Origin of the sequence: Burkholderia sp. Bp9099 (assembly GCF_003857805.1) — a bacterium.
GTDB lineage: Bacteria > Pseudomonadota > Gammaproteobacteria > Burkholderiales > Burkholderiaceae > Burkholderia.
Map to the genome: position 1 here is coordinate 1 of NZ_QTPU01000044.1, position 49,665 is coordinate 49,665.

Genomic DNA, 49,665 nt, shown 5'->3' on the forward strand with positions numbered 1-49,665 from the left:
TTTAAAGAGCATTTCTGCGAGGACCCGGAGGCTTTCTCAGCAGCGCTGCATTTTCAGCAGCAGAGAAGCGAGATTATGAACCATCTTTTTCAGTTCGTCAACAACTTTTTAACTGCTTCGTTGCGACGGCTGGGGTTCAACTTCCTGCACCGCCGAGGCCGCTACGACCCGCCCGACAGCACCGCTTCCCTTCTTCTCCCGCGCCGCGTTTGCGTTAGCGCGAAAGAGGCGTGATTCTAAGCACCTGCCGGCAATCGCGCAAGGGGTTTCGTGAAAAATATAAGGCCCCGCACGCTGCCGCGTGCGGGGCCTTATATTGCGAGGCCTTATATGGATGCAGCCGAATCGTCAGCTCACGCGCACCTGGCGCGCCACGATCTCGATATAGTGATCGAGATCCGGCGTCGCCTTGCCCTCTTCCTTGGCCGCATCGTCCCAGCGGCGCAGTCGCAGCGCGTCTTCCGCGAACGGGCGCTGCAGGAATGCCGCCGTCTCCGCTTCACTGAAGATGCCGCCCTGCAGCGCGAGGCTGCGCACCGAATCCGGCGACAGGCTCTCGAAGTAGCCGGCGTCCGTGCGGCACAGGCAACGCTTCGCGTCGACGTGCAGCCGGATCGGCTCCAGAACCGCGTCCGAAAACAGCGGCCGCAGGAACGGCAGCACGTAATACTGATGCAGGTCGTCGATTCCGCGCGCGCTCGGCGTCTCGCCCTGCCGATTCAGCAAATGCCCCAGGTCATGCAGGAACGCCGCCGCGACCAGCGCCTCGTCGGCACCCGCCTCCTCCGCCAGCAAGCCGCTCTGCAACGCATGCTCCAGCTGCGTGACCGGTTCGCCGCTGTACGCGACATGGCCGTGCTCGCGATACAGTCCGTCGATCTCTTCCACCGTCAATGCCATCCGCTCACTCCCAAGGCAGCGAAAACGTCTTCAGGTTCGTGAAGCTCTTCATCGCTTCCTGAACACCTTCCTTATAGCCGAGCCCCGAATCCTTGATCCCGCCGAACGGCGACAGCTCGATCCGGTAACCGGGCACCTCCCAGATATTCACCGTCCCGACGTTCAGCTCGTTCACGAACCGCACGACCGCGGCCGTACTGTCCGTACAGATACCCGACGACAGCCCGAACGCCGTGCCGTTGCTGATCCGGATCGCGTCGTCGATCGTGTCGAACGCGATGACGGGTGAAACGGGGCCGAAGGTCTCCTCGCGCACGAGCGTCATCGACGGATCGACGTTGTCGAGCACGGTCGGCGAATAGAGCGCACCGCGCCGCACGTTGCCGGTCAGCAGGCGCGCCCCCTGCGCGACCGCCTCGCCGACCCGGGCCTCGAACAGCCGCGCCGCGACGTCGTCGATCACCGTGCCCATTTCGTTTGCGGGATCGAACGGATCGCCGTACTTCCAGGCGCGCGTCTTCTCGACGAGCAGCTCGGTAAACGCCGGCGCGACCGAGCGCTGTACCAGGATCCGCTTGACGGCCGTGCAGCGCTGCCCCGAATTCCGGTACGAACCGAGCACGGCCAGGGATGCCGCACGTTCCAGATCGGCATCGTCGAGGACGATCAGCGGATCGTTGCCGCCCAGTTCCAGCACGATGCGCCGGTAGCCCGCCCGCGCGGCGATCGCCTTGCCGATCGACACGCCGCCCGTAAAGGTAATCAGCGATGCATGCGGATGCGTGACGAGTTCGTCCGCGATTTCGCGCGGGTCGCCGGTCAGCACCTGCAGCATCGGCTCCGGCAAACCGGCTTCATACAGCAGGTCCGCCAGATAAAACGCCGACAGCGGTACCTTCTCCGACGGCTTCACGATCACGCGGTTGTTGGTCGCGATCGCCGGCGCGATCTTGTGCGCGACCTGGTTCATCGGGTGATTGAACGGCGTGATCGCGACGATCACGCCGTCGAGCGGCTGGCGCTGCGAGAACACGCGGCGCGCCTTGCCGTGGGGCGTCAGGTCGCACGAGAAGCTCTGCGCGTCGTCGCGCAGCGCTTCGACCGACGCAAACTTCAGCACGTCGGCAACGCGACCGATCTCGTAGCGCGAATCCTGTTTCGACAATCCCGACTCGAGCGTGATCAGGTCGGACGCCTCCTCGGCACGCTCGCGCAGCAGCGCGGCCGCGCGCTCGAGGATCTGCGAACGCTCGTAGCGCGTGAGCGCGGGCCGGTATGCCATCGCGTAGTCGAACGCGGCGCGCACATCGTCGACGCTCGCCAGCGGCGCCGTACCGACGCGCGTGCCGGTGTACGGATCGCCGACGTCGAGCACACGGTCGCGCGTCGCGCGCGTGCCGCACCAGCGCAGCGCCTCGGCGCGGAACGCGGGGTGATCCTGTCGGGGGTGAGCCATCATGTCGCGACCCGATTCAGCACGAAATCGAAGACGTCGAAGTTGCGCGGACGACGTGCAGGGTCGTCCCGCTCGATCCGACGGTTGAACAGCAACGGCACCTCCTGCTCGGACACGCCGCCGTGCGAACGCAGCGGCACGGTCAACCCGGACAAGTCGTGTTCGCGCTCGCGCGTGCCGAGCGTCATGTCGCGCCGCGCGATCACGACGAGGTCGCCGATCCGGTCGGCAGGCAGTTCGAAGCGCGCGGCCGCTTCCGCGTTGTCGAGTACGAGCTCGACGCCGTCGAGCCCGCCGACGCGCCACATCGCTTCGACCCGGTCGATGCCGGGCGCCAGGTAGACGGTTGCGAACGAGCCGAGCGCGCCGTGGTGCACGACGTACGGATCGGTGATCGGCAGGATCACGCGTGCGGCCCGCGCACCGAACCAGCCGTCGAACGCATCCTGAAGATAGATCACGTTCGGGCGGCCCGTGGCCGGATCGTGCTTCGCGTTCATCCCGTGGTCGGCCGTGAGCCCGATCGCCCAGCCGAGCGCATCGAGCTGCGCGAGATAGCCGTCCATCATTGCGTAGAACGCGTTCGCGCCGGCACTGCCCGGCTCGCACTTGTGCTGCACGTAGTCGGTGGTCGACAGGTACATCAGGTCGACCTGGCGAGTCTGCGCGAGCCGCACGCCGGCCGCGAACACGAATTCGGACAATGCCGCGCTGTACACGTCCGGCGACGGCAGGCCGACCCAGTCGAGCACGTCGACGATCCCGTTTTCCGCGAGATTCGCCTGCGCGGCCTTCTCGGCGGAAAAACAGATGCCGTTCATCTGCCAGCCGAGCAGCCGGCGCAGCTTGTCCTTCGCCGTGACGACGGCCACCCGCGCGCCGGCGTCGGACGCCGCCGCGAGCAGCGTGCCGGCCCGCAGGTAGGCCGGGTCGTTCATCATCACTTCGGCGCCGCGACCGCCGTCGGCGGCCGGATCCCAGAAGTAGTTGCCGCAGATCCCATGAATCGACGGCGGCACGCCGCAGACGATCGACAGGTTGTTCGGGTTGGTGAAGGTCGGCACGACGCAGTCGGCGCGCCACGCGGTGCCTTGCGCGATCATCCGGCCGATGAACGGCGCGACGCCCGCTTCCACCGCACGCTCGAGATAGTCGTACTCGCAGCCGTCGACGCAGATGACGACGGTCGGTTCGACCGGTAGCCGGTAGCGTCGGCCGTTGACGTCGACGGAACGTCCCGCGAGATCCGCCGAACCCTTGCCCGCGGCCGATTGCTCGCCGGGCTGTCGCAATGCGAACGCGGCGTTCATGATGCCGCCCGCTTGCCGCGCGGCACGCGCGCGGCGATCAGCAGCAGCGCCGCGAGCGACGCGCCGAGCATCAGCAGCGACAGCGCCGAGGCGGGCAGGTAATAGCCGCGCTCAACCTGGCCGATCACGACGATCGGCACGGTCGCGAAACCGGGCGGATAGACGGTCAGCGTCGCGCCGAGTTCGCCGAGCGACAGCGCGAAGCCGAGCGCGAGGCTCGCGCGCAGCGCCGGCACGAGCTGCGGCAGCAGCACGCGGCGCAGCACCATCGCGGGCGGTGCACCGAGGCTCGCCGCCGCTTCGCGCAGCACGGTCAGCTCCGGACGCAGCGCGGCGGCCGCGCAGCGATAGCAGAAGGGCAGGATCAGCGCGAGCTGCACGAGCACGACGATCGCCGCGGAGCTCGACAGGTCGAGCGGCTTCTGGTGATACGCGATCAGCACCGCGAGCCCGAGCACGACGCTCGGCACACCGTTCGGCACCATCACGAGCGCGTCGACGACCGCGCCGAGACCGCGCCGGTCGCGCCCCTCGAGTGCAAGCGCAAGCCACAGCCCGAGGATCGTGCCGATCGCCGACACGCCGAAGCCGATTTCGAGGCTCGTCAGCAGCGCGTCGTATTCCGGCGACCCGAGCCGCTCGAACCAGCGCAGGCTGTAGCCGGCCGGCAGGATCGTGCCCGACCACTGCGTCGACACGCTCGACAGCGCGACGACGATGACCGGCAGCACGAACAGCCAGAAGCAGGCGAACGCGGCCAGCGCGAGCGCGGCGCGCGACGCATGCTTGAGCAGCGTGTCGCTCCAGCCGATCCGATGACGCGGCACGGCTTGCCCGATATGGAATTCAGCGGACATCGTTCCCTCCCGTCGCACGCCGGTTCACCCGGCGATAAACCGTATAGAGCGCCAGCGACAGCGCGAGCATCACGACCGCGCCGGCCGACGCGGTCGGCAGGTCGAGATCGACGGTCGCGCTGCTGTAGATCGCGACCGGCAGGGTCACGAGCCGCGCGCTGCCGAGCACGAGCAGGATCCCGAACTCGTTCAGCGTCAGCAGGAAACACAGCACCGTGCCGGCGGCGATGCCCGGCCACGCGATCGGCAGCACGACGCGGCGCGCGAGCATCCAGCCGGACGCGCCAAGGCTGCGCGCCGCTTCGATCAGGCGCAGGTCGAGCGTCGCGAACGACGCGAGCGTCGGCCGCACGACGAACGGCGTATAGAACACGGTCTGCGCGAGGATCACGCCGCCGATGCCGAACAGGAAGTCGAGCGGCGGGTTCTCGAGATGGAACAGGTGCTGCAGCGCGATGCTGATCGAGCCTTGCGAGCCGTACAGGAAGATCAAGGTGAACGCGACGAGGAACGACGGGAACGCGACGTACAGTTCCAGGAAGCGCGTGACGAGCGACGCGCCCGGGAACGGCTTGAAGAACAGCAGCGCGGCCAGCAGCACGCCGAGCACCGATGCGGTGCCGGCGCTCGCGAACAGCACGCCGACCGTCGTCAGCAGCACGTTGCGCGTATCGGGGTTGCCGAAGAAGGTCCGGTATGCGGCGAAGCTCAGCCCGTGATCGCCGGACACGCTCAGCAGCACGAGCCGCACCAGCGGATAGACGACGAGCGGGCCGAGCACGACGATCGCGAACGCGGCGAGGTGCAGGTCGCCCATGCGCTTGCGGCGCCGCGCGGCGGCGGCATGCGCGGCGGCCGACGCGAGCACGTGCGGCGGCAGGCCGGCTTCAGGGCTCGATAAGGACGACATCGTCTGCCTCGCAATGCAGGGACACGCGCGCACCGCGCTCGGGAGCCGCGCCGCGGCCGCGTTGCATCGTCACGCGCACGGGTTCGTCGGGCGCCGCGTCGATCATGACCGCGATCGACAGGTCCGCGCCCTGCCATTCGACCGACGACACCGTGCCGTGCAGGCCGCCCGCCGCGAGCGGCATCACGGTCAGCCGCTCGGGGCGCACGCACGCGACCTTGCCGCGCACGTCGTGACGCGGGTCGCCGAGCGGGAAGATCACGTGCGGCGGCAGCAGGTTGGCCGGGCCGAGATAGCGCGCGACGTAGCCGTCCTTCGGCGCGTCGTACAGCTGCTGCGGCGTGCCGAGCTGCGCGATGCGGCCGTCGCGCATCAGCAGCGCGCGGTCGGACAGCACGAGCGCGTCGTCGCGGTCGTGCGTCACGCAGACGACGGTCAGGTTCGGCAGGCGCTCGTGCAGCGCCTTCAGTTCGCTGCGCACCGACGCGCGCAGATTGGCGTCGAGCGCCGACAGCGGCTCGTCGAGCAGCAGCACGTCCGGCTCGATCACGAGCGCGCGCGCCAGCGCGACGCGCTGCTGCATCCCGCCGGACAGTTGCGCGGGCAGATGGTGGCCCGCGTCGCCGAGTTGCACGAGCTTCAGCGCGTCGGCGACGCGGCGCGTCACTTCCGGCGACGCCATGCCGCGTGCGCGCAGCCCGAATGCGACGTTCTCGAACACCGACAGGTGCGGGAACAGCGCGTAATTCTGGAACAGCAGACCGAGGTTGCGCTTGTGCGGCGGCGCATGGGTCAGGTCGCGTCCGGCCACGGTCAGCGTGCCGGTCAGGCCGTCGGCCTTCACGAACCCGGCGATGAAGCGCAGCAGCGTGGTCTTGCCGCAGCCGCTCTTGCCGAGCACGGTCAGAAATTCACCGGCGCCGATCGACAGCGACAGATCTTCCAGCACCGTGCGTGCGCCGTAGCGCACGCTGAGGTGCTCGATCTGCACGCCGCCCGGCGCGCCGGACCGCAGCGTTGCTTGCGGTTCGGCGGCGCCGAATGCGCCGGGATGGGTCAGGGTGGTTTCCACCGGGTTCATCCTCTTGCTCACTAATACAGGCAGCGTGCGCCGATCACTTCGGCTTGACGACGTCGAGCTGCTTGCCCGAGCTGCCGATCACGTCCTTCTTCCAGCGCTCGATCCACACCGGCTTCTTCGCCATCACCTGGGTCCAGTCGACCGGGATCAGCTTCACGCCCGCGATCGCCTTCTTGACCGCCTCGCCGTTCTTGCCGGCCAGCGGCACGTCCGTGCGGCCCGGGATGCCGTACATGTCCGGCACCTTCGACTGCACGTCGGTCGACATCAGGTAGTCGATCAGCTTCTTGCCGGCGTCCTGATTCGGGCCGCTCTTGATCAGGCCGATGCCGTACGGCAGCTGGAACGTGGTCGGCTGGTCGCCGTCCTTCGCGGCCAGGAAGATCGGCTTGACGGACAGCGCGCCGTGCTCGGCGTCGTCGAGGTCCATCTGCAGGTCGCCGTTCGCGACGCTGATCTCGTTACGCGACAGCAGCACATTCAGGTAGCCGGTGCCCTTCGTGTGGAACTTCACGCTCTGCGACAGCTTCGCGAGATAGTCGAACGCCTTGTCCTCGCCCATCAGCGACGTCGTCAGGATCAGCACGGCCATCCCGTCGCCGGCGGTGGCCGGGTTCGAGTACGCGACCTTGCCCGCGTAGGCCGGCGACAGCAGGTCGGCGAACGTCTTCGGCTGGTTCTTCACGACGTCCGGGTTGATCGCGAACGAGAAGTAGTTGTTCACGAACGTCGCCCAGGTGCCGTCTTCCGCCTTCGCGATCGCCGGCACGTTCTTGTAGTTCACGCTCTGGTACGGCTGCAACAGGCCCATTTGGCCGGCTTGCTGGATGAACGGCGGCAGCGTGACGATCACGTCCGCCTTCGGCGAATTCTTTTCGATGTTCGCGCGGTTGACGACCTCGCCGCTGCCCGCCGTCACGATGTTGACCTTGACGCCTTCCTTCTTCTCGAACGCCGGCAGCACATCGCGATAGAGGTTCTCGAGACCGTCCGCCGTATACAGCACGACCGCGTTCGCCGCGTGCGCGGGCATCGCGGCGCCTTGCAGCAGACCGGCGGCGCAGGCGGCCAGCGCAAGCTTGCGGAACGCGCCGGCAGCGGCGCGCGAGGAATTCTGCAGTGTCATCTCACTTCTCCGTAGGCGGAACACCAAACGGCCGGGGCACGATCCGGCTCCTTTCAGTCGGACAGACCGACAACCGGCCCGTCTCGCTGCCGCGCTGCAGGTGGTCTCGCGCGGCAACCGAAGGATCACAGCGTTCGATGACAACGCCGTGACGTGTGCCACAATTTCCAAAAAATGACACATTTTGCCAATATCATGCAAGTCATTCAGAAATGCCGCCCTGGCGTTTCATCCGACCTTTGCTGGAGAAAAATCATGTCGAACCCGATTCTGCTCACGCCCGGCCCGCTCACCACGTCCGCCACAACACGCCACGCAATGCAACACGACTGGGGCTCGTGGGACGCCGCTTTCAATCAACTGACGGCGAGCGTCTGCGCGGATCTCGTCGCGATCGCGCGCGGCGGCGACGCATACGTGTGCGTGCCGATGCAAGGCAGCGGCACGTTTTCGGTCGAAGCCGCGCTCGGCACGCTGGTGCCGCGCGACGGCGTCGTGCTGGTGCCGGACAACGGCGCGTATTGCGCGCGCATCCTGAAGATCCTCGGCCGGCTCGGCATCGAGTCGATCGCGCTGCCGTTCGGCGAGAACGCGGCGGTCGACCCCGGCGCGGTCGAAGCCGCGTTCGCGCGCGAGCCGCGCATCACGCACGTCGCGCTGGTGCACCTGGAAACAAGTGCCGGCATCCTGAATCCGCTCGACGCGATCGCGGCCGTGTGCCGGCGGCACGGCAAGCGGCTGATCGTCGATGCGATGAGTTCGTTCGGCGCGCTGCCGATCACCCTGGCGGACAGCGGGATCGACGCGCTGATCTCGGCGAGCGGCAAATGCCTGGAAGGCGTGCCGGGGATGGGGTTCGCGATCGTGCGGCGCGCTGCGCTCGACGCGTGCGAAGGCAACTCGCGGTCGCTCGCGCTCGACCTCCACGATCAGTACGCGTACCTGCGCAAGACGGGCCAGTGGCGTTTCACACCACCGACCCACGTGATCGCCGCGCTACGCGCCGCGCTCGACCAGTACCTGGCCGAAGGCGGCCAGCCCGCGCGCGGTGCGCGCTATGCGGAAAACTGCCGGACGCTGGTCGAATCGATGCGTGCGCTCGGCTTCACGCCGTTCCTCGACGCCGGTGTGCAGGCGCCCGTGATCGTCACGTTCCATGCGCCCGACCATCCGGCCTACGATTTCCGCCGCTTCTACGACGCGGTGCGCGACGCGGGCTTCATCCTGTATCCGGGCAAGCTGACGCAACTCGAGACGTTCCGCGTCGGCTGCATCGGCGCGATCGATGCCGGCGACATCCGGCGGGCGGTCGCGGCGATCGCACAGGCGGTCGAATCGCTCGGGATCACGATGCGGCACGCGTGAGCGCGGCGGCCTGAACCGCTTCGCAGTCGCGAGCGGATACAAAAAAGCCCGGCGACCCACAGGTCGCCGGGCGAACGCACCGAGAGTGCGTGGAGCCGGTGCTTACAGTTCGATCCGCTTGATGTCGCCGACGACGAAGATGTACGACAGCGCACCGATCAACGCGATCACGCCGATGAACACCAGCGCACCGACGAACGAGCCGGTCGACGCGACGATGAAGCCGACGACGAGCGGCGTAATGATGCCGGCCAGGTTCGCCGCGAAGTTGAAGATGCCGCCGGTCACGCCGAGCAGGCCGTCCGGCGCGATGTCGGACACGAGCGTCCAGCCGAGCGCGGCCATCCCCTGCGCGAAGAACGCGACCGACATGATCGCGATCACGGCTTCGTTGCTTTGCACGTAGTTCGCGAGAATGATCGTCGACGCGAGCAGCAGGCCGGCGATGATCGGCAGCTTGCGTGCGAGGTTCGCGGACTTGCCGCGGCGCAGCAACCAGTCGGAGAAGATCCCGCCGAACATCACGCCGACCGACGCGGCGATGAACGGCATGATCGCGAAGAAGCCGATCTTCAGCCAACCCATGTGGCGCTCGGTCGCGAGATAGGTCGGGAACCAGGTCAGGAAGAACACGAGCGTCGAGTTGCCGGCGAACTGGCCGAGGCAGATCCCCGCGAGCTGGCGCTTCTTCAGCAGCTGGCCGGCCATCGCCCAGCTGAACTTGGCCTGGGCGGGCTTGCCGCCCTTGTCGCCGTCCTTGCGCGCGCCGTGCACGAGACCGCCGCCCGCTTCGATGTACGCGAGTTCTTCCGAATTCGCGGCCGGATGGTTGCGCGGCTCGTGATAGAACTTCCACCAGACCAGGCCGAACACGATGCCGACCCCACCGACGACCCAGAACAGCGAACGCCAGCCGAACGCACCCATCAGCGCGAACAGCACGGGGCTGAAGAACGCGAGACCGATGTACTCGCCGACGGTGTAGGTGCCGGTCGCCATCGCACGTTCATTCTGCGGGAACCACGTCGCGACGACGCGGCTGTTGGTCGGGAAACACGGCGCTTCCGTCACGCCGAGGCCGAGCCGGCATGCGAGCAGCGTCCCGACGCCGGGCACGAAGCCCTGCAGGAGCGTGCACAGCGACCACAACGTCATCGACCAGTAATAGGTGATCTTGCTGCCGAAGCGGTCGAGGAACAGGCCGCCGGGCACCTGCATCGCGACGTACGTCCACGAGAACGCGGAGAACATGATGCCCATCACGGCCGCGTTGATGCCGAGCTCCTTGGTGAGCTGCGGCGCAGCCACCCCCAGCACGGTACGGTCGAGATAGTTGATCATCGTGCCGATCGCGAGCAGCGCGAGGATCTTGTAGCGCGCCGAGGTCCGCCGGACCGTACCGGCCGCCGCGGGCGCGGCGTTCGTGTGGGTGGTGTGCTGCATGGTTGTCTCCTGGTCTATTTTTCAGCTGGTCGCTAGAAGGGTCAGCGTGCGACGAGCGACTGAAAGTGTTCGAACATCCGTTCGTCGTCCGGCGTTCGTCCGGTGAAGATCTCGAACGCATCGACGGCCTGGTACACGGCCATCCCGCCGCCCGGCAGCGTCGCGCAGCCGGCCGCGCGCGCGGCGCGGATCAGCTCGGTTTCGAGCGGGAAATACACGATGTCGGCGACCCACATGCCCGCGCGGAGCAGCTCGGCCGGCAGCGGCAGGCCCGGATGCTTGGCCATGCCGGTCGGCGTGCAATGGATCAGGCCGGTCGCGGCCTGCATCGCGGCCGCGAGATCGCTGCCCGGCGTGACCCGGGCGGCCGGGAAGCGCTGCTGCAGTTCACCCGCGAGCGCGGTGGCGCGCGTGCCGTCGACGTCGAAGATCGTCAGGTCGGCGGCACCCATCTGCAGCGCCGCATGCGCGACGGCCGCACCCGCGCCGCCCGCGCCGAGCTGCACGACACGTTCGAGCGACGCATCGGGCAGCCCGCGGCGGAACGACTTCGCGAAACCCGACCAGTCGGTGTTGTGGCCGATCCGCTTGCCGTCCTTGAACAGCACGGTGTTGACCGCGCCGAGTGCGCGCGCGTCGTCCGACAGTGCGTCGAGGTGCTCGATCACGCGCTGCTTGCAAGGATGCGTGATGTTGAGCCCGTTGTAGCCCATCCGCTGCGCGGCATCGAGCAGTTCCGGCAGCGCGTCGGCGCTCACGCCGAGCACGTCCAGATCGATGCGCCGGTACACGTAGCCGAATCCCTGGCGGAAGCCTTCTTCCTCGTGCATCGCGGGCGACAGCGAACCGCCGATGCCCTGGCCGATCAGGCCGATCAGAAAAGACGGGCGGCTCATCGTGCGGCTCCTTGGGCAAAAATGGTCGACAGGCGCTGCAGCGCGAATACGTAGCCTTCGGTGCCGCAGCCGCAGATCACGGCTTCGGCCACCGCCGACACATAAGAGTGGTGACGGAATGCCTCGCGGCGATGCACGTTCGAGATATGCACCTCGATCACGGGTTTCGCGATCGCGGACAGCGCGTCGGCCAGCGCGACCGACGTGTGCGTGTAGGCGGCCGGATTGATCACGATGCCGTGCGTGTCGTGACGCGCGGCATGCAGCCAGTCGATCAGCTGGTGCTCGGCGTTCGACTGGCGGAAATCGATCTCCAGCCCGAGCCCGTCGGCCGCCGTGCGGCAACGCTGCTCGAGGTCGGCGAGGGTTTCCGCGCCGTAGATGTGGGGCTCGCGGGTCCCCAGCAGATTCAGGTTCGGGCCGTTCAGCACCAGCACCTTGTGCTTGCTCATGGTGTTTCTGCTCCTAAAACAGGGGCGAATCGCTAGTCGACTTCGCCCTCTGACGTCAAGATTTGGCGCTAGTGTGCGCTTGCGCAAGCGCAATGTCTTTTCGGGTTTTCGCTGATTTGTACCATCTAGTTAGTTTGTATAATTTCACTCACTCCCCTAGTAAATTCGGGATATGGCGCTCACCGGTAATTCAACGACTGGTTCATTCCGGCCCGATCCGGCCGACGCCACACCCCGCTCATCCGCAGGATTCGCCCATGCAGCGCTCGATCGCCACCGTGTCACTGTCCGGCACGCTCGCCGAGAAGCTCGCCGCCATCCAGGCCGCCGGCTTCGACGGTGTCGAAATCTTCGAGAACGACCTCGTCTACTTCGACGGATCGCCCGCCGACGTGCGGCGCATGGCCGCCGATCTCGGCCTCGACATCGTGCTGTTCCAGCCGTTTCGCGACTTCGAGGGCGTGAGCCCGGCCCAGCTCGCCCGCAATCTCGACCGCATCCGCCGCAAGTTCGACGTGATGCACGCGCTCGGCACCGACCGCATCCTGGTGTGCAGCAGCGTGTCGCCCGACACGATCGCGGACGACGCGCTGCTGGTCGACCAGCTCGGCGCGCTCGCCGAAGCCGCGCGGCAGGCGGGCGTGGTCGCCGCGTACGAGGCGCTCGCGTGGGGCCGCGTCGTGAACCGGTACGGCCATGCGTGGCAGCTCGTGAACGCGGTGAACAGCCCGCACCTCGGCCTCGCGCTCGACAGCTTCCATACGCTGTCGCTCGACGATTCGCCGGACGCGATCGCCGACATCCCGGGCGACCGGATCGCGTTCGTGCAGATCGCCGATGCGCCGAAGCTCGCGATGGACGTGCTCGAATGGAGCCGTCACTACCGCTCGTTCCCCGGCCAGGGCGACTTCGACCTCGCGCGCTTCACCGCCCGCGTGATCGAGTCCGGTTACAAGGGGCCGCTGTCGCTCGAGATCTTCAACGACGGCTTCCGCGCCGCGCCGACCGCGATCACGGCCGCCGACGGCCACCGCTCGCTGCTCTATCTGGAAGAACTGACGCGCGCGCGACTCGCGCAGGACGGCCGCGCGCCGGCCGCCGACCAGCCGCTGTTCGCGCCGCCGGCACCGCCCGCGCACGTCGGGTTCCAGTTCATCGAATTCGCGGTCGACGCGCAGGCGGCGGCCACCGTCGGCGAATGGCTCGGCCGGATGCGGTTCCGGCTCGCAGGCCGTCATCGGTCGAAGGACGTGACGCTGTTCCAGCACGGTGCCGCGTCGATCGTGCTGAACGCCGAGCGCGACTCGTTCGCCGACGCGTTCTTCCAGCAGCACGGGTTGTCGCTGTGTGCGTCGGCGTTCCGCGTCGACGATGCGAAAGTGGCATTCGAGCGCGCGGCCGGCTTCGGCTACGCGCCGTTTTCCGGGCGCGTCGGCCCGAACGAGCGCGTGCTACCGGGCGTGCAGGCGCCGGACGGCAGCCTCGAATACTTCGTCGACGAGACACCGAACGCACCGACGCTGTATGAATCGGATTTCGTGCTGACCGACATCGACGGCCCGAGCGAGGTCGGTCCGCTGACGGGCATCGACCACGTCTGCCTCGCGCTGCCGGCCGACGCGCTCGACACGTGGATCCTGTTCTTCAAGACCGCCTTCGGCTTCGAGGCCGAGCGCAGCTGGCTCGTGCCCGATCCGTACGGCCTGATGCGCAGCCGCGCGGTGCGCAGCACGGACGGTTCGGTGCGCATCGCGCTGAATGCGTCGGTCGACCGTCATACGGCCGTCGCCGAATCGCTCGACCGCTATCACGGCACAGGGCTGAACCACGTCGCGTTCCGGACCGACGACATCGTGAAGACGGTCGCCGCGTTCGCGGCCGACGGCGTGCCGTTCCTGCGGATCCCGCCGAACTACTACGACGATCTGGCCGCGCGCTACGCGTTGCCGGACGAGCTGATCGACACGCTGAGGGCCCACCACCTGCTGTACGACCGCGACGAAAACGGCGGTGAATTCCTGCACGCGTATACCGAGCTGGTCGATAACCGCTTCTCGCTCGAAATCGTCGAGCGGCGCGGCGGCTACGACGGCTACGGCGCGGCCAACGCGGCTGTGCGGCTCGCCGCGCAGGCCCAGCGCAGGAAATAAGGGAGCAAGGCAATTTCGTCCAGGGGTCGAATCGAATGAGAAAAACACGACGACCCTGCGACGCGCGCCGCGCGACCGCACCATCGTGGTGAATCCCGCCGCGGCGCCCGCCCGGCAAGGCCGGCCGCCGGTGGCCGGAAACGGCCGCCCGGCGGGCGTTACATCCGGTAACGCACACCGCACCGCAGTATTCGCGCGGCCGCGGCCGTTTTAAGAATCGCTTAAGTCTCCGACGGCACCATCCGCAACCAGTACCCGACGGATATCCCGAAAAGGAGGACAGCGATGAGCGCCGTAGATGCACCCGCGGGCCGCCCGGCCGCCCCCCCAGTGAAAAAGACGATGCTGCGCCGTTTGCTCAGCCATCATGAAATCGCGACGCTGCTCGTGCTGCTGCACGCACCGATCGGCGCGAACGCCAAACCCGAATTGCCCGCGCTGCAGGAAGCCGGCCTCGTCGAGATGATCAAGCTCGATGCCGACACGGCGCCGAGCTTCCGGCTGACCGAAGACGGCACGGCCGTCCTGAAAGGGCTCGGCTACCGCTGAGCCGCCGCACGCCGAATCCCGTCTCGCCCCTTCAGATCCGCCGGCCCGGCCGGCGCGTCACTTCACCCTGCCCGGTCCTGCAGCATCAGCCGGTATTCCGTCGGCGTCACGCCGACCGTCGCCTTGAACTGGCGCGTGAACGCGCTGTGATCCGTATATCCGCATAGCGCCGCGACGTCGGTCACCTTGTCGTGCGTGACAAGCAGCGCCGTGGCCGCATCGAGCCGCGTCTTCAGCAGCACCTGGCGCGGCGTCAGGTGAAACACCTTGTGGAAGTAGCGCTCCAGCTGCGCGACCGACATCCCCGCCATCTGCGCGAGCTGCTTCAGGTTCAGCGGCTGCACGTAGTGATCCTGGATGTGCTGCACCACGTCGGCGAGCTTGCTGTAGGCCGGATGCGAGCCCTCGTGCGCCTTCAGGTCGCGCGAGATGCCCGCGAGGCCGACCACCTTGCCGGCCGCGTCGCGCAGCGGCTCCTTGCAGGTCAGGCACCAGCCCGGCTGGCGGCCCGGATACAGATGCAGCTCGAGCTGGTCCATCAGCTGCTGGCCCGCGGTGATCGTCGCCATGTCCTGCTCGAAATAGGTCTTGCCGAAGCGGCGCGGAAACACTTCGTCGGTCGTCTTGCCGAGCAGGTCGCGCTTGTCCTTGTAGCCGCAGCGCATCGCCAGCGTGCGGTTGACGAGCGCATAGCGCCCGTTCGCGTCCTTCACGAAGAACGCGACGTCGGGCAGCGCATCGAACACCGGCTCGAGCAGGCGGAAGTGCGCGAGCATCGCGCCGAGATCGGCGTTGTCGGGCTGGTAGCGCAACGTATCGGACAGGCTCATGGGCGGTGCGGCAAGCAAGGTCGTCATCCCGGCATCTGCGAAGGGGGTGGCTGATGGCGTCGATTATAGGAGCGCCGTCTCGAACGCGTCGTGGCGATCGGGCGGCCCGGCGAATGGCGGCAAGCGCAACCCGCCGTCGCTCGGCACCGATCGGGCGATTCGCATGGGCCGGCAAGCACGTCATGCGCCGTGCGGTTGTGCGCGCAACCACTGCGCCGCACGCACGTCCGGCGGGCACGATTTCGCATCGGCACGTTGCCTGGCGTCGCGCACGGCCGGCGCTGCCGACGCTATCGGCTCACCCCGCCGGCGCCGAGACTACGCGCGCCCGAACCCGCCATCCTAAAAATGCCGGCGTGTCGCGTCTTGGCGCGTTTGCGCACTCGTAATGACGATTTCAGCATATATCAGGGTTATCGACGATATGCCGAAATCGTCGCCGCCCGCGCTCCGAACGCGCAAGACGCGCGCATTTTCGCTACCTAGACTTCGATCAACGGTTACGAGACGACATCCCGCCGCCGCCGCGCACGCCGATTCCGGCACAACCCGCGCAGCGCATGGCACACCCCGCTCGGCTTTCGGAAAGGCCTGCAACCCGATACGTCTCGCCCGGTTTACCGCGCCGGCCGGCTGGCCGGCGGCGGCCCAACCATGCCATCAAGGGGAAGTGAAAGTGAAGCTGAAGGTATCGCACGTCGCGCTGGCTGCTGCCTGCGCACTGTCGGGCGCACACGCCATCGCCGCCGACGTCGTCAAGATCGGTTTCGCCGCACCGCTGACGGGGCCGCAGTCGAACTACGGCTCGGACATGCAGAAGGGCGTGCAACTCGCGATCGCCGATTTCAACGCGACGAATCCGACGATCGGCGGCAAGCCGGTCACGTTCCAGCTCGACTCGCAGGACGACCAGGCCGACCCGCGCACCGGCACGACGGTCGCGCAGCGGCTGATCGACGACAACGTCCGCGGGGTCATCGGCCACTTCAACTCGGGCACGAGCATTCCGGCGTCCGACCTGTACGATCGCGCGGGGCTGCCGCAGATCTCGATGGCGACGTCGCCGCAATACACGGCGCGCGGCTACAAGACGACCTACCGGCTGCTGACGAGCGATGCACAGGCCGGCCGCATCGTCGGCACGTATGCGGTGAAGACGCTGCACTTCAAGCGCATCGCGATCATCGACGACCGCACGGCCTACGGCCAGGGCATCGCCGACGAATTCGCGAAGGCCGTGCAGGCCGCGGGCGGCACGATCGTCAAGCGCGACTTCACGAACGACAAGGCGCTCGACTTCTCCGCGATCCTGACCAACCTGAAGGGCATCAACCCGGACGCGATCTTCTACGGCGGCGGCGATGCGCAGTCGTCGCCGATGATCCGCAAGATGCGCCAGCTCGGGATGAAGTCCGCCTTCGTGACCGGCGAGATGTCGCGCTCGCCGACGTTCCTGAAGGTCGGCGGCGACGCGGCCGAAGGCGCGATCGTCTACATGGGCGGGCTGCCGAAGGAAAAGATGCCGGGCTTCGCCGGCTACGCATCGCGCTACAAGGCACGCTTCAACGAAGACGTGATCACCTATTCGCCCTACTCGTACGACGGCACGATCGCGCTGCTCACCGCGATGAAGGACGCGAACTCGACCGACCCGAAGGTCTATACGCCGTATCTCGGCAAGGTGTCGATCAAGGGCGTGTCGGCCCCGAGCATCGCGTACGACGCGAAGGGCGACCTGAAGGATGCGCCGGTGACGATCTACAAGGTCGAGCACGGCGCGTTCAAGCCGGTCGACACGATCGCCGGCAACTGATCGCGCAGACCCTGTCACACGCGGCGCGGCAAGCGGTTCTCCCGCCTGCCGCGCCGCGTGCGTTTCGGGCTCGACGAAGTTCGAAGCATGCCTCGGCGCAGCCCCGCGCGCGCATTTCGCGCTCCTGTAGAATCCCCCCACCCGCTTTGACGCTTCGTCTGCGTCGTGCCCCATCCCGGTGCGACGGTGCGTGTCACATGCCCCATCCGGCACTCGACGCACGCTCGACGACGCAGGCCGCGCCTTGCCAGTCCATGCCGATAGCGGGTTCTGGAGACGCAGCACCGACAACTACATTCGAAAACCGATCGTCCTGACCATGCAAGCTTCCGAATTGAGCGGCGTGCCTCGCGCCGCCGAACGCGCGCTCACGCGCAGCGACTACAAGACCCTTGGCCTTGCCGCACTCGGCGGCGCCCTCGAGTTCTACGACTTCATCATCTTCGTGTTTTTCGCACCCGCGATCGGGCAGCTGTTCTTCCCGCACGACATTCCCGACTGGCTGCGCCAGTTGCAGACGTTCGGCATCTTCGCGGCCGGCTATCTCGCGCGCCCGCTCGGCGGCGTGATCATGGCGCACTTCGGCGACCTGTTCGGCCGCAAGCGGATGTTTACGCTGAGCGTGCTGATGATGTCGGTGCCGACGCTGCTGATGGGCCTGCTGCCGACCTACGACTCGATCGGCATCCTCGCGCCGGTGTTGCTGCTGCTGTTCCGCGTGCTGCAGGGCGCGGCGGTCGGCGGCGAAGTGCCGGGCGCATGGGTGTTCGTGTCGGAACACGTGCCGTCGCGCCACATCGGCTATGCGTGCGGCACGCTGACCGCGGGCCTCACGGCCGGCATCCTGCTCGGCTCGCTGGTCGCCGCGGGCATCAACAGCCGTTACTCGGGCGCCGAAGTCACCGCGTTCGCGTGGCGCATTCCGTTCCTGCTCGGCGGCGTGTTCGGCCTGTTCTCCGTGTACCTGCGCCGCTGGCTGCACGAGACGCCGGTGTTCGCCGAGATGAAGGCGAAGAAGGCGCTCGCGGCCGAGATTCCGCTGAAGGCCGTGCTGCGCGACCACGGCCGCGCGGTGATCGTGTCAATGCTGCTCACGTGGATGCTGTCGGCGGCGATCGTCGTCGTGATCCTGATGACGCCCGCGCTGCTGCAGAAGCAGTTTCACCTGACGCCCGCGACCACGCTGTTCGCGAACAGCGTCGCGACGCTGTGCCTGACGGCCGGCTGCATCACCGCCGGCTCGCTCGCGGGCTGGATCGGCGCGAAGCGCGTGCTCGGCATTGGCGGCCTCGTGCTGGCCGCGTGCTATTACCTGCTGTTCGCGCAGGTCGCGGCCGACGCGTCGACGCTGCCGCTGTACTACGGGATCGCCGGCTTCATGGTCGGCACGATCGGCGCGGTGCCGTTCGTGATGGTCAAGAGCTTCCCGCCCGTCGTGCGCTTCTCGGGCATCTCGTTCTCGTACAACGTCGCGTATGCGATCTTCGGCGGCCTCACGCCGGTGATCGTGTCGCTGATGATGAAGTCGAATCCGCTCGCGCCGGTCGTGTACGTCGCGGCGATCTGCGTACTCGGCGCGATCGCCGTGCAGTTCTCGAAGGATGCGAAGGACCCGAAGGACACGCGCTGAACGTCGGCGCACACGCGCCGGCCGGATGAACAAAGGGCCGAATCCCGCGGCGTGCGGGATTCAGCCCTTTTGTTTGGGCTTCAGCGCGGCGAGGTGCGCGCGTCGCGCCGTTCAACCGGGTTCAATTCAGCGCAGCGCGCCGTACGACGAACTCGGCCGGCGCAGCGCGTCGATGCTTGCGCCGCCGGCGCCGGTCACGAACAGCAGCAGGAAACCGCCGGCGATCGCGACGTTCTTCCAGAAGTGGATCACCATGTCGTGCTGGACCGCGGCGTCCGTCGCGTCCCAGAAATTGTGTCCGACCATCGCGGTCGCGATCGTATAGAACGCCATCAGCAACGCGAGCGGCTTCACCTTGTAGCCGACGATCAGCAGCAGCCCGCCGAGCGCTTCGATCGTGACGACGACCGGCCCCGTCACCTGCGGATAGGGCACGTTCAGCCCGTGCAGATAGCCGATGAAATCGCTGTAGCCGAGCAGCTTCATCACACCGCCCCACAAGAACAACGCCGCCAGCGCCAGGCGCGCGAAAAAAATGACGCCGGAATCGACGGAACGCGTCATGCCTCTCTCCTCGTATGCAATTCGGCCGTCCGCACGAGGCGTGCCCGTGCGGTTCGGGGTCGCGCGGCCCTGCCGGGCCGGCGGCAAATGGGCCAGCATAGAGGGTCTTTCCGCGGTGTCCAAGAAAAAGGTTGTAGCAAATCTTTACACTGCGGCGGTCATTCAAGCGCGGCAGCACCGCGAAACACGGTGTTCGGCCCTGGCGGATAAATAACGGAACAGGCCCTAACCGGCGTCGCTCAACAGCACGCCTTTCTTGAAGATGAAACAGCCGTAGCCGCGCGTCTCGCCGGTGACGATCACCGCATACGCCTGCTGCGCGCGCTCGTAGAACGCGAAACGGTCGACGCCCATGAGCGGCACCGCGCGCCCTTCCGCACGATCGATCTCGGCCTGCACTTCGCGCTGCACGGGCGGCACCGCGGCCGGATCGCCGACGACTTCCATCCGCCAAGCGGGTGTGTCGACGAACGTGTCGAGCGGCAGCACCGACAGCACCGCGCGCGCGACGCGCGCCGAGTCGGCGCCGTCGATGCGCAGCGCGCGTCCGACCACCGTGTGCCCGGCGACGGATTCCGCCGGAAAATTCGCATCGCAGATCACCACTTCATCGCCGTGGCCCATCGCGCGCAGCGCGTGCAGGATGTCGGCGTGCAACAGCGGATCGAGATTCTTCAACATGTGGGAAAGGCTCCGGAATCGGGAACGAATTGCATAACGTTACCCGATCCCGGCCGCCGCCGGGCATGCGTCGCTCGCATCACGACGCCGCGGCCGGCATTTCGTCGATGAAACCCGTGACCGACTTCAGGCGGCCCGACGCATCGACGGTGCCGAAGTCCGAACCTTTCACGACCGCCGCGCCGTCGGGCGACACGAGCGCCCACGAGAAGCGCAGGTGCTGGCCGAACCCGTCGACGTCGGTCGTGCGGCGAAAGCGATACGCGGGGAAACGCTCCTGCACCGCGGCGATCATCGTGTCGATGCCCGCATGGCCGTCGCCGGCCATCAGCGGATCGCGATAGGCCGCGTCGCTCGCGTAGGTCGCATCGATCAGCGCGCGCCGGCGTGCGACGTCGGGCTCGTTCCAGGCATCGAAATAGCGGTTGATCAGGTCGGCGTGAGCCGACTGGGCGGTTTCGGCGGTATTCATGGCGAGGCTCCTTGTGTCGATGGGGGGACGATGTCGCAAACGTTTCGTGTTCGCGTGCCACCATCGTCACCGGCCTCGCGTGGGCGGTCGATTACGTGCGAGGTAAGGAATTCGTGCCGGCTGCGGAAAATACGCATGCGCCGGACCGCGAACCCGCCGCCGCCATCAAAAACGGAAAACGGGCGCCCGAAGGCGCCCGCATCGCATCGTCTGCCGCCGTCGCGGCGCGCGTCAGGTCACCGGCGCCGGATTGAACAGCGTCAGCGCATTCGCGAGCTTCCATTGCTCGGCCCACGTGCGGCGCTTGCCGCTCGCGACGTCGAGCATCAGCCGGAACAGTTCCCAGCCCACGTCCTCGATCGACGCCGCGCCGGTCGCGATCTGCCCCGCGTCGAGATCCATCAGGTCGTGCCAGCGGCGCGCGAGATCGCTGCGCGTCGCGACCTTGATCACCGGCACCTGCGCAAGGCCGTACGGCGTGCCGCGCCCCGTCGTGAAAACGTGCAGGTTCATTCCCGCCGCGAGCTGCAGCGTGCCGCAGATGAAGTCGCTCGCGGGCGTCGCCGCGTACAGCAGCCCCTTCTGCCGCGCCCGGTCGCCGGGACGCACGACGCCCGCGATCGGCGCGCTGCCCGACTTCACGATCGAGCCCATCGCCTTCTCGACGATGTTCGACAGGCCGCCCTTCTTGTTGCCGGGCGTCGTGTTCGCGCTGCGGTCGACGCGGCCGCGCTGCAGGTAGCGGTCGTACCAGTCCATCTCGCGGATGATCTCGCGGGCGACGTCCTCGTTCGCCGCGCGCGACGTGAGCTGCGCGACGCCGTCGCGCACTTCCGTCACCTCCGAGAACATGATCGTGGCGCCCGCCCGCACGAGCAGGTCGGCCGCGAAACCGACCGCCGGGTTCGCGGTGAGCCCCGAGAACGCGTCGCTGCCGCCGCACTGCACGCCGACGACGAGATCCGACGCCGGGCAGGTTTCGCGACGGCGGCGGTTCAGCCGCTCGAGATGCGATTCGGCCATCTTCATGATCGAGTCGATCATCGAGTTGAAGCCGACGTGCGCGGCGTCCTGCAAGCACACGACGCCGCCGTTTTCCGGCGCGCCGTCGGCCGCCACCGGAATCGAGCCCGGCGGCAGCAGGCGCTCGGGCTGCAGCTTCTCGCAGCCGAGGCTCACCGTCATCACCTCGCCGCCGAAGTTCGGATTCAGGCTGATGTTGCGCAGCGTGCGGATCGGAATGTCGGCATCGGGCGCATCGATCGCGACGCCGCAGCCGTATGTGTGCTCGAGCCCGACCACGTCGTCGACGTTCGGGTAACGCGGCAGCAGTTCGTCCTTGATCCGCTTCACCGCATGCTCGACGACGCCCGACACGCATTGCACGGTCGTCGTGATCGCGAGGATGTTGCGCGTGCCGACCGAGCCGTCGGCATTGCGGAAGCCCTCGAACGTATAGCCTTCGAGCGGCGCCAGCGGCGGCGCGGCACGCGTGGCGAGCGGCAGGTCGTCGAGCCCCGGCGGCTCGGGCATGCGCATCGTGCGCTCGTTGACCCAGCTGCCGCGGCGCAGCTCGGCGAGCGCGTAGCCGATCACGACGTTGTAGCGGACGATCGGATCGCCGGCCGCGAGGTCGACCAGCGCGACCTTGTGCCCTTGCGGCACGCCTTCGCGCAGCGTCAGGCCGTCGGCGAACGTCGCGCCCTCGGGCAGGCCGCCGTCGTTGACGACGATCGCGACGTTGTCGTCCGGATGCACGCGGATATAAAGCGGGGAAGCAGTCATCGGAATTCCTGGGAGGCTACCGGTCAAATCGTTAGTCATCATATGACATTCAACACCAAGCCGCGATGCTGCGTAAACCCTTATCCGGAAAGACCCTATCTCTCGCCGGCCGGCAAACCGCTTGCGCCGCGCTTTTCCGCGTTGTACGATGACATACAACGACATCGCCAATATGGCCCGGATGCCGTACCCGACGAACCCATCAGCACTCGCGCTGGACGGACGACCCAACCATGACTTCACCGCAAGAACTCAAACAGATCATCTCCCACGGCCTGCTGTCGTTTCCGCTGACGGATTTCGACGCGGACGGCAGCTTCCGCCCGGCCACCTATGCCGAGCGTCTGGAATGGCTGGCGCCGTATGGCGCGACCGCGCTGTTCGCGGCCGGCGGCACCGGTGAATTCTTCTCGCTCACGCAGCGCGAGTATTCGGACGTGATCCGCGTCGCGACGGAAACCTGCAAGGGCAAGGTGCCGATCCTGGCCGGCGCCGGCGGCGCGACGCGCGTCGCGATCGAATACGCGCAGGAAGCCGAGCGCCTCGGCGCGAGCGGCGTGCTGCTGATGCCGCACTACCTGACCGAAGCCAGCCAGGAAGGCATCGCCGAGCACGTCGAGCAGGTGTGCCGCGCGCTGAAGATCGGCGTCGTGGTGTACAACCGCGCGAATTCGAAGCTGAATGCCGACATGCTCGAGCGCCTCGCCGATCGTTGCCCGAACCTGATCGGCTTCAAGGACGGCGTCGGCGAAATCGAGAGCATGGTCACGATCCGCCGCCGCCTCGGCGACCGCTTCGCGTACCTCGGCGGCCTGCCGACGGCCGAAGTCTACGCGGCCGCGTACAAGGCGCTCGGCGTGCCGGTGTACTCGTCGGCCGTGTTCAACTTCATCCCGAAGACGGCGATGGCATTCTACGAAGCGATCGCGAAGGACGACCACGCAACGGTCGGCCGTCTGCTCGACGAGTTCTTCCTGCCGTACCTGAAGATCCGCAACCGTCGCGCGGGCTACGCGGTCAGCATCGTGAAGGCGGGCGCGAAGCTCGTCGGCCACGACGCCGGCCCGGTGCGCGCGCCGCTCGTCGACCTCACCGACGCCGAAATGGCCGAACTCGACGTGCTGATCAAGAAGATGGGCCCGCAGTAAGCGGCGGGCTGACCAACGGCACGCGATCCGGTGCGTGCCGGCCCGCGCGGGACCGGCGGTTCCGCCCGGCGCCCCCCCCCTTTTCGACGGCCGCCCCGTGCTTCGCGGGCCGGCCGTTTTCATTACATCTGTGCGATGGTTCCGACAATCCGGTAGCGCAGGCTGCCGAGCCTGAGACGGGTCGCGGCGATATCGGTGCCGGCCGCCGACCGCCGGAAGCGCGTGTTCGGATCGTCGGCGAGAATCTGATCCAGCACGTCGGGATCCACGACCGCATCGAAAAACCGGCCGAGCGTGAGCGTCGCATACTGTTTCGCTTGCCTCGGTCAGGCTGACCGGTGACAGCAAGCTATGGACACGCGACCGACGCCTTCTGGCCGCCGCCGAGCGCCTGCAACTCGTCGCCCACCCCGCTCACTGACCGCACGAAACCGGCAAGCACGAAGACCGGCCCTCCATCAAAAAGGCGGCGGGGCACCGTGGGCACGGTCCGCCGCCATGTTTCAACCTTGCCGGAACGCGCCCCTCCCGGGACGCGGCCTTCAGTCGTCCTGCGCCTTCACTCCGCCTTCCCGTCCCGCAGCCGCGGAATGTCGAGCGGATTGCTTTCCTGCAGCCCTTCGGGCAGCAGGTCGTCCGGGAAGTCCTGGTAGCACACGGGCCGCAGGAAACGGTCGATCGCGGTCGCGCCGACCGACGTGACGGCCGGGTTCGACGTCGCCGGGAACGGCCCGCCGTGCACCATCGCATCGCACACCTCGACGCCGGTCGGGTAGCCGTTGACGAGCAGGCGCCCGGCCTTGCGTTCGAGGATCGGCAGCAGGCGGCGCGCGAGCGGCTTGTCGTCGGCGTCCAGTTGCAGCGTGGCCGTCAGCTGGCCCTCCAGCGCGTCGAGCACGCGCGCGACTTCGTCGAGATCGCGGCAGCGCACGATCAGCGACGCCGGCCCGAACACCTCGTGGCCGAACGCCGGTTCGGCCAGGAACGCCTGCGCGGCGACTTCGTACAGCGCGCCGCCTGCCTGGCATTCGGTCTGCGCCGCCTCGCCCGCGCCGATTTCGCGCACGCCCGGCAGTTCGGCCAGCTTGCCGCGGCCGCTGCGATACGCGTCGGCGATGCCGCGCGTCAGCATCACGCCGGCCGGCTTCTTCGCGAGCGCCTGCGTGGCGACGGACTCGAAGCGATCGAGATCGAGGCCGTCGACCGCCAGCACGAGACCCGGGTTCGTGCAGAACTGGCCGGTGCCGAGCGTCAGCGAATCGACGAAGCCGGTCGCGATCGCGTCGCCGCGCGCGGCCAGCGCGGCCGGAAACAGCACGACCGGGTTGATGCTGCTCATTTCCGCATAGACGGGAATCGGTTGCGGGCGCGCGTTCGCGAGCTGCACGAGCGCCATGCCGCCCTGCCGCGACCCGGTGAAGCCGACGGCCTGGATCGCCGGATGGCTGACGAGCGCCGCGCCAATCACGCGGCCGGGGCCGATCAGCAGCGAGAACACGCCGGCCGGCATCCCGCATTTCGCCACCGCCGCGCGGATCGCGCGGCCGACCAGCTCGGACGTGCCGAGGTGCGCCTCATGGGCCTTCACGATCACCGGGCAGCCGGCCGCGAGTGCCGACGCGGTATCGCCGCCGGCCACCGAGAACGCGAGCGGGAAGTTGCTCGCACCGAACACGGCGACGGGCCCGAGCCCGACCTTCTGCAGCCGCAGGTCCGAGCGCGGCAGCGGCGTGCGCGCGGGCTGCGCGGGGTCGATCGACGCGGCGAGGAAGCGCCCGTCGCGCACGACGCGCGCGAACAGCCGGAGCTGGCCGACGGTGCGGCCGCGCTCGCCCTGCAGCCGCGCGACGGGCAGGCCCGTTTCGGCGTGCGCGCGTTCGATCAGCGCGTCGCCGAGTGCGACGATTTCGTCGGCGATCGCCTCGAGAAACGCCGCGCGGGCCGCGAGCGGCTGCGTGCGATACGCGTCGAAGGCGTCGCGCGCGAGTTCGCACGCGCGCTCGACATCGGCCTGCGTCGCGACGCCGAAGGCCGGCGCATCGATCGGCGCGCCCTTCGTCGGGTCGAACGCGCGCAGGGTACCGGCCGAGCCGGCCACCGCGTCGGCGCCGATCAGCATCTCTCCAGTCAGTTGCATGGGTGTGCTCCGTGGTTCGGGAATGGTTCGCTCATTGTAGCCCAACAGATATGATGTCTGCTGACGACATGGCGATATTCCCGTCGCGCCACAGTTACTCGACCGCAGGCCACAAACCCTTATCCATTCGGCACAAGCAGGAAATTCTTGCCTCTCCTTCGGCCGTCCGAAGGGAAAACCCGAGGTGTGCGCACGCCCTCGTTGCAGGTAAGTTTTGGCTCATGTCATACGACGACATATATTAAGCATTCAGTCGGCGCACCTCTAGAGACCTTCCGATCAAACTCGCCGGCAGCGCGCGTGCCGCACCGCCGTGCGCTACTGGATCCGGGCGCCGCTGTCCGTCGTCACGACGCTCAACGATGCGGACCGCACGACGCCGTCGGTCACCGGCATGCCGATCCGCAAGGCGTTCGGCATGATCCGGTGACGACGGGCCGGATCTTCCCGGCGCTCAGCCGGGCGTACGTGCTCGCGCAACTGCCGAGCGGCCGGTTCCCCGATTCGTCGATCGAGTTGCCCATCGGGCGCAGGCAGCGGGCAGCATCGGCGCTGCACACCGATCCGGAATGCTTACCTCGCACGTAATGCCCGGCGCGCGCGGGATTGCCTATCATCTTCGTCATGAACTCGACCCCCACCCTCCAATCGCTGCCCCCGTCCGCCGGCCGCGCGTCCGGCATCGGCTCGCTGCTGCGCACCTGGCGTCAACGCCGCCGCCTGAGCCAGATGGCGCTCGCGCTGGAGGCCGAGGTGTCCGCGCGGCACCTGAGCTTCGTCGAATCGGGGCGCGCGCAGCCGAGCCGGGAGATGGTGCTGCATCTCGCGGAGCGCCTCGACGTGCCGCTGCGCGAGCGCAATGCGCTGCTCGTCGCGGCCGGCTTTGCGCCGCTGTTTCGCGAGCGGCCGTTCTCCGATCCGCAGCTCGATGCGGCGCGCCAGGCGGTCCAAGCCGTGCTGCGCGGCCACGAGCCCTACCCGGCGCTCGCCGTGGATCGCCACTGGACGCTGCTCGCCGCGAACCGGATGCTCGGCGCGCTGGTCGCGCAGGCCGATCCGGCGCTCCTGCGGCCGCCCGTCAACGTGTTGCGGCTGAGCCTGCATCCCGACGGCCTCGCGCCGCAGATCGTCAACTGGCACGAGTGGCGCGCGCATATCCTGCACCGGCTGCAACGGCAGATCGACGCGAGCGGCGACCGCACGCTGCATGCGCTGCGCGACGAACTCGCGAACTATCCGGCACCGGCCGGCCAGCCCGCCGACACGCTGGCACGCGCCGACTACGCGGACATCGCGGTGCCGCTGCGGCTGCGCACGGCAGCCGGCGAACTGACGTTCTTCAGCACGACGACGGTGTTCGGCACGCCGGTCGACGTCACGCTGTCGGAGCTCGCGATCGAGGCGTTTTTCCCGGCGAATCCGGAGACGGCGGACGCAATGCGCGCGCTGGCGGACGCGTTGCCGGCGCAGTGAGCATCGTCAACGACGCTCGAACGCCAGCTTCACGCCCAACCCGAGCAGGACCGCGCCGCTCACCCGGTGCATGCGGGTCAGGATGCGCGGATTGCGCCGGATCGACGTCGACAGCAGGCCGGCGAACAGCGCGACCGGCCCCTTGACGAGAAACGTCAGGCCGGCAAACGTCGTGCCGAGCACGAACAGCGACAGCATCGGATGCGCGGCGCCCGCGGGGACGAACTGCGGCAGGAACGCGAGATAGAACAGCGCGACCTTCGGATTCGACACGTTGGACAGCGCGCCTTGCGCGAAGCGCATCAAGCAGACGGTGCGTCTGCCGATCCAGGCAGGACGCTACGTATAAAGCGACGCCAGCGGCAGTTCCCCCGTCAGCGCGAACCGGCCGACGTCGCGCAGCCGATAGTCGAGCGGATCGTGCAGCGTATGCGTGCGCGCGTTGCGCCAGAAGCGGTCGAGGCCGAGCGACGCAGCCGTTGCACGTGCGCCGCACGTGTCGAACAGCGCCTCGCCGTTCTCGAGCGCCGCGCGCTGCGCGACGATCTTCGCATCCGACACCGCGAGTGCCACCTCGGCCCGTTCGTCGGCCGTCAGCGCGTCATGCCGCGACCATGCGCGCTGCAACGCGACGGCCGCGCGGTCGGCGAGCGCCGCCGCCGCGACCGCCTGCACGCGCATGTCGCCGAAGCGCTGCAGCGTATAGGGATCGTCGCTCGCCTGCGCGACACCCGCGTTGATCCACGGCCGGCCGTGCTTCAGCACGTAGTCGCGCGCCTCGGCCAGCGCGCCTTCCGCGAGCCCGACGAACAGATTCGTCAGCACGAGCTGCGACACCAGCGTGCGCAGCGTCGCGCGTGGCGTCGGCGGTGTCTCGGAGCGGTGCAGCACCTCGTCCGGCGCGAGCGTCACACCGTCGAAGCGCACGCTGCCGCTGTCGGTCTGGCGCTGGCCGATCGGATCCCAGTCCTCGTTGACCGTGATCCCGTCACGATCGGTCGGCACCACGCCGAACACGGCGCGGCCCGTTTCCGGATCGTGCGCGGACACGGTCATCCGCTGCGAGCCGCGCGTGCCCGAACAGAAGCCCTTCACGCCGTCGAGCCGGTAGCCGCCGTCCGGCGTCGCGGTCGCCGCGAGCCGCGTGTCGAGCGGATTGACCGCATTGCCCCACCACCAGCGATGCTCGACCGTGCCGCGCAGATAGCGTTCGCGCTGCGCCGCGCTGCCCCACACGTCGACGCTCACCACCTGCAGGATCTGGAACCCGACCAGATGCGCGAGCGCGCTGTCGACGCGCGCGATCCGCCGGATCGTGTCGTAGATCGCCGGCCACTCGGCTTCCTGTCCGCCGAATTCGCGCGGCACCGCGAGCGTCAGCAGGCCCGCGTCGGCGAGCCGCTGCTTCTCATCGGCCGCGTGACCGCCCGCGCGGTCGCGCTCGGCAGCCGTCGCACGCAGCGCGTCGATCGCACCCGCCAGCGCATCGGCGTCGAGCGCGCGTGCGTCGGTTTCCGGCTCCAGCGTCGCCGGGCCGCGGGGATCGTTCATGCGACGGCTTCCTGTGCAACGGTTTCGTGCGCAACGATTTCGCCCGACAACGGCACCAGCGCGCCGAGCCGGCGGCCGGTCAGCCGCGACAGGATCTCGCGCCGCCAGTCGTCGTAGATCGCGCGGTATTCGGCGATATCCGCACCGAACACGTGCGCGGTGTGCGCGTATTCGTCATGCAGATAACCGTCGAGCCGCGCCTGGGTTTCCTCGTCGGCCGCGATCACGCGGTCGACCAGCGCGTCGCGCTCGGCGGGCGGCAGCGCGTTCAACGTGTCGAACCACCACTGGACGATCTGCACGCGATGCCACTCCTCGTCCGGACGGATCCGGTTCTCGCCGTGCTCGCGCATCGCGCCGTCGGCGATGCGGCCGGTCTTGCGCTGGATCCACAGCTTCGCGAGGATGTGCAACTCGTAATGCCATTCGAACGCGAGAAAGCCCGCGACGTCGCGTACCGCGATGTCGCCGATGCGTTCCCAGTGCGCGGCGACGAGCCGCTCGACCTCCGGCAGCGGATCGCGGCCCGTCAGTTCGGTCACGCGCTCGCGCCCGATCACCGCGTGCGCGCCGTCGTCGCCGAGCTGGCGCGACAGGATCAGCTGGAAATGCGGGTCATCGCGAAACAGCGTGTCGATCGCCTTCGCGACGACCTGCACGATGAACAGGTCGTGCGACGCCATCTTCGTGTAGTAGTCGGCGACGGCGGCGAGCTCGTCCGCGCCGTGCGGCTCGCGCGGTGGCGTCGCCAGTTTGTCAGGGAAGCCAGGGCGATGGCGTCGTGCGACGTCCAGAAACAGGGCTTCCTCGAATTGTCCGTTCCATTCGCGCGGCGCGCCGATGGGCAAGGTCATGGGTATCGTTCTCTCAGGGTCTCAATGACAAGAGCCGGCGCTCGTGGCGCCGCTCAGGTACGCCGGGTCACGCGTCGGACCAGGCGGTCGCCCGTGATTTGCACGGCCGAAACGAGTGCGATCAGGATTACGATCACGGTCACCATGACGGTGGTGTCGAAACGCTGATAGCCATAACGGATCGCGAGATCGCCGAGCCCGCCCGCGCCGACTGCGCCCGCCATCGCGGTCGAGCCGATCAGCGCGACGACGGTGATCGTGAAACCGCCGAGCATGCCGGGCAACGCCTCCGGCAACAGCACGTGCCACACGATGTGGCGGCGTTTCGCGCCCATCGCGAGCGCGGCCTCGATCAGCCCGCGATCGACTTCGCGCAGGCTCACTTCCGCAATCCGCGCGAAGAATGGAATCGCCGCGATCGACAGCGGCACGACGGCCGCCCACACGCCGATCGTCGTGCCGATCAGCACGCGCGTGAACGGCAGGAGCGCGACGAGCAGGATGATGAACGGTGTCGAGCGGAACACGTTGACGAGCGCGCCGAGCACCGCGTTCAGGCCACGCCGCGCGTAAATGCCGCCGGGCGCGGTCGTCACCAGGATCACCGCGAGCGGGATGCCGATCAGCGCGGCGATCGCGGCCGACGCGGCGACCATCGACAGCGTGTCGCGGATCGCGTCGAGCAGTTCGGGCCACCAGAGTTCAAACATAGCCGAGCACCTCCGCATGATTCGCGTGGCGGCGCGCGCGCTCGAGCAACGCGGCGACCGCGCCGCCGCGTGCCGGTGGGTGGCCGGCGTCGTCCGCGCGCGGCGACGCCGCGATCACGAGGCGGCCCTGCGCATGCCCCTGAATGCGCTCGATCCCGCCGTGCAGGAAGCGCACCGAGCCGCCGAGCGCCGCCGCGAGCGCGCCGACGTCCGGCTCGCCGCCGCTTTCGCCGGTATAACGGACGTCCAGCACGACTTGCGCGCCGTCGGGCAGCGCGGCCAGCTCGGGCAACGGCTGCACGCGCGCGGCGAGTTCGGCCGGCAGGTCGTGCACGAGCGTGCTGAGCAGGGCGCGCGTCGCGCCGTGGCGCGGATCGCCGAACACGCGCCACACCGGGCCCGTTTCGACGACCTCGCCCTGTTCGATCACCGCGACCGTGTCGCACACCGCGCGGATCACTTCCATCTCGTGCGTGATCAGCACGATCGTCAGTCCGAGGCGGCGGTTGATGTCGGCGAGCAGCGCGAGGATCGATTGCGTCGTCTCGGGGTCGAGCGCCGACGTCGCCTCGTCGCACAGCAGCACCTCCGGGTCGTGCACCAGCGCCCGCGCGATGCCGACGCGCTGCTTCTGGCCGCCCGACAGGCTCGCCGGATACGCGTCGCGTTTCGCGGCCAGCCCGACGAGATCGAGCAGCGCCTCGGCCTTGCGCGTGCGCTCGGCCTTCGGCACGCCGGCGATCTTCAGCGGCAGCGCGACGTTCTCGAACACCGTCTTCGCCGACAGCAGGTTGAAATGCTGGAACACCATGCCGGTGCGACGCCGCAGCGCGACGAGCCCGTCCTCGTCGAGCGTGCCGACGTCGACGCCCTGCACGCGCACGCTGCCCGAACTCGGACGTTCGAGGCCGTTCACGAGCCGCAGCAGCGTCGACTTGCCGGCACCGCTGCGGCCGATGATGCCGAACACCTCGCCGCGCCGCACGTCGAGCGTCACGTCGCGCAGCGCGGCGGCCTGGCCGCGCGGCGTCGCGAACACCTTGCCGACGTGTGCGAACGACACGGCGGCGGCGCCGTCGGCCCGCGCGGCCGCTGCGTTACGCGAATCATGCGCGTCATGCACCTCATGCACGTCCGCACCCGCACCGGCGCGCACGGCCGATGCCTCGATGAAACCCAGCGTGTCGAACAATTGCGTCATCGCTTCGCTCCGTCACGTTCACGCATGCGCGGGATGCTTGGGTTCGGGCGCCGGCACGGCGGCCGGCCGGTGCTGCGCGCCCGTGTGCCACGCGGGCAGCCGCGCGCCGGCGCCGAACAGCTTCTCGCGCAGCGTCGGCGCGGGATCGTAGTCTTCCTTGTAGATGCCGCGGTTCTGCAGCTCGGGCACGACCCAGTCGACGAAATCCTCGAACGACTCGGGCATCACGGTGCGCGTCAGGTTGAAACCGTCGATGCCCGTTTCGTCGATCCACGACTGCAGTTCGTCCGCGACTTGCGACGGCGAGCCGACGATCGGCGCATAGCGGCCGCCGAGCGACATCTGTTCGAGCATCCGGCGCACGGTCCACGTGCCGGTCGTGCTCTTGCGCGAGATCGCGTCGACGGCCGACTGGATCGAGTCGGTCTTCACGTACGAAATCGGCTCGTCGAGGCCGTACTTCGCGAAATCGATGCCGGTCGAGCTCGCGAAATGCGCGAGGCCGGCTTCCGGGCTCGCATAGCGCCGGTATTCGTCGAACTTCTCGCGCGCGAGCCGCTCGGTTTCGGCGGTCACGACGCTCACGCCCGCGAAAATCTTGATCGATGCGGGATCGCGCCCCTGCCGCGCGGCGGCTGCGCGAATATCCAGCGCCGCCGCGCGCGCCGCGGCCTTGCTCTGCCCGTTCACGAACACGCACTCCGCGTGCCGCCCCGCGAACTCGACGCCGCGCGCGGACGAGCCGGCCTGGTACAGCACCGGCGTGCGCTGCAGCGACGGCTCGCTCAGGTGGATCGCGTCGACCGAATAGAACGGCCCGTCGTGCTTCACGCGCCGCACCTTGCCAGGCTGCGCGAACACGCGCGCCTGCGTGTCGCGGATCACCGCGTCGTCGTCCCAGCTCTGTTCCCACAGCTTGTAGACGACGTCCATGTAGTCGTCCGCGCGTTCGTAGCGGTCGTCGTGGCCGATCTGCTGTGCGAGGCCCATCCCGCGCGCGGCGCTGTCGAGATAGCCGGTCACGATGTTCCAGCCGATGCGCCCCTTCGTCAGGTGATCGAGCGTCGACATGCGGCGCGCGAACAGGTAAGGCGGCTCGTAGGTCAGGTTCGCGGTCACGCCGAAGCCGAGATGTTGCGTGACCTGCGCCATCGCGGGCACGAGCAGCAGCGGATCGTTGACGGGCACCTGCACCGATTCGCGCAGCGCGGCGTCCGGGCCGCCGCCGAACACGTCGTACACGCCGACGATGTCCGCGAGAAAGATCCCGTCGAACTTGCCGCGTTCGAGCGTCCTCGCGAGATCGGCCCAGTAGTCCAGATCGGTGTAGTGCGCGGAGCGGTCGCGCGGATGCGTCCACAACCCGTGGTTGATGTGCCCGACGCAGTTCATGTTGAACGCGTTGAGCAGGATCTTCTTGCGGTTCGCCGTCGTCATGTCGCCTCCGTCACCACGCGATCGCGTACAGCGAGCCGAACGCGTTGTCGAGCGCACGGCGCACCGCCGGCGAATGCTGGTAGATCGCGATGAACTTGCGGATGCGCGCGTCGTTCACGCTCTCGGGCCGCACGACCCACTGGATCGCGAAGTTCTTGTTCTCGGTGCCGTCGAACAGCAGCGCGCTGTTCGGGTCGGTCGTGCCGGCGAGCTTGATGAAGCTCGGATAGCCCTGCGCGAGGTCGACGTCATCGAGCGAGCGCGCGAGTTGCGACGCTTCGAGCGGGATGATCTTCAGGTGTTTCGGGTTGGACACGATGTCGTGCGTCGTCGCGCGGTAGTCGGCGCCCGGCTTCAGCGTGATGAGGCCCGCGCGCTGCAGCAGCAGCAGCCCGCGCCCGCCGTTCACCGGATCGTTCGCGATCGCGACACGCGCGCCGTCCTTCAGCTCGTCGAAGCGCTTCACCTTCTTCGAGTAGAGGCCGATCTTCATGATCGTGCCCGGCGCGATCGACACGAAGTTGTAACCGCCCTGCTTCTTCGCGTTCTCGAGAAACGGGATGTGCTGGAAGTAGTTGACGTCGATGTCCTTGTTCGCGAGCGCCGCGTTCGGCGTGTTCCAGTCGGTGAACTCGACGATCTTCACGTCGAGGCCCTGCTCCTTCGCCTCCTTCGCGGCAATCTTCAGCGCGTCGATCTGCGGGCTCGTCGAGATGCCGACCTTCAGCGGCGCGGTGTCGGCACGGGCGCCGTTCAGCATCAGGACGCCGAGCAGCGCGGCTGCCAGCAGGCGGGCCACGCGGCCGGACGAAAAGCGGGCGGAAAAAACGGCATGCAGCATGGGAACCACTCTCCTGTCCAAAGACGGTATCGACGGATGAGCGGCGCCGCGGCGAACGCGCGGGCGTTCTCCGGACAGTCGTCGTCACATCGGAAAAAGATCAGCCGATGATAGAGAGCGGCAGGAAGGCGGTCTACGAAGCGATTGTGCGAAGAAAATCGCGTGCGGCGATATGGCGCCACGGCGCGCGTCCGATGCGCGGGCGGCCGCCCCGCCCGCCATCGGGCCGAAATCTCGGCCTGCCCGCCGGGCGAATTCCGAAATCTCGGCCAGCCGGGTGTTGCCATCCTTTCCCCAGACGAAACAAAATCCTTATAAATCAATGCCCTAAAAATATTCCGGCAGGCCGGAATGCTTGGCACGGGGGTTGCATTAAGAGACGCCACACGATGCCGCGTAGCAATGCGGGCATTCCAAACATCAGGAGACACGTCTTGCAGACCTCAATCCCCACCCAATCCCGTCCGGAGGCACTTGCCGAAGCCGGTCCCGCCACGCGCACACGCTTCTGGCCGGAAGGCTGGTGGAAGCTGATGGAAATCCGCATCGGCATCATCCCGCTGCCGGTCTACGTGATCCTGTTCGGGCTGATCGTCGGCTTCGCGGTGACGGGCAAGGTGCCCGGCGAGATCTCGATGGCGATCGCCGTGCTCGCGTTCTTCGGCTTCACCTGCGCGGAACTCGGCAAGCGCCTGCCGCTCTTGCGCAACATCGGCGCGGCCGCGATCTTCGCGACCTTCGTGCCGTCGGCGCTCACCTACTACCACGTGCTGCCGAAGCCGGTGCTGAACCTCACCGTCGAGTTCACGAAGTCGACCAACTTCCTGTACCTGTTCATCGCGTCGATCATCGTCGGCAGCATCCTGAGCATGGACCGGCGCGTGCTGATCCAGGGCTTCGTGAAGATCTTCATTCCGCTCGCCGCCGGTTCGGTCGCGGCCGCGATCGTCGGCACGGCGGTCGGCACCGCGCTCGGCCTCGGCGCGCGCCACACGCTGCTGTACATCGTCGTGCCGATCATGGCGGGCGGCGTCGGCGAAGGTGCGATTCCGCTGTCGATCGGCTATTCGGAACTGATGCACCTGCCGCAGGGCGAGATGTTCGCGATGGTGCTGCCGCCGGTGATGCTCGGCAGCCTGACCGCGATCATCCTGTCGGGCGCGCTCGACATGCTCGGCAAGCGCCTGCCGCACCTGACCGGCAACGGTCGCCTGCAGGTCGGCGAAAGCGGCGACATGACGCCGGAAAGCGAGGAGATCCGCGGCCACGTCGACGTCACGCACATCGCGGGCGCCGGCATCACGGCGATCACGCTGTACCTCGTCGGCCTGATGGCGCACAAGCTGTTCGGCCTGCCCGCGCCGGTCGCGATGCTGTTCCTCGCGGTGCTGGTGAAGCTCGCGCGCGCGGTGTCGCCGCCGCTGCAGGAAGGCGCGTTCGTCGTCTACAAGTTCTTCTCGACCGCCGTCACGTACCCGCTGCTGTTCGCGATCGGCGTCGCGATGACGCCGTGGGACAAGCTGACCGCCGCCTTCACGATCGTCAACGTCGTCACGATCGTGTCGACCGTCGCGACGCTGATGGGCACCGGTTTCGTGGTCGGCCGCCTGCTGAAGATGTACCCTATCGACACCGCAATCGTGAACGCCTGCCACAGCGGGCAAGGCGGCACCGGCGACGTCGCGATCCTGACCGCCGCGAACCGGATGCAGCTGATGCCGTTCGCGCAGATCGCCACGCGCATCGGCGGCGCGATCGTCGTCACCGTGACGCTGATCCTGGTCGCGCACTTCGGATGACGCGCCGCTGCGCGCACCGTCGCGCAGGCTGCTTCGCACGCGCCGCCGCCGGCTTTGCCGGCGCGCGGCGCGCGTCGTTGTGGCGGGGCGTTTGGGACGGCCGGAGTTGCGGACGGCCGGTTGCGGACGGCCGGTCTCGGACGGCCGGTCCAGGACGGCCGGTTGCGAGCGACCGGTTGCGGGCATCGATGAGGGCGAACGTGCAGAAAGGCTTCAAGGGAATCCCGTGGTGGGGCTGGGCGTCGGCCGCCGTGCTGTATGTCGGCGTGGCGGGCGCGGCGGTCGATTTCGCGTGGGAACGCGCGATCGACGCGCTCGAGGAAACCGGCGCGCACCGGCTCGACCTGTACGCGTCGAGCCTCAAGAGCGAACTCGGCCGCTTCGAGATCCTGCCCGGCCTGGTCGCCCGGCAAGACGGCGTGCGCGCGCTGCTGCGGGCCGCGCCGCAAGACCGGCCCGCGCTCGCGCACACGGTGGACACGTATCTCGAAGCCGTGAACCGCGACGCGGGCAGCGGCGCCGTCGACGTGATCGACCTGCGGGGCGAAGTGATCGCCGCCAGCAACTGGAACGAGACGATCAGCTTCGTCGGCACCAACGTGTCGTACCGGCCGTACTTCAAGGATGCCCTGGCGCACGGCAGCGGCCGCTTCTTCGGGATCGGCACCAACACCGGCGTGCCGGGCGTCTACTTCGCGAGCGCGGTGCGCGACGGTGGCGTGCCGATCGGCGCGGCGGCCGTGAAGATCAGCGTCGACCCGCTCGAATCCGCGTGGCGCGCGCCGGGCGTCGCCGCGATGGTGGTCGACGGCAACGGCGTGATCGTGATCTCGACCGAGCCGGCGTGGAAGTTCACCGCGCTGCGCCCGATCACCGCGCAGCAGCAGCGCGACATCCAGGCGTCGCGGCAATACGCGGGCCGCACGGTCGACATGCTGCCCTACCGCCACCTCGGCGACCGCAGCGCCGCCGCATGGTTCGGCACGTTCCCCGATCCGCGTCACGCCGGCCGCAGCACGCGCTATCTCGTGATGTCGCGGCCCGCGCCGCAGGCCGGCGATTCGCTGATGGTGCTGCTCGACATCGCCGGCGCGCGGCGCCAGCAGCAGACCGCGTTCGTGTTCGTCACCGGCGCGTTCCTGATCGCCGCGCTGCTGGCCGGCTACGCGATCCAGCGGCGCCGGGCGATCGTCGCGCGGCTGAACGCGCAAGATGCGCTGCGCCGCGCGAACGACCGGCTCGAGCTGACCGTCGCGCAACGCACGGCCGCGCTGACGGCGGCGAACGAGCGGATGCAGCGCGAGATCGTCGAGCGCGAGCGCACCGAGCAGCGGCTGCGCGATTCACAACAGGAAGTCGTGCACGCGGGCAAGCTCGCGGTGCTCGGGCAGATGGCCGCGGGCCTCACGCACGAGCTGAACCAGCCGCTCGTCGCGATCCGCACGCTGTGCGACAACGCGCGTACGTTCTTCGAGCGCGGCCAGCCGGCGCCGGCGTATGCGAATCTCGAACGGATCGGCAAGCTCGTCGACAGCATGGCCGTGCTCACCGGCGAGCTGAAGACCTTCGCGCGCAAACCCGACGTCGAGCGCGTCGCGGTGTCGCTGAACGAGGCCGTCGCGCATGCGCGCCTCATCTACGATGCGCGGATCCGCGACGAAGGCGTGCAGCTCGACGTGAACATCGCGCCCGGCACGACGGTGTCCGCGGAATCGAGCCAGTTGCAGCAGGTGATCGTGAACCTGCTCGGCAACGCGCTCGACGCGGTGCACGACGCGCCGGTGCGGCGCATCGTGATCGAAGCCGCCGGGCCGGACGACGCCGGCCGCGTGCGCTTCTCGGTGGCCGACAGCGGCGCGGGCATCGCGCCCGACGTGCTGCCGCACCTGTTCGAGCCGTTCGTCACGACCAAGCCGCGCGGCCAGGGCCTCGGGCTCGGCCTCGCGATCACGTCGCGCATCGTCGAGGCGTTCGGCGCGAAGATCGCCGCGACGAACCGCGACGAAGGCGGCGCACAGTTCAGTATCGAATTCGCGGCGGCGACGCCGCAACAGAGGATAGAGCATGGAAGATGAGATTCGCGTGCTGGTCGTCGAGGACGATGAAAACGTCCGGATCGGCGTCGAGCAGGCCGTCGCGCTCGCCGGGTTCCCGGTCGACGCATTCGCTTCGGCCGCCGACGCGCTCACGCACGTCGCGCCCGGCGCCCCCGTCGTGATCGTGTCGGACGTGCGGATGCCGGGCATCGACGGGCTGCAGCTGCTCGAACGCGTGATGGCCGTCGATGCGCAGATTCCGGTCGTGCTGATCAGCGGCCATGCCGACATTTCGACGGCCGTCGGCGCGATGCAGGACGGCGCGTACGATTTCATCGAGAAGCCGTTCTCGTCGGACGTGATCGCCGGCCGCGTCGCGCGTGCGGTCGAGAAGCGCCGCCTGACGCTCGAGGTGCAGGGGCTGCGCGCGGCGCTGAACAACTGGCAGGGCATCGAGGCGTTCGTGCTCGGCAAGTCGCCCGCGATGGCCGACGTGCGCAAGAAGATCCTGCGGCTCGCCGATACGTCGGTGTCGGTGCTGATCACCGGCGAGACGGGCACCGGCAAGGAACTGATCGCACGCAGCCTGCACGACTTCGGCGGACGGCGCGACGCGCATTTCGTTGCGCTGAATTGCGGCGGCCTGCCCGAGCAGGTGTTCGAGAGCGAGCTGTTCGGCCATGAGGCCGGCGCATTCACCGGCGCGATCAAGAAGCGCATCGGCAAGATCGAATGGGCGCACGGCGGCACGCTGTTCCTCGACGAGATCGAGACGATGCCGATTCCGCTGCAGATCAAGATGTTGCGCGTGCTGCAGGAGCGCGTGGTCGAGCGGCTCGGCGCGAACGAGCTGATTCCGGTCGACTGCCGCGTGGTGGCCGCATCGAAGGCCGATCTCGCCGAACTCGCGGCCGACGGGCGCTTCCGCGCGGACTTGCTGTATCGGCTCAACGTCGCGCAGATCGAGCTGCCGCCGCTGCGCGAGCGGCGCGAGGACGTGCCGCTGCTGTTCGAGCATTTCGTGCTCGCTGCCGCACGGCGCTTCGGGCAGCCGGCGCCGGTCGTCACGGCTGCGCAGGTGTCCGAACTGATGACGCATGCATGGCCCGGCAACGTGCGCGAATTGCAGAACGTGGCCGATCGCTTCGTGCTCGGGTTGACCGGCGACAGCCTGCTGTCGTCCGGCGGCGCGCCGGCGGCCGGCGGCACGCTTGCCGAGCAGATGGCGTATTTCGAGCGGATGCTGATCGAAGACATGCTGCGGCGTCACAACGGCAACGTGGCGGACGCGAGCGTCGCGCTCGGCATGCCGAAGAAGACGCTTTATCACAAGCTGCGCAACCTGCGGATTCCCGCGCGCGGCGACGCGGCGGCCGACGGCGGCGAATGACGCGAACAAGGATACGCAGAACAGCATGGATCGCATCGAAGTCACCGAACACGGCCGCATCGACGGCCACCTGATCCGCGGCGTCACGCGCGCGCAGAAAACCTTCCGACCGAGCGACTGGCCTGAGCGCCTCGCGGATGTCATCACGCTGTTCGTCGGCGAGCGGCGGCCCGGCTATCCGTGCGCACTGTCGCGGCTCGCGATGCCGGTCGTCGACGGCAACGTCAAATGCCTGTTCGTGTCGGACGAATTGCGCGACGTATGCGCCGACGCGTTCGACTTCGCGATGCAGTTCGCCGCCGACAACGACCTTCCCGTCGAGCTTCAGACCGCGCCCGCGCTGGTGGTGCGGTGATGCGCGGGTCGCGTTCGGCGGCCCTTTCTCCCGTTTCCCCCGCTCAGATGCGCGCCTGCGCAGGCGTTCACACGTGCTTTCAGCCGTCAAATAAATCATCAGATGATTGAAGACTTCGGCACTTCCCCACGCAGCGACAAGGGTTTTCAGCCGAGCCATCAATAAAATTGATCGTCACGATGAAAATTATGCGTTTTCCTTGCAGCTTGCCGTGAGGCATAGTTGCGACGTGATGACGCACCCATTGAGTTTTCAGTCATGAACATGCGAATCGAGCCTTCGGTGCTCGCGAACCCCGACCTGCAATTTGCGACGCTTTCGTCAGGCATCAGCCTGCCGTATGTCGAGCGGGGCAGCGGCGCGCCGATGGTCTTCGTGCACGGATCGTTGTGCGACTACCGTTACTGGGATCCGCAACTCGCGTCGCTGTCGGCCCACTACCGCTGCATCGCGCCGAGCCTGAGCCATTACTGGCCGGCCGTCGAGGCCGGCATCCAGGACGAGTTCAGCTGGCAGAACCACGTCGACGAGCTCGCCGAATTCATCGACGCGCTCGATCTCGGCCCCGTGCATCTCGTCGGCCACTCGCGTGGCGGCAGCGTCGCGTTCAACGTCGCGCGCCAGCATCCGCAGCTCGTCGACACGCTGACGCTCGCCGATCCGGGCGGCCCGCTGCAACAGCCGGGCGTGCGCGAAGCCGCGCTGCCGGCCGCCGCGATCGCGCTGCGCACGCAGGCCGTGAATCTGATCGGGCAAGGCGAAGTGGAAGCCGGCCTCGAGATGTTCGTCGACTCGGTGAGCCTGCCGGGCGCGTGGAAGAAGAGCACGTCGCGCTTTCGCACGATGGCGATCGACAACGCGAGCACGCTGCCGAAGCAGCTGCAGGATCCGCTGCCCGCGTATTCGCAGCACACGGCATCGGATATCGCGTGCCGCACGCTGCTGATCGACGGCCAGCGCAGCCCGAAGATGTTCCGCAACAACGTCGACACGCTTTCGCAGTGGATCGGCGATGCGCAACGGCAGACCGTCGCCGGTGCGTCGCACGGGATGAACGCGGCGAGCCCCGCCGTGTTCAACCGCTACGTGCACGAGTTCGTCGCGGCATAAGTTCACGGGCGGCGTTCGTGTCGCCCGACTTTCCTGCTTCAACCGGTTCAAAGACGGTGCGGGTCCGGGCTGCATCGCTTCTCGTTGGCAGGCGCCGGTCGACTTGACCGTTAGTTGCAACACTCGCCCCCCACACACCACAATCACCAAGCAAAAACCCCGGTCACGCAGGCTTGCGCCCACGTACCGGGGTTCGATTCGTCGACGACCGGGCGGGCGGTGCATCGTATCGCCCGTCGTCGCGCACGCTCAACGCGCGGCCACCGCCTCCTTGACGGACGACGCCGCATCGCCGACCGCCGTCGGCGCCGCGCCCCACCCGCCGCCCAGCGCGCGAATCAGGTTCACGGTCGACACGGCCTGCGCCCCGGTCAGCTGGTTCGCCTGCAATTGCGACTGCAGCACCGACCGTTCGCTGTCGATCACGTCGAGATAGGCCACTTCGCCTTCCTGATACTGCGTCCGCGACAGCGTCGCCGCACGGCGCGACGCATTGACGGCCGCATCCTGCGCGCGAATCTGGTCGTCGAGCAGACGCAGATCGGCGAGATTGTCCTCGACCTCGCGGAACGCGACGAGCACCTGCTGCCGGTAGTTCGCGACCTGCTCGTCGTACTGCGCGCGCGCCTGCTGCACGCCGGCCGCCCGCCGCCCGCCGTCGAACAGCGGCAGCGTCAGCGCGGTGCCGGCGAACGGCCCGAGCAGGAACGTGCGGCTCGACCACATGAACAGGTTGCCGAGCGTCGACGCCTCATAGCCGAATGCACCCGTGATATCCAGCTTCGGGAAGTACGCCGACTTCGCGAGACCGATCCGCGCGTTCGCGGCCGCCATCGCGCGCTCGGCCGCCGACACGTCCGGGCGGCGTTCGAGCAATGCCGACGGCAGACCCGGCGGGACCTTCACCGCGACCGGCACGATCGGCGTTTCCTTGAACGCGAAGTCCGCGGGCGCCTTGCCGAGCAGGATCGCGAGCGCATGCTCGGACGCCGCGCGCCGGCGCGCGACGCCGACCGCATCGGCCTGCGCGGTTGCCAGCTCGTTCTTCGCGCGCGACACGTCGAGCTCGCTGATGTCGCCTTCGTTGAAGCGGCGCTGTACGAGCTTCAGCGCCTGATCACGCAGTTCGACCGTGCGGCGGTACAGGTCCTGGTCCGAGTCGAGCTGGCGCAGTTCGAAGTAGTTCTGCGCGACGTCCGCCTGCAGCGCGAGCTGCACCGAGCGGAACAGCGCCTCGCTCTGCGCCTGGTCGGCACGCGACGCCTCGACGTTGCGGCTCACGCGGCCGAACAGGTCGGCCTCGTACGACACCGTGCCCTGCGCGCGCCACAGCGTCGCGGTGGTCGGGCCCGTGCCCTGCGGCTGGAACTGCGACGCCGACGACAGCCCTTCGCGCGTCGGCCCGAACCCGGCGCCGACCTGCGGGAACCACTGCGAGCGCGCGGTGCGGGTCGCCGCACGCGCTTCCTCGACGCGCGCCGCCGCGGCCTTCAGGTTCTGGTTCGCGGCGAGCGCCTGCGACTCGAGCGAGTCGAGCACCGGATCGCCGAACACCTTCCACCATTCGCCGCGATGCTCGCCGTCCGCCGGTTCGGCGGTCTTCCATGTGCCGGCCTGTTCGCCGGCCGCGAGCGTCGGCGCTTCCTTGAACGCCGCGGGCGTCGACACGTCCGGGCGCTTGTAGTCGGGTCCCACCGCGCACGCGGCGAGCAGCGTCGCGAGCAGGGTGCTCGCGGCCGCCACCTTCGCGAAGCGCATCAGGCCATTCGTGTTGTGCATGTTGTCCATCTTGTTGTCCTCAAGCATCCGTAGCCGGCGCACCGGAAGGCGACACGCCATAGCCGGCCGAGTCCTTGCCCGCGACGTGGATCTTGCCGCCCGCCAGCGTGCGCAGCACGACGTAGAACACCGGTGTCAGCATCAGCCCGAACAGCGTCACGCCGAGCATCCCGAAGAACACCGCGACACCCATCGCATGGCGCATTTCCGAACCCGCCCCCGTCGACGTGACGAGCGGCACGACACCCATGATGAAGGCGATCGATGTCATCAAAATCGGGCGCAGCCGCAGCCGGCTCGCCTCGATCGCGGCCTCGAGCGGCGTCCTGCCGTCATGCTCCAGTTCGCGTGCGAATTCGACGATCAGGATCGCGTTCTTCGCGGACAGCCCCACCAGCACCATCAAGCCGATCTGCGTGAAGATGTTGTTGTCGCCCTGCGTGAGCCACACACCCGTCAGCGCCGACAGAATGCTCATCGGCACGATCAGGATCACCGCGAGCGGCAGCGTCAGGCTTTCATACAGCGCGGCGAGCACGAGGAACACGAGCAGCACGCTGATCGGGAACACGTACATCGCCGAATCGCCTGCCAGGATCTGCTGGTACGTGAGGTCGGTCCATTCGAACCGCACGCCGCGCGGCAGCGTTTCATGCGCGATACGCTCGATCGCCGCCTGTGCCTGACCCGACGAGAAGCCCGGCGCCGGGCCGCCGTTGATGTCGGCTGCGGTGTAGCCGTTGTAGCGCACGACCATTTCCGGGCCGAACGTCGGCGTCACCGTGACGAGCGACGACAGCGGCACCATTTCGCCACGGTCGTTGCGCGTCTTCAGCTGCAGGATGTCGTCCGCGCGCTGACGGAACGGCGCGTCGGCCTGCACGCGCACCTGGTACACGCGTCCGAAGCGGTTGAAGTCGTTCACGTACAGCGAGCCGAGATACACCTGCATCGTGTTGAACACGTCGGTGACCGGCACGCCGAGCTGTTTCGCCTTCACGCGGTCGAGATCGACGTTGAGTTGCGGCACGTTGATCTGGTAGCTCGTGAACAGCGGGCCGAGTTCCGGCGCCTGCTGCGCGCGCTTGATGAAGTCGTTGGTCGCATCCGACAGCTTCGCGTAGCCGACCGCGCCGCGATCCTCGATCTGCATCTTGAACCCGCCGAGCGTGCCGAGGCCGAGCACCGGCGGCGGCGGGAACACCGCGACGAACGAATCCTTGATCGCACCGTACTGCTGGTTCAGCGCACCGGCGATCGCACCGGCCGACAGCGCCTTGCCGTGCCGCTCCGAGAACGGCTTGAGCGTGACGAACACGATGCCCGCGCTCGAGCTGTTGGTGAAGCCGTTCACCGACAGCCCCGGGAACGCGACCGCGCTCTCGACGCCCGGCTGCTTCAGCGCGATCGAACCCATGTCGCGGATCACCTTCTCGGTGCGGTCGAGCGACGCGCCGTTCGGCAGCTGCGCGAACGCGATCAGGTATTCCTTGTCCTGCGCGGGCACGAAGCCGCCCGGCACGACCTTCGACACGAGCACGGTCGCACCCACCAGCACGAGGTACACGCCGAGCATCAGCGTCTTGCGCGACAGCACGCCGCGCACGCCGCGGCCGTAGTTCTCCGCGCCGCGATGGAACACCTTGTTGAAGCCGCGGAAGAAGCCGCCGAGCACGCGGTTCATCACGCGCGTGAGCCAGTCTTCCTTGTCGCCGTGGCCCTTCAGCAGGATCGCGGACAGCGCCGGCGACAGCGTCAGCGAGTTGAACGCCGAGATCACCGTCGAGATCGCGATCGTCATCGCGAACTGCTTGTAGAACTGGCCGGTCAGGCCCGACATGAACGCGAGCGGCACGAACACGGCGACGAGCGTCAGCGCGATCGCGATGATCGGCCCGCTCACTTCCTGCATCGCCTTGTAGGTCGCCGCCCGCGCGTTCATCCCGCTCTCGATGTTGCGCTCGACGTTCTCGACCACCACGATCGCATCGTCGACCACGATCCCGATCGCGAGCACCATCCCGAACAGCGACAGCGCGTTGATCGAATACCCGAACGCCAGCAGCAGCGAGAACGTGCCGATGATCGACACCGGCACCGCGATCAGCGGAATCAGCGACGCGCGCCAGGTCTGCAGGAACACGATCACGACGATCACGACCAGCGCGATCGCTTCGAGCAGCGTGTGCACCACGGCCTTGATCGACGAGCGCACGAACTGCGTCGGGTCATAGACGATCTTGTAGTCGACGCCGGCCGGCATGTCCTGCTTCAGCTCGGCCATCGTCTTGCGCACTTCGTCGGAGATCTGCAGCGAGTTCGCGCCCGGCGACTGGTTGATCGCCATCGCGACGGCCGGCTTGTTGTCGAGCAGCGAGCGCAGCCCGTACTCGGACGCGTCCAGCTCGATGCGCGCGATGTCGCGCAGATGCGTGACGCCGCCGTCCGGCGTCGTCTTCACGACGATGTCGCCGAACTCGTCTTCCGTCTGCAGACGGCCACGCGCGTTCACCGACAGTTGCAGCGGCGTGCCGGGCAGCGACGGCGACGCGCCGATCACGCCGGCCGCGACCTGCACGTTCTGCTCGCGGATGGCCTGCACGACGTCCTCGGCCGACAGTCCGCGCTGCGCGACCTTCTGCGGATCGAGCCACACGCGCATCGCGTAGTCGCCCGAACCCCACAGCTGCACCTGGCCGACGCCCTGGATCCGCGACAGGCGATCCTTCACGTTGATCAGCGCGTAGTTGCGCAGGTAGGTCATGTCGTAGCGGTTGTCCGGCGAGATCAGGTGGACCACCATCGTCAGCGTCGGCGAGCTCTTCACCGTGGTGATGCCGAGCCGCTGCACGTCTTCCGGCAGGCGCGGCAACGCCTGGTTCACGCGGTTCTGCACGAGCTGCGTGGCCTTGTCCGGATCGGTGCCGAGCTTGAACGTGACGGTGATCGTCATGTTGCCGTCGCTGTTCGCCTGCGACTGCATGTAGAGCATGTCCTCGACGCCGTTGATCTGCTCTTCCAGCGGCGACGCGACCGTCTCGGCGATCACTTTCGGGTTCGCGCCCGGATACTGCGCCTTCACGATCACGGACGGCGGCACGACTTCCGGATACTCCGAAATCGGCAGCAGGAACATCGCGATCACCCCGCCGAGCAGGACGATCACCGATAGGACTCCTGCAAAGATCGGCCGGTCGATAAAGAATTTGGAAATGTTCATGGGTTGCTCTGTCTGGTTGAACGCGGAAATCGAAGCGGCGGGCCGCTTACGATTCCGCCTTCGCCGGTGCGGCCGGCTTCGCGTTGTCCGCGAGCGGCGCGGACGGCGCATCGCCGCCCGTCATCGGGACCATGTGCGGCTTCACCTGCTCGCCCGGCCGCACGCGCTGCGTGCCGTTCACGATCACGCGATCGCCGGCGGCGAGGCCACTCACGATCACGCGCCGGTTGCCGTGCTGCATGCCCTGCTGCACTTCGCGATACGACACGCGGCCCTGCTGGTCGACGACGAACACGAACTTCTTGTCCTGGTCGGTGTTGATCGCCGCATCGTCGACGAGCAGCGCCTCGTGCGGTGCGCTGCCGCCCACCTTCACGCGCGCGTAGAGCCCGGGGACGAGCGTGCCGTCCGCGTTGTCGAAGCGCGCGCGCACGCGGATCGTGCCGGACGACGTGTCGAGCCGGTTGTCGACCGAGTCGATCTCGCCGCTGCGCGAGTAGCCCGTTTCATTCGCGAGGCCGAGCTCGACCGGCACCTTGCGGCCGTTGCGCGCGCCGTTGATGTATTGCAGGTAGGTCTGCTCGTCCGCGTCGAACGACGCGTAGATCGGCGACACCGACACCAGCGTCGTCAGCGGCGCGGCCGACGCGCCGGCCGACACGACGTTGCCGAGCGTGATTTCCGCGCGCGATACGCGGCCCGACACGGGTGCGGTGATGCGCGTATAGCCGAGGTTGATGCGCGCCGTTTCCAGCGCGGCTTCGGCGGCCTTCAGGTTCGCCGTCGCTTCGCGCGCCGCGTTCTGCTTTTCGTCGTAGTCGCGCTTCGCGATCGCGTTGTCGCCGATCAGCCGCTGTGCGCGCTGCCAGTCGCTTTGCGCATAGCCGTTGCGGGCCTGCGCGGCGGCGAGCTGCGCGGCCGCGCGGTCGGTTTCCGCCTGGTACGGGCGCGGATCGATCACGAACAGCACGTCGCCCTTCTTCACGAGCGCGCCGTCCTTGAAGTTCACCGCGACGATCGTGCCCGACACCTGCGGGCGCACGTCGACTTTCTCGACCGCCTCGAGGCGGCCCGAATAGCCTTGCCAGTCGGTGACGGTCTGCGGCACGACGGTCGCGACGTCGACTTCGGGCAGCGGCGCTGCCGCCTTTTCGGGCGCGTTCGCGTTCACGCGCATCGCGCCGAACGTGCCGAGGCCGACGACGGCGAGCGTCGCGATCGCCGCGGTCGCGATTCGGGAGCGGGAGGTGCGTAGGATGGCCATGTGGATCTCCAATAAGCGTGGATTGGTTCTGGTTATTCGGAACGGTTCGGCTGGCGCGCCTGGAAGCGGCACTGGAAGAAGCGCACGGCCTCCTCGAGCGCGGCCTCGTGCGTCGCGAGCGCCGCGTGCGTGACGTCCGGGTAGCGGATCACCTGCGTGAGCACGCCCGATGAAATCAGGCAGCCCGCATATTTCTCCGCTTCGACGTGCAGCACGTCGTTCTGCGCGGTGACGACGAGCGTCGGCGGCAGGCCCGCGAGGCGCACCGATTCGAGCGGCGCCGCATACGGGTGCATGCGCTGCGCCGCCTGCGGCAGATAGGCGCGATAACAGGCCGCGCATTCGCGCGCGGTGATGTCCGACGCAAGGCGTTCGGCGTCGCCGATGCGCGTCATGCTCGGGTCGAGCATCGGCCCGAACAGGGCCTGCGCGGCAATCGACACTTCGCCGCGATCGCGCGCGATGAACGCGAGACAGTTCGCGAGCTGGCCGCCCGCATCGTGCCCCGCGACGCCGATCTTCTTCGGATTGCCGCCGAACGCGCGGGCGCGCGTCGCGGCCCACACGGCCGCGCGATACGCATCCTCCGGCGCGGCCGGAAAAGGAAAGGCCGGCGCGAGCGAATAATCGACCGACACTACGAGAGCCGGTAAGCGTTCTGCTAAAAAGCGCGCGGCGAAATCGGCGTCATCCAGCGTGCCGCGCACGAAACCGCCGCCGTGGAAGTAAAGCACTACCGGCAATCCGGTCTTGTCCGCGCGCCGATAGAGGCGCAGCACGATGTCCTGCGCGTAGCCGGGGATTTCCACCTCCGCGACCGTCAGTGCCGCGCCGGCTCTGGCTTCGGCGGGCAACGCGGCTTTCAGGAATTTGCTGAATTCAGAAGCGTCCATGACGATGCAGCATCCATTTCGAGATGGAACGAATTCTGGGTCCGGCAGACATCCGGATAAATGCCTATAATCCGGCAACACAATTCAACGCCCCCGAACAATCCAGGCTGCGCTTACCCATGAGGTAGCGCAGCCTTGTCGTTCGGGCGGCAAATTAGATTGCGGAGGTTGTGATGGACCGGCTTCAGGCCATGCAGGTGTTTACTCGCGTCGTCGATACAAGCAGCTTCACCAAGGCAGCAGAGTCGCTCAGCCTGCCGCGGGCGTCCGTCACGACGATCATCCAGAATCTCGAAGCCTTCCTCGGCGTGCGGCTGATGCACCGGACCACGCGCCGGCTGTCGCTCACGCCGGACGGGGCCGCGTACTACGAACGCTGCGTGCGGATCCTCGCCGATGTCGAGGAAACCGAAGCAAGCTTCCAGAACAACAACCGCAAGCCGCACGGAAAGTTGCGTATCGACATGCCGGGCTCGATCGGGCGGCTGCTGGTGATTCCGTCGCTGTGCGAATTCCACACGCGCTATCCGGACATCGACCTGCAGCTCGGCCTGTCCGACCGGCCGGTCGACCTGCTGCAGGAAGGCGTCGACTGCGTGATCCGCGTCGGTGCGCTGCAAGATTCGTCGCTGGTTGCGCGCCGGGTCGGATTGTTCGAGTGCGTGTCGGTCGCTGCGCCCGCGTATCTCGAGAAGTTCGGCGAGCCGCGGACGATCGAGGATCTGAACGACCACAAGGCCGTCAACTACTTCTCGAGCCGCACGGGCCGCACGATCGACTGGACGTTCCTGACCGACGGCAAGGAAGTCGAGGTCAAGATGAACGCGATCGTGTCGGTCAACGATGCCGATGCGTACGTGACGTGCGGGCTCGAAGGCTTCGGCCTGATCCAGCCGCCGCTGTTCATGGTGCTGCCGCACCTGCGCGACGGCCGGCTCAAGGAAGTGCTGCCCGGCCTCAAGCCGCTGCCGATGCCGATCTCGGTCGTGTATCCGCACAGCCGGCACCTGTCGCCGAAGGTACGCGTGTTCGTCGACTGGATCGCCGAAGTGTTCGACCGCTGCCCGCTGCTGAGCGGCAAGGGCAGCCTCGACGCGACGTGCAGCAAGCGCACGTTCGAGGAAGCCGAGCGCGCACCGGCGCTCGACACGCCGGTCATCAACGAGTGGGTCGCGTAATCGTCTGAACCGCGGCGCGCGGGCTGTGCGGCCCGCGCGCCGTCCTGCCTTCGCGCCGCCACGGCGTCACGTTCGTGCCGCCTTCCCCGCCCCGCACAGCGCCTTTCCTGAATCCGCATCACACCTTTGCGCCGTGCGCGGCAATCGGCCGCGTGCGTGACGGCGCGCGCCGCGCTAAATCGCCGGGAGCCCCGCTGCAGGCGGCTGTGCGCGATTTTCGAGTAACCCTGCCGACAGTACGGATCGCGATTGTTCCACCATCACGACAATTCAATTCGCGTCAGCCGCATTTATCGCGCCGGAACGTCCCCCTAGAGTAAACCCTGTCGCGCACCTCGTTGCGCATCGAACAGATCCCGCTTGATGGGACCGGAGCAAGCGCCGACGCGCCAACTCCGACCAACACAGGAGTTACGTCATGAACCGCCGCCATCTTCTCTCCGCCGTCGCGCTCGCACTCGCCGTGTCCGCACCGGCCTTCGCCGATACGACCACCCCGCACGCCGGCGACTACGCGAACACGTCGTGGTACACGCAGCACAACAACGGCCCGCGTACGCGTGCCGAAGTCAGCGCGGAAGTCGAGCAGGCCCGCCGCGACGGCACGCTGGCCTGGCTGCGCAAGGCGAATTCGTATCCGCAAGGGCTCGAACTCGCGCAAGGCCCGTATCGCCCGACACCGGAAGGCAACCAGCTCGCCGGCGCAGGCCGTTGAGCATCGGTCAATGCTCAACGCCGCGCAGCGGATGATCCGCGGCGCGGCATCGAGACACCGCCATCGAACACCCGATTAGTCAGTTAGTTGCAGGAGCCTGTGATGAACGATCAACTTCCTTCGCCGCTCGATCATTGGGACGACACGACGCCCGTCTGGACGCCGTTCCGTTCCGCGCCGCACGCGCATTGAACTTCGCGTCGATCTCTCGCTGAAGACGCTGGCCGTCACCGGCGCGGCACGCCGTCGCGCCATTCGCCCCAGTGCGTGACGATGTCCTGAACGAGCGGATTGCCCGCGCGGT

Annotated in this window: 42 protein-coding genes and 2 pseudogenes; 16 read left to right on the forward strand and 28 right to left on the reverse strand. The window is 67.8% G+C overall.

Annotation, left to right across the window (positions count from 1 at the left end; all coding sequences use genetic code 11):
• Nucleotides 1–234: hypothetical protein (locus DIE17_RS37655; protein ID WP_185735419.1), on the forward strand; the 234-nt coding region annotated here is incomplete at its 5' end.
• 114 nt (nucleotides 235–348) lie between these two features.
• On the opposite strand, the gene DIE17_RS33720 is transcribed toward DIE17_RS37655, so the two are convergent.
• The 7 genes from DIE17_RS33720 to phnS are packed head-to-tail and all read right to left on the reverse strand — an operon-like array spanning nucleotide 349 to nucleotide 7,640.
• Complete coding sequence (locus DIE17_RS33720; RefSeq protein WP_124489365.1) at nucleotides 349–900, reverse strand: phosphonate degradation HD-domain oxygenase; 552 nt, start codon at nucleotides 898–900, stop codon at nucleotides 349–351.
• 4 nt (nucleotides 901–904) lie between these two features.
• The gene (gene phnY, locus DIE17_RS33725) at nucleotides 905–2,359 is read right to left on the reverse strand and encodes a phosphonoacetaldehyde dehydrogenase (RefSeq protein ID WP_124921705.1); all 1,455 of its coding nucleotides are present in this window, start codon (nucleotides 2,357–2,359) and stop codon (nucleotides 905–907) included.
• Nucleotides 2,356–3,666 carry a phosphonoacetate hydrolase gene (gene phnA, locus DIE17_RS33730; RefSeq protein WP_124921706.1) on the reverse strand — a complete coding sequence of 437 codons (1,311 nt, stop codon included), beginning with the start codon at nucleotides 3,664–3,666 and terminating at the stop codon, nucleotides 2,356–2,358. The genes phnY and phnA overlap by 4 nt, the downstream gene beginning before the upstream one ends.
• On the reverse strand, nucleotides 3,663–4,523 hold the full coding sequence (phnV, locus tag DIE17_RS33735; protein WP_044845723.1) for a 2-aminoethylphosphonate ABC transport system, membrane component PhnV: 861 nt from the start codon (nucleotides 4,521–4,523) through the stop codon (nucleotides 3,663–3,665). Before phnV ends, phnA begins: the two co-directional genes overlap by 4 nt.
• Nucleotides 4,513–5,433 (reverse strand): 2-aminoethylphosphonate ABC transporter permease subunit, encoded by a 921-nt coding sequence (locus tag DIE17_RS33740; protein ID WP_124921707.1) that lies wholly within the window; start codon nucleotides 5,431–5,433, stop codon nucleotides 4,513–4,515. Before DIE17_RS33740 ends, phnV begins: the two co-directional genes overlap by 11 nt.
• Nucleotides 5,411–6,514: a 2-aminoethylphosphonate ABC transport system ATP-binding subunit PhnT gene (gene phnT, locus DIE17_RS33745; RefSeq protein WP_124921708.1), complete on the reverse strand. Its 1,104-nt coding sequence runs from the start codon at nucleotides 6,512–6,514 to the stop codon at nucleotides 5,411–5,413. Before phnT ends, DIE17_RS33740 begins: the two co-directional genes overlap by 23 nt.
• A gap of 34 nt (nucleotides 6,515–6,548) precedes the next feature.
• Nucleotides 6,549–7,640, reverse strand: coding sequence for a 2-aminoethylphosphonate ABC transporter substrate-binding protein (phnS, locus tag DIE17_RS33750; protein WP_044845726.1), 1,092 nt, complete (start codon nucleotides 7,638–7,640; stop codon nucleotides 6,549–6,551).
• Between the two features lie 255 nt (nucleotides 7,641–7,895).
• Between phnS and DIE17_RS33760 the strand changes: the two genes are divergently transcribed.
• Complete coding sequence (locus DIE17_RS33760) at nucleotides 7,896–9,005, forward strand: 2-aminoethylphosphonate--pyruvate transaminase (RefSeq protein ID WP_124921709.1); 1,110 nt, start codon at nucleotides 7,896–7,898, stop codon at nucleotides 9,003–9,005.
• A gap of 102 nt (nucleotides 9,006–9,107) precedes the next feature.
• Here the strand turns inward: DIE17_RS33760 and DIE17_RS33765 are convergent, their stop codons facing one another.
• Genes DIE17_RS33765 through aroQ form a run of 3 tightly spaced genes read right to left on the reverse strand, consistent with a single transcriptional unit; the run spans nucleotide 9,108 to nucleotide 11,796 of the window.
• Entirely contained in the window at nucleotides 9,108–10,448 is a 1,341-nt protein-coding gene (locus tag DIE17_RS33765) for an MFS transporter (protein WP_124489359.1), read from the reverse strand.
• A gap of 41 nt (nucleotides 10,449–10,489) precedes the next feature.
• Complete coding sequence (locus DIE17_RS33770) at nucleotides 10,490–11,344, reverse strand: shikimate dehydrogenase (protein WP_124489358.1); 855 nt, start codon at nucleotides 11,342–11,344, stop codon at nucleotides 10,490–10,492.
• Nucleotides 11,341–11,796: a type II 3-dehydroquinate dehydratase gene (gene aroQ, locus DIE17_RS33775; RefSeq protein ID WP_044845730.1), complete on the reverse strand. Its 456-nt coding sequence runs from the start codon at nucleotides 11,794–11,796 to the stop codon at nucleotides 11,341–11,343. Before aroQ ends, DIE17_RS33770 begins: the two co-directional genes overlap by 4 nt.
• 257 nt (nucleotides 11,797–12,053) lie before the next feature.
• On the opposite strand from aroQ, the gene DIE17_RS33780 reads away from it, so the two are divergent.
• Nucleotides 12,054–13,946 (forward strand): bifunctional sugar phosphate isomerase/epimerase/4-hydroxyphenylpyruvate dioxygenase family protein, encoded by a 1,893-nt coding sequence (locus DIE17_RS33780; RefSeq protein WP_124921710.1) that lies wholly within the window; start codon nucleotides 12,054–12,056, stop codon nucleotides 13,944–13,946.
• A gap of 285 nt (nucleotides 13,947–14,231) precedes the next feature.
• Nucleotides 14,232–14,495 (forward strand): hypothetical protein, encoded by a 264-nt coding sequence (locus tag DIE17_RS33785; RefSeq protein WP_059528378.1) that lies wholly within the window; start codon nucleotides 14,232–14,234, stop codon nucleotides 14,493–14,495.
• A 62-nt stretch (nucleotides 14,496–14,557) separates the two neighbouring features.
• Here the strand turns inward: DIE17_RS33785 and DIE17_RS33790 are convergent, their stop codons facing one another.
• Entirely contained in the window at nucleotides 14,558–15,352 is a 795-nt protein-coding gene (locus DIE17_RS33790; protein WP_044845733.1) for an AraC family transcriptional regulator, read from the reverse strand.
• A gap of 649 nt (nucleotides 15,353–16,001) precedes the next feature.
• Here DIE17_RS33790 and DIE17_RS33800 point away from each other — a divergent pair.
• A complete protein-coding gene (locus DIE17_RS33800) occupies nucleotides 16,002–17,138 on the forward strand; it encodes a branched-chain amino acid ABC transporter substrate-binding protein (RefSeq protein WP_044845855.1) in 1,137 nt (378 codons plus the stop codon).
• 319 nt (nucleotides 17,139–17,457) lie between these two features.
• On the forward strand, nucleotides 17,458–18,768 hold the full coding sequence (locus tag DIE17_RS33805) for an MFS transporter (protein ID WP_044845735.1): 1,311 nt from the start codon (nucleotides 17,458–17,460) through the stop codon (nucleotides 18,766–18,768).
• Nucleotides 18,769–18,894: 126 nt separating this feature from the next.
• Here the strand turns inward: DIE17_RS33805 and DIE17_RS33810 are convergent, their stop codons facing one another.
• The 4 genes from DIE17_RS33810 to garD form a co-directional block, all read right to left on the reverse strand.
• Nucleotides 18,895–19,332, reverse strand: coding sequence for a DoxX family protein (locus tag DIE17_RS33810; protein ID WP_044845736.1), 438 nt, complete (start codon nucleotides 19,330–19,332; stop codon nucleotides 18,895–18,897).
• Nucleotides 19,333–19,557: 225 nt separating this feature from the next.
• Nucleotides 19,558–20,013, reverse strand: a complete 456-nt coding sequence (locus DIE17_RS33815) for an RbsD/FucU family protein (protein WP_124489354.1) — start codon at nucleotides 20,011–20,013, stop codon at nucleotides 19,558–19,560.
• A 79-nt stretch (nucleotides 20,014–20,092) separates the two neighbouring features.
• On the reverse strand, nucleotides 20,093–20,485 hold the full coding sequence (locus DIE17_RS33820; RefSeq protein WP_124921712.1) for a nuclear transport factor 2 family protein: 393 nt from the start codon (nucleotides 20,483–20,485) through the stop codon (nucleotides 20,093–20,095).
• Between the two features lie 231 nt (nucleotides 20,486–20,716).
• Complete coding sequence (gene garD, locus DIE17_RS33825; protein WP_124921713.1) at nucleotides 20,717–22,270, reverse strand: galactarate dehydratase; 1,554 nt, start codon at nucleotides 22,268–22,270, stop codon at nucleotides 20,717–20,719.
• 233 nt (nucleotides 22,271–22,503) lie between these two features.
• Between garD and kdgD the strand changes: the two genes are divergently transcribed.
• Nucleotides 22,504–23,418: a 5-dehydro-4-deoxyglucarate dehydratase gene (gene kdgD / locus DIE17_RS33830; protein ID WP_044845740.1), complete on the forward strand. Its 915-nt coding sequence runs from the start codon at nucleotides 22,504–22,506 to the stop codon at nucleotides 23,416–23,418.
• Between the two features lie 122 nt (nucleotides 23,419–23,540).
• Here the strand turns inward: kdgD and DIE17_RS33835 are convergent, their stop codons facing one another.
• Entirely contained in the window at nucleotides 23,541–23,687 is a 147-nt protein-coding gene (locus tag DIE17_RS33835; protein ID WP_260439290.1) for a hypothetical protein, read from the reverse strand.
• Nucleotides 23,688–23,977: 290 nt separating this feature from the next.
• Nucleotides 23,978–25,555 carry an aldehyde dehydrogenase (NADP(+)) gene (locus tag DIE17_RS33845; protein WP_124921714.1) on the reverse strand — a complete coding sequence of 526 codons (1,578 nt, stop codon included), beginning with the start codon at nucleotides 25,553–25,555 and terminating at the stop codon, nucleotides 23,978–23,980.
• A 278-nt stretch (nucleotides 25,556–25,833) separates the two neighbouring features.
• Between DIE17_RS33845 and DIE17_RS33850 the strand changes: the two are divergent.
• Both DIE17_RS33850 and DIE17_RS33855 read left to right on the forward strand, forming a co-directional pair.
• Nucleotides 25,834–26,047: pseudogene (locus DIE17_RS33850) on the forward strand (MFS transporter); the annotation flags it as partial.
• A gap of 132 nt (nucleotides 26,048–26,179) precedes the next feature.
• Nucleotides 26,180–27,028, forward strand: a complete 849-nt coding sequence (locus DIE17_RS33855) for a helix-turn-helix domain-containing protein (RefSeq protein ID WP_124921715.1) — start codon at nucleotides 26,180–26,182, stop codon at nucleotides 27,026–27,028.
• Nucleotides 27,029–27,034: 6 nt separating this feature from the next.
• Here the strand turns inward: DIE17_RS33855 and DIE17_RS33860 are convergent.
• The 7 genes and pseudogenes from DIE17_RS33860 to DIE17_RS33890 form a co-directional block, all read right to left on the reverse strand.
• Nucleotides 27,035–27,334, reverse strand: a pseudogene (locus DIE17_RS33860) (LysE family translocator); the annotation flags it as partial.
• Nucleotides 27,335–27,367: 33 nt separating this feature from the next.
• The gene (locus tag DIE17_RS33865; protein WP_124921716.1) at nucleotides 27,368–28,579 is read right to left on the reverse strand and encodes an acyl-CoA dehydrogenase family protein; all 1,212 of its coding nucleotides are present in this window, start codon (nucleotides 28,577–28,579) and stop codon (nucleotides 27,368–27,370) included.
• On the reverse strand, nucleotides 28,576–29,433 hold the full coding sequence (locus tag DIE17_RS33870; protein ID WP_124530210.1) for a hypothetical protein: 858 nt from the start codon (nucleotides 29,431–29,433) through the stop codon (nucleotides 28,576–28,578). Before DIE17_RS33870 ends, DIE17_RS33865 begins: the two co-directional genes overlap by 4 nt.
• Nucleotides 29,434–29,486: 53 nt before the next feature.
• Entirely contained in the window at nucleotides 29,487–30,143 is a 657-nt protein-coding gene (locus DIE17_RS33875) for a methionine ABC transporter permease (RefSeq protein ID WP_044845749.1), read from the reverse strand.
• Nucleotides 30,136–31,344 carry a methionine ABC transporter ATP-binding protein gene (locus tag DIE17_RS33880; protein ID WP_124668069.1) on the reverse strand — a complete coding sequence of 403 codons (1,209 nt, stop codon included), beginning with the start codon at nucleotides 31,342–31,344 and terminating at the stop codon, nucleotides 30,136–30,138. Before DIE17_RS33880 ends, DIE17_RS33875 begins: the two co-directional genes overlap by 8 nt.
• An 18-nt stretch (nucleotides 31,345–31,362) precedes the next feature.
• Nucleotides 31,363–32,781, reverse strand: a complete 1,419-nt coding sequence (locus DIE17_RS33885; RefSeq protein ID WP_124921717.1) for an LLM class flavin-dependent oxidoreductase — start codon at nucleotides 32,779–32,781, stop codon at nucleotides 31,363–31,365.
• A 10-nt stretch (nucleotides 32,782–32,791) separates the two neighbouring features.
• Nucleotides 32,792–33,622 (reverse strand): MetQ/NlpA family ABC transporter substrate-binding protein, encoded by an 831-nt coding sequence (locus tag DIE17_RS33890; protein ID WP_124489343.1) that lies wholly within the window; start codon nucleotides 33,620–33,622, stop codon nucleotides 32,792–32,794.
• 434 nt (nucleotides 33,623–34,056) lie between these two features.
• On the opposite strand from DIE17_RS33890, the gene DIE17_RS33895 reads away from it, so the two are divergent.
• From DIE17_RS33895 to DIE17_RS33915, 5 genes are all read left to right on the forward strand, one after another.
• Nucleotides 34,057–35,421: a 2-hydroxycarboxylate transporter family protein gene (locus tag DIE17_RS33895; RefSeq protein ID WP_124523783.1), complete on the forward strand. Its 1,365-nt coding sequence runs from the start codon at nucleotides 34,057–34,059 to the stop codon at nucleotides 35,419–35,421.
• A gap of 188 nt (nucleotides 35,422–35,609) precedes the next feature.
• Nucleotides 35,610–37,496 carry an ATP-binding protein gene (locus DIE17_RS33900; RefSeq protein ID WP_124921718.1) on the forward strand — a complete coding sequence of 629 codons (1,887 nt, stop codon included), beginning with the start codon at nucleotides 35,610–35,612 and terminating at the stop codon, nucleotides 37,494–37,496.
• Nucleotides 37,486–38,847, forward strand: coding sequence for a sigma-54-dependent transcriptional regulator (locus DIE17_RS33905; RefSeq protein WP_044845755.1), 1,362 nt, complete (start codon nucleotides 37,486–37,488; stop codon nucleotides 38,845–38,847). Before DIE17_RS33900 ends, DIE17_RS33905 begins: the two co-directional genes overlap by 11 nt.
• Nucleotides 38,848–38,872: 25 nt before the next feature.
• The gene (locus DIE17_RS33910) at nucleotides 38,873–39,202 is read left to right on the forward strand and encodes a DUF3579 domain-containing protein (protein WP_124921719.1); all 330 of its coding nucleotides are present in this window, start codon (nucleotides 38,873–38,875) and stop codon (nucleotides 39,200–39,202) included.
• A gap of 258 nt (nucleotides 39,203–39,460) precedes the next feature.
• Nucleotides 39,461–40,312, forward strand: a complete 852-nt coding sequence (locus tag DIE17_RS33915; RefSeq protein WP_044845756.1) for an alpha/beta fold hydrolase — start codon at nucleotides 39,461–39,463, stop codon at nucleotides 40,310–40,312.
• Nucleotides 40,313–40,561: 249 nt separating this feature from the next.
• On the opposite strand, the gene opcM is transcribed toward DIE17_RS33915, so the two are convergent.
• From opcM to DIE17_RS33935, 4 genes are read right to left on the reverse strand one after another with little or no spacing between them, the layout of a single operon-like run.
• Nucleotides 40,562–42,100 carry a multidrug efflux transporter outer membrane subunit OpcM gene (opcM, locus tag DIE17_RS33920; protein ID WP_124489337.1) on the reverse strand — a complete coding sequence of 513 codons (1,539 nt, stop codon included), beginning with the start codon at nucleotides 42,098–42,100 and terminating at the stop codon, nucleotides 40,562–40,564.
• 10 nt (nucleotides 42,101–42,110) lie between these two features.
• Nucleotides 42,111–45,311 (reverse strand): multidrug efflux RND transporter permease subunit CeoB, encoded by a 3,201-nt coding sequence (gene ceoB / locus DIE17_RS33925; protein WP_124530140.1) that lies wholly within the window; start codon nucleotides 45,309–45,311, stop codon nucleotides 42,111–42,113.
• A gap of 46 nt (nucleotides 45,312–45,357) precedes the next feature.
• On the reverse strand, nucleotides 45,358–46,575 hold the full coding sequence (gene ceoA, locus DIE17_RS33930; RefSeq protein ID WP_044845762.1) for a multidrug efflux RND transporter periplasmic adaptor subunit CeoA: 1,218 nt from the start codon (nucleotides 46,573–46,575) through the stop codon (nucleotides 45,358–45,360).
• Between the two features lie 32 nt (nucleotides 46,576–46,607).
• On the reverse strand, nucleotides 46,608–47,468 hold the full coding sequence (locus DIE17_RS33935; protein ID WP_044845763.1) for an alpha/beta hydrolase: 861 nt from the start codon (nucleotides 47,466–47,468) through the stop codon (nucleotides 46,608–46,610).
• 173 nt (nucleotides 47,469–47,641) lie between these two features.
• Here DIE17_RS33935 and ceoR point away from each other — a divergent pair, with 173 nt between their 5' ends.
• Nucleotides 47,642–48,646 (forward strand): putative multidrug efflux transcriptional regulator CeoR, encoded by a 1,005-nt coding sequence (ceoR, locus tag DIE17_RS33940; RefSeq protein ID WP_044845764.1) that lies wholly within the window; start codon nucleotides 47,642–47,644, stop codon nucleotides 48,644–48,646.
• Between the two features lie 418 nt (nucleotides 48,647–49,064).
• Nucleotides 49,065–49,361, forward strand: a complete 297-nt coding sequence (locus DIE17_RS33950; protein WP_044845765.1) for a DUF4148 domain-containing protein — start codon at nucleotides 49,065–49,067, stop codon at nucleotides 49,359–49,361.
• Nucleotides 49,362–49,665: the final 304 nt, after the last annotated feature.

Excerpts from the sequence above, each read along its gene's own strand:
- DIE17_RS33720 (WP_124489365.1), bottom strand. The coding sequence starts at position 900 with ATGGCATTGACGGTGGAAGAGATCGACGGACTGTATCGCGAGCACGGC.
- phnY (WP_124921705.1), bottom strand. The coding sequence starts at position 2,359 with ATGATGGCTCACCCCCGACAGGATCACCCCGCGTTCCGCGCCGAGGCG.
- phnA (WP_124921706.1), bottom strand. The coding sequence starts at position 3,666 with ATGAACGCCGCGTTCGCATTGCGACAGCCCGGCGAGCAATCGGCCGCG.
- phnV (WP_044845723.1), bottom strand. The coding sequence starts at position 4,523 with ATGTCCGCTGAATTCCATATCGGGCAAGCCGTGCCGCGTCATCGGATC.
- DIE17_RS33740 (WP_124921707.1), bottom strand. The coding sequence starts at position 5,433 with ATGTCGTCCTTATCGAGCCCTGAAGCCGGCCTGCCGCCGCACGTGCTC.
- phnT (WP_124921708.1), bottom strand. The coding sequence starts at position 6,514 with ATGAACCCGGTGGAAACCACCCTGACCCATCCCGGCGCATTCGGCGCC.
- phnS (WP_044845726.1), bottom strand. The coding sequence starts at position 7,640 with ATGACACTGCAGAATTCCTCGCGCGCCGCTGCCGGCGCGTTCCGCAAG.
- DIE17_RS33760 (WP_124921709.1), top strand. The coding sequence starts at position 7,896 with ATGTCGAACCCGATTCTGCTCACGCCCGGCCCGCTCACCACGTCCGCC.
- DIE17_RS33765 (WP_124489359.1), bottom strand. The coding sequence starts at position 10,448 with ATGCAGCACACCACCCACACGAACGCCGCGCCCGCGGCGGCCGGTACG.
- DIE17_RS33770 (WP_124489358.1), bottom strand. The coding sequence starts at position 11,344 with ATGAGCCGCCCGTCTTTTCTGATCGGCCTGATCGGCCAGGGCATCGGC.
- aroQ (WP_044845730.1), bottom strand. The coding sequence starts at position 11,796 with ATGAGCAAGCACAAGGTGCTGGTGCTGAACGGCCCGAACCTGAATCTG.
- DIE17_RS33780 (WP_124921710.1), top strand. The coding sequence starts at position 12,054 with ATGCAGCGCTCGATCGCCACCGTGTCACTGTCCGGCACGCTCGCCGAG.
- DIE17_RS33785 (WP_059528378.1), top strand. The coding sequence starts at position 14,232 with ATGAGCGCCGTAGATGCACCCGCGGGCCGCCCGGCCGCCCCCCCAGTG.
- DIE17_RS33790 (WP_044845733.1), bottom strand. The coding sequence starts at position 15,352 with ATGACGACCTTGCTTGCCGCACCGCCCATGAGCCTGTCCGATACGTTG.
- DIE17_RS33805 (WP_044845735.1), top strand. The coding sequence starts at position 17,458 with ATGCAAGCTTCCGAATTGAGCGGCGTGCCTCGCGCCGCCGAACGCGCG.
- DIE17_RS33810 (WP_044845736.1), bottom strand. The coding sequence starts at position 19,332 with ATGACGCGTTCCGTCGATTCCGGCGTCATTTTTTTCGCGCGCCTGGCG.
- DIE17_RS33815 (WP_124489354.1), bottom strand. The coding sequence starts at position 20,013 with ATGTTGAAGAATCTCGATCCGCTGTTGCACGCCGACATCCTGCACGCG.
- DIE17_RS33820 (WP_124921712.1), bottom strand. The coding sequence starts at position 20,485 with ATGAATACCGCCGAAACCGCCCAGTCGGCTCACGCCGACCTGATCAAC.
- garD (WP_124921713.1), bottom strand. The coding sequence starts at position 22,270 with ATGACTGCTTCCCCGCTTTATATCCGCGTGCATCCGGACGACAACGTC.
- kdgD (WP_044845740.1), top strand. The coding sequence starts at position 22,504 with ATGACTTCACCGCAAGAACTCAAACAGATCATCTCCCACGGCCTGCTG.
- DIE17_RS33845 (WP_124921714.1), bottom strand. The coding sequence starts at position 25,555 with ATGCAACTGACTGGAGAGATGCTGATCGGCGCCGACGCGGTGGCCGGC.
- DIE17_RS33855 (WP_124921715.1), top strand. The coding sequence starts at position 26,180 with ATGAACTCGACCCCCACCCTCCAATCGCTGCCCCCGTCCGCCGGCCGC.
- DIE17_RS33865 (WP_124921716.1), bottom strand. The coding sequence starts at position 28,579 with ATGAACGATCCCCGCGGCCCGGCGACGCTGGAGCCGGAAACCGACGCA.
- DIE17_RS33870 (WP_124530210.1), bottom strand. The coding sequence starts at position 29,433 with ATGACCTTGCCCATCGGCGCGCCGCGCGAATGGAACGGACAATTCGAG.
- DIE17_RS33875 (WP_044845749.1), bottom strand. The coding sequence starts at position 30,143 with ATGTTTGAACTCTGGTGGCCCGAACTGCTCGACGCGATCCGCGACACG.
- DIE17_RS33880 (WP_124668069.1), bottom strand. The coding sequence starts at position 31,344 with ATGACGCAATTGTTCGACACGCTGGGTTTCATCGAGGCATCGGCCGTG.
- DIE17_RS33885 (WP_124921717.1), bottom strand. The coding sequence starts at position 32,781 with ATGACGACGGCGAACCGCAAGAAGATCCTGCTCAACGCGTTCAACATG.
- DIE17_RS33890 (WP_124489343.1), bottom strand. The coding sequence starts at position 33,622 with ATGCTGCATGCCGTTTTTTCCGCCCGCTTTTCGTCCGGCCGCGTGGCC.
- DIE17_RS33900 (WP_124921718.1), top strand. The coding sequence starts at position 35,610 with ATGAGGGCGAACGTGCAGAAAGGCTTCAAGGGAATCCCGTGGTGGGGC.
- DIE17_RS33905 (WP_044845755.1), top strand. The coding sequence starts at position 37,486 with ATGGAAGATGAGATTCGCGTGCTGGTCGTCGAGGACGATGAAAACGTC.
- DIE17_RS33910 (WP_124921719.1), top strand. The coding sequence starts at position 38,873 with ATGGATCGCATCGAAGTCACCGAACACGGCCGCATCGACGGCCACCTG.
- DIE17_RS33915 (WP_044845756.1), top strand. The coding sequence starts at position 39,461 with ATGAACATGCGAATCGAGCCTTCGGTGCTCGCGAACCCCGACCTGCAA.
- opcM (WP_124489337.1), bottom strand. The coding sequence starts at position 42,100 with ATGGACAACATGCACAACACGAATGGCCTGATGCGCTTCGCGAAGGTG.
- ceoB (WP_124530140.1), bottom strand. The coding sequence starts at position 45,311 with ATGAACATTTCCAAATTCTTTATCGACCGGCCGATCTTTGCAGGAGTC.
- ceoA (WP_044845762.1), bottom strand. The coding sequence starts at position 46,575 with ATGGCCATCCTACGCACCTCCCGCTCCCGAATCGCGACCGCGGCGATC.
- DIE17_RS33935 (WP_044845763.1), bottom strand. The coding sequence starts at position 47,468 with ATGGACGCTTCTGAATTCAGCAAATTCCTGAAAGCCGCGTTGCCCGCC.
- ceoR (WP_044845764.1), top strand. The coding sequence starts at position 47,642 with ATGGACCGGCTTCAGGCCATGCAGGTGTTTACTCGCGTCGTCGATACA.
- DIE17_RS33950 (WP_044845765.1), top strand. The coding sequence starts at position 49,065 with ATGAACCGCCGCCATCTTCTCTCCGCCGTCGCGCTCGCACTCGCCGTG.